General features: G+C 55.3%; 55 protein-coding genes (1 of these 55 cut by a window edge). 29 read left to right on the forward strand and 26 right to left on the reverse strand.

Annotation, left to right across the window (positions count from 1 at the left end; genetic code table 11):
* Together MJ923_RS10890 and MJ923_RS10895 are read left to right on the forward strand one after the other, a co-directional pair.
* Positions 1–542, forward strand: partial view of an HlyD family secretion protein gene (locus MJ923_RS10890; RefSeq protein WP_240591101.1) — the end only. It extends 604 nt beyond the left edge of the window; 542 of the gene's 1,146 nt are visible here — the last part of the coding sequence; its start codon lies off the left edge, out of view; its stop codon occupies positions 540–542.
* Between the two features lie 131 nt (positions 543–673).
* Positions 674–2,146, forward strand: a complete 1,473-nt coding sequence (locus MJ923_RS10895; RefSeq protein WP_240591102.1) for an AAA family ATPase — start codon at positions 674–676, stop codon at positions 2,144–2,146.
* Positions 2,147–2,207: 61 nt separating this feature from the next.
* Here the strand turns inward: MJ923_RS10895 and MJ923_RS10900 are convergent, their stop codons facing one another.
* Positions 2,208–2,726 carry a DUF4136 domain-containing protein gene (locus tag MJ923_RS10900; RefSeq protein ID WP_240591103.1) on the reverse strand — a complete coding sequence of 173 codons (519 nt, stop codon included), beginning with the start codon at positions 2,724–2,726 and terminating at the stop codon, positions 2,208–2,210.
* A gap of 132 nt (positions 2,727–2,858) precedes the next feature.
* Here MJ923_RS10900 and MJ923_RS10905 point away from each other — a divergent pair, with 132 nt between their 5' ends.
* Positions 2,859–3,170 (forward strand): DUF1289 domain-containing protein, encoded by a 312-nt coding sequence (locus MJ923_RS10905; protein WP_240591104.1) that lies wholly within the window; start codon positions 2,859–2,861, stop codon positions 3,168–3,170.
* 82 nt (positions 3,171–3,252) lie between these two features.
* Here the strand turns inward: MJ923_RS10905 and MJ923_RS10910 are convergent, their stop codons facing one another.
* The 5 genes from MJ923_RS10910 to MJ923_RS10930 form a co-directional block, all read right to left on the reverse strand.
* Positions 3,253–4,515: a sensor histidine kinase gene (locus MJ923_RS10910; RefSeq protein ID WP_240591105.1), complete on the reverse strand. Its 1,263-nt coding sequence runs from the start codon at positions 4,513–4,515 to the stop codon at positions 3,253–3,255.
* Between the two features lie 3 nt (positions 4,516–4,518).
* On the reverse strand, positions 4,519–5,229 hold the full coding sequence (locus tag MJ923_RS10915) for a winged helix-turn-helix domain-containing protein (RefSeq protein ID WP_420854432.1): 711 nt from the start codon (positions 5,227–5,229) through the stop codon (positions 4,519–4,521).
* Positions 5,229–5,630 (reverse strand): DUF3019 domain-containing protein, encoded by a 402-nt coding sequence (locus MJ923_RS10920; RefSeq protein WP_240591106.1) that lies wholly within the window; start codon positions 5,628–5,630, stop codon positions 5,229–5,231. The genes MJ923_RS10915 and MJ923_RS10920 overlap by 1 nt, the downstream gene beginning before the upstream one ends.
* 5 nt (positions 5,631–5,635) lie before the next feature.
* On the reverse strand, positions 5,636–6,508 hold the full coding sequence (locus MJ923_RS10925; protein WP_240591107.1) for a MipA/OmpV family protein: 873 nt from the start codon (positions 6,506–6,508) through the stop codon (positions 5,636–5,638).
* Positions 6,509–6,637: 129 nt separating this feature from the next.
* Positions 6,638–7,474, reverse strand: coding sequence for a LysR family transcriptional regulator (locus tag MJ923_RS10930; protein ID WP_126167983.1), 837 nt, complete (start codon positions 7,472–7,474; stop codon positions 6,638–6,640).
* Between the two features lie 171 nt (positions 7,475–7,645).
* Between MJ923_RS10930 and MJ923_RS10935 the strand changes: the two genes are divergently transcribed.
* The 3 genes from MJ923_RS10935 to MJ923_RS10945 all read left to right on the forward strand — a co-directional run bounded on the left by MJ923_RS10935 (position 7,646) and on the right by MJ923_RS10945 (position 12,209).
* Positions 7,646–8,821 (forward strand): acyl-CoA dehydrogenase, encoded by a 1,176-nt coding sequence (locus MJ923_RS10935; RefSeq protein WP_240591108.1) that lies wholly within the window; start codon positions 7,646–7,648, stop codon positions 8,819–8,821.
* Between the two features lie 77 nt (positions 8,822–8,898).
* Complete coding sequence (locus MJ923_RS10940; protein WP_240591109.1) at positions 8,899–11,154, forward strand: thiamine pyrophosphate-dependent enzyme; 2,256 nt, start codon at positions 8,899–8,901, stop codon at positions 11,152–11,154.
* The gene (locus MJ923_RS10945; protein WP_240591110.1) at positions 11,151–12,209 is read left to right on the forward strand and encodes an ACP S-malonyltransferase; all 1,059 of its coding nucleotides are present in this window, start codon (positions 11,151–11,153) and stop codon (positions 12,207–12,209) included. Before MJ923_RS10940 ends, MJ923_RS10945 begins: the two co-directional genes overlap by 4 nt.
* Before the next feature lie 119 nt (positions 12,210–12,328).
* On the opposite strand, the gene MJ923_RS10950 is transcribed toward MJ923_RS10945, so the two are convergent.
* The gene (locus tag MJ923_RS10950) at positions 12,329–12,595 is read right to left on the reverse strand and encodes a hypothetical protein (protein ID WP_240591111.1); all 267 of its coding nucleotides are present in this window, start codon (positions 12,593–12,595) and stop codon (positions 12,329–12,331) included.
* A gap of 227 nt (positions 12,596–12,822) precedes the next feature.
* On the opposite strand from MJ923_RS10950, the gene MJ923_RS10955 reads away from it, so the two are divergent.
* Entirely contained in the window at positions 12,823–13,359 is a 537-nt protein-coding gene (locus tag MJ923_RS10955) for a GNAT family N-acetyltransferase (protein WP_240591112.1), read from the forward strand.
* Here the strand turns inward: MJ923_RS10955 and MJ923_RS10960 are convergent.
* The gene (locus tag MJ923_RS10960; protein ID WP_240591113.1) at positions 13,330–13,842 is read right to left on the reverse strand and encodes a YcxB family protein; all 513 of its coding nucleotides are present in this window, start codon (positions 13,840–13,842) and stop codon (positions 13,330–13,332) included. The two genes, MJ923_RS10955 and MJ923_RS10960, sit on opposite strands and share 30 nt — an antisense overlap.
* Before the next feature lie 88 nt (positions 13,843–13,930).
* On the opposite strand from MJ923_RS10960, the gene MJ923_RS10965 reads away from it, so the two are divergent.
* A complete protein-coding gene (locus MJ923_RS10965) occupies positions 13,931–14,347 on the forward strand; it encodes a TehB-like domain-containing protein (RefSeq protein WP_240591114.1) in 417 nt (138 codons plus the stop codon).
* Here the strand turns inward: MJ923_RS10965 and MJ923_RS10970 are convergent.
* Genes MJ923_RS10970 through MJ923_RS10980 form a run of 3 tightly spaced genes read right to left on the reverse strand, consistent with a single transcriptional unit; the run spans position 14,307 to position 15,786 of the window.
* Positions 14,307–14,729 (reverse strand): VOC family protein, encoded by a 423-nt coding sequence (locus MJ923_RS10970; RefSeq protein WP_240591115.1) that lies wholly within the window; start codon positions 14,727–14,729, stop codon positions 14,307–14,309. The two genes, MJ923_RS10965 and MJ923_RS10970, sit on opposite strands and share 41 nt — an antisense overlap.
* A gap of 41 nt (positions 14,730–14,770) precedes the next feature.
* Positions 14,771–15,154: a VOC family protein gene (locus tag MJ923_RS10975; RefSeq protein ID WP_240591116.1), complete on the reverse strand. Its 384-nt coding sequence runs from the start codon at positions 15,152–15,154 to the stop codon at positions 14,771–14,773.
* Between the two features lie 47 nt (positions 15,155–15,201).
* The gene (locus MJ923_RS10980; RefSeq protein ID WP_240591117.1) at positions 15,202–15,786 is read right to left on the reverse strand and encodes an NADPH-dependent FMN reductase; all 585 of its coding nucleotides are present in this window, start codon (positions 15,784–15,786) and stop codon (positions 15,202–15,204) included.
* Between the two features lie 162 nt (positions 15,787–15,948).
* Here MJ923_RS10980 and MJ923_RS10985 point away from each other — a divergent pair, with 162 nt between their 5' ends.
* Both MJ923_RS10985 and MJ923_RS10990 read left to right on the forward strand, forming a co-directional pair.
* On the forward strand, positions 15,949–16,575 hold the full coding sequence (locus tag MJ923_RS10985; RefSeq protein ID WP_240591118.1) for a helix-turn-helix transcriptional regulator: 627 nt from the start codon (positions 15,949–15,951) through the stop codon (positions 16,573–16,575).
* A gap of 11 nt (positions 16,576–16,586) precedes the next feature.
* Positions 16,587–17,345: a 16S rRNA pseudouridine(516) synthase gene (locus MJ923_RS10990; RefSeq protein WP_240591119.1), complete on the forward strand. Its 759-nt coding sequence runs from the start codon at positions 16,587–16,589 to the stop codon at positions 17,343–17,345.
* A gap of 30 nt (positions 17,346–17,375) precedes the next feature.
* Here the strand turns inward: MJ923_RS10990 and MJ923_RS10995 are convergent, their stop codons facing one another.
* Entirely contained in the window at positions 17,376–17,852 is a 477-nt protein-coding gene (locus MJ923_RS10995; protein ID WP_240591120.1) for a hotdog fold domain-containing protein, read from the reverse strand.
* Between the two features lie 323 nt (positions 17,853–18,175).
* Between MJ923_RS10995 and MJ923_RS11000 the strand changes: the two genes are divergently transcribed.
* Complete coding sequence (locus MJ923_RS11000; RefSeq protein ID WP_240591121.1) at positions 18,176–19,099, forward strand: polyprenyl-phosphate transporter; 924 nt, start codon at positions 18,176–18,178, stop codon at positions 19,097–19,099.
* Between the two features lie 136 nt (positions 19,100–19,235).
* Here MJ923_RS11000 and MJ923_RS11005 read toward each other — a convergent pair whose 3' ends face one another.
* Entirely contained in the window at positions 19,236–20,288 is a 1,053-nt protein-coding gene (locus MJ923_RS11005) for a winged helix-turn-helix domain-containing protein (protein WP_338092229.1), read from the reverse strand.
* A 515-nt stretch (positions 20,289–20,803) separates the two neighbouring features.
* Here MJ923_RS11005 and MJ923_RS11010 point away from each other — a divergent pair.
* From MJ923_RS11010 to MJ923_RS11020, 3 genes are all read left to right on the forward strand, one after another.
* Positions 20,804–21,970: a hypothetical protein gene (locus MJ923_RS11010; RefSeq protein WP_240591123.1), complete on the forward strand. Its 1,167-nt coding sequence runs from the start codon at positions 20,804–20,806 to the stop codon at positions 21,968–21,970.
* Positions 21,971–22,477: 507 nt separating this feature from the next.
* Entirely contained in the window at positions 22,478–23,353 is an 876-nt protein-coding gene (locus MJ923_RS11015; RefSeq protein ID WP_240591124.1) for a CPBP family intramembrane glutamic endopeptidase, read from the forward strand.
* Between the two features lie 346 nt (positions 23,354–23,699).
* Positions 23,700–24,305 carry a hypothetical protein gene (locus MJ923_RS11020; protein ID WP_240591125.1) on the forward strand — a complete coding sequence of 202 codons (606 nt, stop codon included), beginning with the start codon at positions 23,700–23,702 and terminating at the stop codon, positions 24,303–24,305.
* A gap of 72 nt (positions 24,306–24,377) precedes the next feature.
* Here the strand turns inward: MJ923_RS11020 and MJ923_RS11025 are convergent, their stop codons facing one another.
* The 6 genes from MJ923_RS11025 to yjjX all read right to left on the reverse strand — a co-directional run bounded on the left by MJ923_RS11025 (position 24,378) and on the right by yjjX (position 30,189).
* Positions 24,378–25,547 carry a membrane dipeptidase gene (locus MJ923_RS11025; RefSeq protein WP_240591126.1) on the reverse strand — a complete coding sequence of 390 codons (1,170 nt, stop codon included), beginning with the start codon at positions 25,545–25,547 and terminating at the stop codon, positions 24,378–24,380.
* A 16-nt stretch (positions 25,548–25,563) separates the two neighbouring features.
* A complete protein-coding gene (locus MJ923_RS11030) occupies positions 25,564–26,049 on the reverse strand; it encodes a SufE family protein (protein WP_240591127.1) in 486 nt (161 codons plus the stop codon).
* A 43-nt stretch (positions 26,050–26,092) separates the two neighbouring features.
* On the reverse strand, positions 26,093–27,349 hold the full coding sequence (locus MJ923_RS11035; RefSeq protein ID WP_240591128.1) for an aminotransferase class V-fold PLP-dependent enzyme: 1,257 nt from the start codon (positions 27,347–27,349) through the stop codon (positions 26,093–26,095).
* 119 nt (positions 27,350–27,468) lie between these two features.
* Complete coding sequence (locus tag MJ923_RS11040; RefSeq protein ID WP_240591129.1) at positions 27,469–28,509, reverse strand: NADP(H)-dependent aldo-keto reductase; 1,041 nt, start codon at positions 28,507–28,509, stop codon at positions 27,469–27,471.
* A 126-nt stretch (positions 28,510–28,635) separates the two neighbouring features.
* A complete protein-coding gene (locus MJ923_RS11045; RefSeq protein WP_240591130.1) occupies positions 28,636–29,571 on the reverse strand; it encodes a bifunctional helix-turn-helix transcriptional regulator/GNAT family N-acetyltransferase in 936 nt (311 codons plus the stop codon).
* Between the two features lie 69 nt (positions 29,572–29,640).
* Positions 29,641–30,189 carry an inosine/xanthosine triphosphatase gene (gene yjjX, locus MJ923_RS11050; RefSeq protein ID WP_240591131.1) on the reverse strand — a complete coding sequence of 183 codons (549 nt, stop codon included), beginning with the start codon at positions 30,187–30,189 and terminating at the stop codon, positions 29,641–29,643.
* A gap of 221 nt (positions 30,190–30,410) precedes the next feature.
* Here yjjX and MJ923_RS11055 point away from each other — a divergent pair, with 221 nt between their 5' ends.
* The 3 genes from MJ923_RS11055 (at position 30,411) to MJ923_RS11065 (ending at position 36,174) form a co-directional block, all read left to right on the forward strand.
* Complete coding sequence (locus MJ923_RS11055; RefSeq protein ID WP_240591132.1) at positions 30,411–33,011, forward strand: acylase; 2,601 nt, start codon at positions 30,411–30,413, stop codon at positions 33,009–33,011.
* 521 nt (positions 33,012–33,532) lie between these two features.
* Positions 33,533–34,759, forward strand: coding sequence for a serine/threonine transporter (locus MJ923_RS11060; RefSeq protein WP_240591278.1), 1,227 nt, complete (start codon positions 33,533–33,535; stop codon positions 34,757–34,759).
* A 50-nt stretch (positions 34,760–34,809) separates the two neighbouring features.
* Entirely contained in the window at positions 34,810–36,174 is a 1,365-nt protein-coding gene (locus MJ923_RS11065) for an L-serine ammonia-lyase (RefSeq protein ID WP_240591133.1), read from the forward strand.
* A 52-nt stretch (positions 36,175–36,226) separates the two neighbouring features.
* Here MJ923_RS11065 and MJ923_RS11070 read toward each other — a convergent pair whose 3' ends face one another.
* Entirely contained in the window at positions 36,227–36,679 is a 453-nt protein-coding gene (locus MJ923_RS11070) for a GNAT family N-acetyltransferase (RefSeq protein WP_240591134.1), read from the reverse strand.
* 208 nt (positions 36,680–36,887) lie between these two features.
* Between MJ923_RS11070 and MJ923_RS11075 the strand changes: the two genes are divergently transcribed.
* Positions 36,888–37,196, forward strand: a complete 309-nt coding sequence (locus MJ923_RS11075) for a hypothetical protein (protein WP_240591135.1) — start codon at positions 36,888–36,890, stop codon at positions 37,194–37,196.
* Between the two features lie 142 nt (positions 37,197–37,338).
* Positions 37,339–38,649, forward strand: coding sequence for a dicarboxylate/amino acid:cation symporter (locus MJ923_RS11080; protein WP_240591136.1), 1,311 nt, complete (start codon positions 37,339–37,341; stop codon positions 38,647–38,649).
* A gap of 73 nt (positions 38,650–38,722) precedes the next feature.
* Here MJ923_RS11080 and MJ923_RS11085 read toward each other — a convergent pair whose 3' ends face one another.
* Positions 38,723–39,136 carry an META domain-containing protein gene (locus MJ923_RS11085; protein ID WP_126167955.1) on the reverse strand — a complete coding sequence of 138 codons (414 nt, stop codon included), beginning with the start codon at positions 39,134–39,136 and terminating at the stop codon, positions 38,723–38,725.
* On the opposite strand from MJ923_RS11085, the gene MJ923_RS11090 reads away from it, so the two are divergent.
* Positions 39,135–39,431 (forward strand): hypothetical protein, encoded by a 297-nt coding sequence (locus tag MJ923_RS11090; RefSeq protein ID WP_338092230.1) that lies wholly within the window; start codon positions 39,135–39,137, stop codon positions 39,429–39,431. The two genes, MJ923_RS11085 and MJ923_RS11090, sit on opposite strands and share 2 nt — an antisense overlap.
* Positions 39,432–39,523: 92 nt before the next feature.
* Here the strand turns inward: MJ923_RS11090 and MJ923_RS11095 are convergent, their stop codons facing one another.
* Positions 39,524–40,987 (reverse strand): GGDEF domain-containing protein, encoded by a 1,464-nt coding sequence (locus MJ923_RS11095; protein ID WP_240591137.1) that lies wholly within the window; start codon positions 40,985–40,987, stop codon positions 39,524–39,526.
* An 85-nt stretch (positions 40,988–41,072) separates the two neighbouring features.
* Positions 41,073–42,062, reverse strand: coding sequence for a nucleotidyl cyclase domain-containing protein (locus MJ923_RS11100; protein WP_240591138.1), 990 nt, complete (start codon positions 42,060–42,062; stop codon positions 41,073–41,075).
* 144 nt (positions 42,063–42,206) lie between these two features.
* On the opposite strand from MJ923_RS11100, the gene MJ923_RS11105 reads away from it, so the two are divergent.
* The 3 genes from MJ923_RS11105 to MJ923_RS11115 all read left to right on the forward strand — a co-directional run bounded on the left by MJ923_RS11105 (position 42,207) and on the right by MJ923_RS11115 (position 45,196).
* The gene (locus tag MJ923_RS11105) at positions 42,207–42,737 is read left to right on the forward strand and encodes a GNAT family N-acetyltransferase (RefSeq protein ID WP_240591139.1); all 531 of its coding nucleotides are present in this window, start codon (positions 42,207–42,209) and stop codon (positions 42,735–42,737) included.
* Positions 42,738–42,827: 90 nt separating this feature from the next.
* The gene (locus MJ923_RS11110) at positions 42,828–44,873 is read left to right on the forward strand and encodes an EAL domain-containing protein (protein WP_240591140.1); all 2,046 of its coding nucleotides are present in this window, start codon (positions 42,828–42,830) and stop codon (positions 44,871–44,873) included.
* Positions 44,864–45,196, forward strand: coding sequence for a hypothetical protein (locus MJ923_RS11115; RefSeq protein ID WP_240591141.1), 333 nt, complete (start codon positions 44,864–44,866; stop codon positions 45,194–45,196). Before MJ923_RS11110 ends, MJ923_RS11115 begins: the two co-directional genes overlap by 10 nt.
* A gap of 93 nt (positions 45,197–45,289) precedes the next feature.
* On the opposite strand, the gene metK is transcribed toward MJ923_RS11115, so the two are convergent.
* Entirely contained in the window at positions 45,290–46,441 is a 1,152-nt protein-coding gene (gene metK / locus MJ923_RS11120; protein ID WP_126167948.1) for a methionine adenosyltransferase, read from the reverse strand.
* 368 nt (positions 46,442–46,809) lie between these two features.
* Here metK and tkt point away from each other — a divergent pair, with 368 nt between their 5' ends.
* The 4 genes from tkt to fba all read left to right on the forward strand — a co-directional run bounded on the left by tkt (position 46,810) and on the right by fba (position 52,401).
* The gene (tkt, locus tag MJ923_RS11125) at positions 46,810–48,801 is read left to right on the forward strand and encodes a transketolase (RefSeq protein WP_240591142.1); all 1,992 of its coding nucleotides are present in this window, start codon (positions 46,810–46,812) and stop codon (positions 48,799–48,801) included.
* Between the two features lie 120 nt (positions 48,802–48,921).
* Positions 48,922–49,938: an erythrose-4-phosphate dehydrogenase gene (gene epd, locus MJ923_RS11130; protein WP_240591143.1), complete on the forward strand. Its 1,017-nt coding sequence runs from the start codon at positions 48,922–48,924 to the stop codon at positions 49,936–49,938.
* Between the two features lie 81 nt (positions 49,939–50,019).
* Positions 50,020–51,201 (forward strand): phosphoglycerate kinase, encoded by a 1,182-nt coding sequence (locus MJ923_RS11135; protein ID WP_240591144.1) that lies wholly within the window; start codon positions 50,020–50,022, stop codon positions 51,199–51,201.
* Between the two features lie 132 nt (positions 51,202–51,333).
* A complete protein-coding gene (fba, locus tag MJ923_RS11140) occupies positions 51,334–52,401 on the forward strand; it encodes a class II fructose-bisphosphate aldolase (protein ID WP_240591145.1) in 1,068 nt (355 codons plus the stop codon).
* An 85-nt stretch (positions 52,402–52,486) separates the two neighbouring features.
* Here the strand turns inward: fba and MJ923_RS11145 are convergent, their stop codons facing one another.
* Positions 52,487–52,885: a hypothetical protein gene (locus MJ923_RS11145; RefSeq protein ID WP_240591146.1), complete on the reverse strand. Its 399-nt coding sequence runs from the start codon at positions 52,883–52,885 to the stop codon at positions 52,487–52,489.
* Positions 52,886–52,897: 12 nt separating this feature from the next.
* Positions 52,898–53,365 carry a hypothetical protein gene (locus MJ923_RS11150; protein WP_240591147.1) on the reverse strand — a complete coding sequence of 156 codons (468 nt, stop codon included), beginning with the start codon at positions 53,363–53,365 and terminating at the stop codon, positions 52,898–52,900.
* A gap of 175 nt (positions 53,366–53,540) precedes the next feature.
* Between MJ923_RS11150 and MJ923_RS11155 the strand changes: the two genes are divergently transcribed.
* Both MJ923_RS11155 and MJ923_RS11160 read left to right on the forward strand, forming a co-directional pair.
* Positions 53,541–55,043: a protein adenylyltransferase SelO gene (locus tag MJ923_RS11155; RefSeq protein WP_240591148.1), complete on the forward strand. Its 1,503-nt coding sequence runs from the start codon at positions 53,541–53,543 to the stop codon at positions 55,041–55,043.
* Positions 55,044–55,198: 155 nt separating this feature from the next.
* On the forward strand, positions 55,199–55,939 hold the full coding sequence (locus tag MJ923_RS11160) for a DUF481 domain-containing protein (RefSeq protein WP_240591280.1): 741 nt from the start codon (positions 55,199–55,201) through the stop codon (positions 55,937–55,939).
* Positions 55,940–56,042: the final 103 nt, after the last annotated feature.

Here is a 56,042-nt window from a genome sequence, read left to right on the forward strand (position 1 = left end):
ACACCAAGGTAGCGGCGGCCCGCGCCGATCTGGCCAAGGCCGAGTTTGACCTCGAACAATCTGTGGTGCGTGCACCAACCGATGGCATGGTCACCCATATGGCGCTGCGTCCGGGAATGGTGGTGGTGCCTATGCCGCTTCGGCCGGTGATGAGCTTTATCCCTGACGAGCAGCGTTATTTTGTGGGCGCCTTCTGGCAAAACTCCTTGCTGCGCCTCAAGGCCGGTGATGAAGCCGAGGTGATCCTCGATGCCGCCCCTGGCCAGGTGTTTCATGGCAGGGTGGCTCAGGTGCTGCCGGCCATGGCCGAAGGTGAAGTGCAGTCCACCGGGCAATTGCAGTCATCGGCGCGGCTGTTCCAGCGCGGCAGGGTACTGGTGATGATTGAGTTTGATAAGCCGGAAGAAATCGGCCAGTTCCCGGCTGGGGTGGCGGGGCAGGCGGCTATCTACACCGACCATTTCTCCCATGTGGCTGTGATGCGTAAAGTGCTGCTGCGGATGCAGGGCTGGCTTAACTATTTATTTGCCGAAGGGCATTAACAGCCCGGCCAAGGCTATTTGCCGAAGGGCGTTAACAGGCTACTCAGGCCCCGGCGTTGTTTTGCCGGGGGATTTAGACGCATAATCGTGGGGCTCGCTGAGCCCCCTTTTTATTGAACGGATAAAAGCAGATGCAGGATGTACAGGATTTAACAGCAGTTTTACGGTCGAACACGCCCATAGTGGTGATTGAAACCTATGAAGAGTATCGGGTGATTGAGCTGCTCAAACGGGTTGCTGCCACCCTGTATCAGCCGCTGTTTACCTGGTCGATTACCAGTGGCCTGTCGCGGGTCGATAAAGACATGGGCACGCAGAAGTTCAATGCCGATCCCGGCGATCTGCTCGGGCAAATTAAAGCCACCCAACAGCAGGGCATTTATGTGCTGTGCGACTTCCATCCTTTTGTGCAGGATGCGCCGCGCAATGTGCGTTTGCTGAAAGAAATCGCGCTTGAGTACGACGCCCTGAAGCATACCTTGGTGCTGGTAAGTCATGCTTTTGATATTCCGCCGGAAATCCGCCGTTACTGTGCCCATTTCCGGCTGTCATTGCCGAGCAAGAACCAGCTCGAAAACCTGATTGTGGAAGAGATAGACAAGGTGCGCCGTCAGGGCATTCCCCTCAGCGTGGATGAAGCGGCTGTGTCCCGCCTTGCCGATAACCTGCGCGGCGTGACTTTTGATGATGCCCGCAGGCTAATCCATAAAGCCATAGTGGACGATGGCGCCATCACCAGCGACGATGTGGAGCGGGTGAATCAGGCCAAGTTCCGCCTGATGGACATGGATGGTGTGCTCAGATACGAATACGACACCAGCAGCTTTGCCGATATCGCCGGACTGCATAACCTCAAAGAATGGCTTAAGGCCCGCGCTCCGGCGGGCAGAGATGCCAGCGCGCCGCCGCCCAAGGGCATCATGCTGCTTGGGGTGCAGGGCAGTGGTAAGAGTCTCGCCGCCAAGGCGGTGGCGGGTGTGTGGCAGCGGCCACTGCTCAGGCTAGATATGGGCGCGCTCTATAACAAATACATAGGCGAAACCGAAAAGAACCTGCGTCAGGCGCTGGAGCTGGCGGATTTGATGGCGCCCTGTGTATTGTGGATTGATGAAATCGAGAAAGGGATCAGCGGCGGCAGCAGTGATGAAGGCACCTCGCAGCGTATCCTCGGGGCGCTGCTGACCTGGATGGCGGAGCGCAAGAGCGATGTGTTTCTGGTGGCCACCGCCAACGACATTCAGGCGCTGCCGCCTGAGTTGATGCGTAAGGGCCGTCTGGATGAAATCTTCTTTGTGGATCTGCCCGATGAAGAAATCCGTAAGGCGATATTCCTTATTCACTGCAAGAAGCGTGGGGTGGATGTGACCAACATGGATCTGGGGCTCTTGTCGCGCTCAAGCCATGGCTTCAGTGGCGCTGAGATTGAACAAGGCGTGATTTCTGCTATTTATGCAGCGGCCAGTCGTCAGCAACCTGTGGATCAAGCCATTATCCTCGAAGAGTTATCCCGTACCCGGCCTTTGTCGGTGGTGATGCGGGAGAAAATTCTCGCCCTTAAAGCCTGGGCCAGTGGGCGCACTGTTAACGCCCATCAGGACGAATAACGCCAAACAAAAAAGCCACCCAAGAGGCGGCTTTTTGATGGCTTGGTTAGCCGAGGCGTTGCTATTTGGGCGGAAACAGCGCCAGGATTTTATCGACGGTTGCCTGGGTGGCGTCGGCCTTATCATCGCCGCCTTCACTGAACTCAAAGCCGTCACTGCCGCGCCACAAGAGTTTATCGGCGCCGCTGCTCAATACATCAATCTGGATAAGCTGATACAGCTTATCGCCGCCAAGTGGAATACCGACGCTGGTGCCTAGGCTTACGCCGCCGGAGCGGCCCCATGAGCCGCTGCCAAGGCCAATGGACAGCCCTGAGCCTGATGGCTTGCTGCCGGTTTCAAATGCCCAGGTTACCTTGAAGTCGGGGGTGGCACTTTCGCTGAAGCCCTTGGCCAGCAGGCTTTGTTCCACCGAAGTACGAATGCGCTCGGAACTGAGGGGGTCTGTGGTTTGGGGCGGCGACAGCAGGGCGAAGGTTTTCATCGCGCCAAAATTCACCTTGGGGTCGTAGTCTGTGGTGGGGCTGCTCTGGCAGGCGGTAAGCAGCAAAGACAATAAAATCAGTAAGCTTTTTTTCATGGGCCGTCTCCCTGGTTTTTTCCTACTCTGCGCCTTGGGGCGGACGCTGGCAAGTCTTGGGTTGTAGATTATTTCGCCTTTTTAAGGGATTGATGTTATACCTAGCGGATACGCTAATCTTCGCCTTTGTCCATGGAACAATTAGTTTTTTTCGAAATTCCAAGCCCTTGTATTAACGTGTGTCAGAGTGACAACCGTGGCTATTGCCTGGGCTGCTTTCGAAGCAGGGACGAGCGTTTTAACTGGCAACAAATGTCGGATGCGCAAAAGACCGAAGTGATCCGCCTGTGCAAAGACCGCAAACGGCGCCGCGCCTACGCGCTTTACAAGGCAAAGCAGGAAGCCTTACAGGCCGAACGCAGCGCCGCCAACGCCACCCTGGCACTGGATGATGACGCTAAGGATGAGCCCGAGCTCGATTTGGGCGATTTCAGTCTCGATTGAGCTGCCGTTGTTGTACCTTAATGCCCCAGGCTTCGGTTCCAGCCCAATCTCAGCTTCAGTCTCAGTCTCAGCCTGGCCGCCCTTAAGGCTTGGTGGGTAAGATAAGGGTAAAGCGGGTTTTGCCGGGCTTGCTTTCAAGCTCCACGCTTCCTTTATGGCGCTGCATGATACGCTTGATAATCGCCAGCCCCAGACCATGGCCCTTGTTGCCATTCTGGGCACTGCTGACCCGGTAGAAGGGTTCAAAAATCCTGCCCTGATCCTGCGCCGGGATCCCCTCTCCATCGTCTTCCACCCACAGATGCCAGCGGCCATTATGACGCTCAAGCCCAACCAGAATTCGACTCTGGGCGAAGCGCTGGGCGTTGGTGATAAGGTTTTGCAGCGCCCGCTCAATCAGCGATGGGTCGGCAGGTGCTGTGGCATCCTCTGTGGGCAATTGCAGCTCAATGGGGGTGGCAGCAAGGGTTTTAAGCCGTTCCACCGTCTGGCGGGTCAGCGCCGATAGATTGGTGCGCTCAAACTCCAGCTCTTCCCTGGGGGCTTCCAGGCTGGCAAAGGTGAGCAGTTCGGATAGCAGCTGCTCCATCTCTTTGATATCCATCTGCATATCGGCAAGAAAGGCATTGCGTTTGTCTTCGTCGCTGCCTTCGCCGCAGTAGGTGGGCATCAGCGCCAGGGCAAACTTCAGCCTCGCCAGCGGGGTGCGGATTTCGTGGGATACCGCATTGGTCAGGTGCTTTTGATTGTCGATAAGGGCACTGATATGGCGCGCCATTTCGTTGAAGGTATCGGCGAGGCTTGCCACTTGCGAGCGGCTGGAAAGCGCGATGCGGGTGTCCCACTTGGCGCGGCCGAATGCCTCTGTGGCTTCCCGCAGAATGCGGATGTCCCGCGACAGTGGCCACACCCAAATCAGTGCCACCCCGGCCAGCATCAAATAGAAAAACAGGGTAAAGAGGCCGCGAAGATCTTCCCGCGGGTCTATCTCCAGCGGGCCTGCCATCAGCACCTGCTCACCAATGCGTACCAGGCGCATTTCCTTGTTGTCATCCAGCGCTATGGTAAAGACTTTGTCGCTGCCAAGGGGGGTGTTGCTGGACAGCGCCACCTGGCTGGCATCCACCAATGTCAGTGGCAGGGATTGGTTTTCGTCGAGCAATTTAAGGTGTTGGGCGCGCTCATCTGCTGGCATATCAGCCAGAATTTGCGCCAGAGCCAAAAAAGGTGCGTCCTCAGCCGTGGTGTCGTCCACGTTGTGGTGCCAGAGGCTGTCCAGTGTCCAGCCTATCCCGAGGATAGACAGACACAGGAGCAGATACAGGCTGAGGAAGAGGCGTTTCACGACTCAGTTGGTCCAGGCCTCGGGGGCAAACAGATAGCCCTGACCCCACACGGTCTTGATGCGGAACGGGGTTTCCAGGTTGTCGTCGAGCTTTTTACGCAGACGCGAGATGCGCACATCTATCTTGCGGTCCTTACCATCGAAGTCGATATTGAGCAGGTAATGGTAGATGTACTGACGGCTCAGCACCTGACCGGCCTGAGAGGCCAGCAGCCACAGCAGCTCGAATTCATGGCTGGTCAGATCCACTTCCTTTTCGCCCAGACGAATGGTCTGAGTGTGCGGGTCAATGCTCAGCTTGCCGAAAGTGAGGCAATGGCTTTCCTGCTTGGGCGGCGCGCTGTGGCGGCGCAGCAGGTTGTTGATACGGGCAACCAGCAGTGCCGGGTCAACCGGTTTGACAACATAGTCGTCGGCGCCCAGTTCCAGGCCCTTGATCTGATCTTCGTTGGAGCCGAGGGCGCTCATCAGCAGAATGGGGCCAGCGAAGTAGTCGGGCAGCTTTTCAATCAGGGTCAAACCGTCCATGCCGGGCAGCATGATGTCCAGCAGAATGATATCCGGATTGTAGTTCAGCAGGCGGGTCAGCACGGTATCACCACGGCGCTCCAGCTCCACATGCATGCCGTTGGCCTTGAGGTAATCCACGATAAGATTGGCAAGGCGCACATCATCTTCAACCAGCAAAACTCGGTGTGGTGCTTGTGTCGTCATCAGAAGATACTCCATGGGTTACGAAAGCGCCGCCGGGTTTGGGGTTCGCTCAGGGGTTTGACTCTGAGTACCGCGTCGGCGAGCGGCTGATTACTCTGTTGATCGCGCATCACAAAATGCACGTCTTTGTCGGTGCTGATATCCAATGTCAGCGAGTCTTGTTGCTCGTCCTTAATGCACCAGCGTTGCAGCTGAGGCAAATCCACTTCGATGCACACCGGCTGCTGTGACAACCAGGTGAGGGTGACCCGAATGTCACAGCGCTCGGACTGGGGATTAAACAGGCACAGGCTGGGGGTCAGTTCCAGGCTGCTGGACTTTTTATCGGCGTCTTTGGTCGCTGCCAGGCCGGATGGGCTTAACAGTGGCAGTAAACACAGGAGGCGGCCATAGACTTTCAAAGGTGCTAGAACCTGTATGCGGCCCCAATCAGGTAGGCGTAGCTATCGTCTTCATCGAGCAGCGGGCTGGCCGCAATGGTGTCGGCAAATTGGGTGTAGCGGGCTGTCATCAGCAGTTCCCATTCAGGCGTCAGATGGTACCGGGCCGTGAGTTCCGCACCGCGGTTCCAGCCGTCTTCTGCCCGGTATTTGTCGCTCCAGTATGCACTTTCCGATGGCCGTACGCCATAGTAGTAGTTCACAACTTCTTGGCTTTTCCAGTCAAAGAATACTGCAAAATCAAGGCTTAAGTTTTTGTGAGCCAGATGGTAGTTCCACTTTACCTGACCTTCCATGCCGTCGTGCACATCGAATAGATCATGCAAAAGCGCGAGTCGCCAGGTGCCGAAACGGTTGTAAACGTACGCCTCAACTCCGCCAAGGTAAGTAAAGTGGCGTGATTCAAGTTCACCAATTTGTTGGGACTCAGCCGTCATTTGTATCGGCAAGCTTCTGAACGGGCTCTGTTCAAAGCTGCGTGAGCTGCCGGCAAGGAAGATATTGGACGGATCCCAGCGGTAGAAGAAGGCGCGGTCGCTGGAAAAGCCGGTAACCAGATTCACTGTGAAGCGTTCCTGCTCGGTAAGGGTGTAACCCACAGCGCCATTGTCGAAAAACCAGTTATCACCGTAGTAGGCGATGGTGGGCAACACATAGATGGGGATGTCTTTGAAGTCTTTGAGCGGATTGGTTTTCTGACCATAGCCGAAGGCGATGCCCAAATCCCAACTACCCTTGGTGATACAGTCGGTGGTGTCATCGCACACCAATTCGGCCCGCGCTGCCAGTGGCGAGAGGCTGATTGCCGACAATATTAAACCGCAAAACAATGACTTCATCTTAGTGTCTGACACTGGGTTCTCGTTAACATTTATGGCAACAGAGTATCATTTAATTTCAGTCAAACCAGTGGTTAAACTTTGGCAGTTGCAAATTGATACCTGTGTCTTAATCCGGTAACTGTCAGGTTAATTGCACAGCTTGCAAAGCACGGAAAGCTGGCGTTGTTGCACGCTTTGTGCTCGGCCCAGGGGCAACGCCAGCCCAACCGTGCGCTTAAGTTCGATGTCCGCCAGCGGCCGGAACACAATATCCTGTTGATCCAGCAGCGCCGGTATGGCAGGCACCAGGGCAATGCCGAGTCCGGCGGCCACCAAACCCACCGCATATTCGATGGTCTGAATTCGGGCCCGCACCTGCATCTTTATCCCTTCCATATCCAGCAATTGTTGCAGACTTGTCAGGGCCTCGCAGGGGGCTCTGTGAATAAAGGGTTGCCCCTGCAGATCTTCGAGTCGGATGCTGTTTTTCAGCGCCAGGCTGAGGGAAGGGGGAATGGCCAGCAAATAGGTGTCGTGCCACATGGCCTGAAAGCTTTCGTTGGGGGTCAGGTCGGCGGTGGTGATGATGCGCCCATCGCACTCTTCACTGGGCTCCACCAGGGTTAAATCCATGTCTGGGCAGGCGGCTGTGAAGTCTTTAAGCAGCATACTCATTCGATTGACGCCCAGGGAGCGGATAAGCCCCAGTCGAAACGGCACCTGGGTTTCGGGTTTGGAAAACAGCGACTGAATGGCTTTGGACTCGTTCAACAGCCGCTTGGCGAGCGGATACAGACGCATGCCTGCGTCGGTGGCCGAGACGCCCTTGCCGTGGCGGGCAAACAGCTGCACGCCGAGCTCGGATTCCAGCGCAGCAATGGCCGCCGAAATCGACGGCTGGGCGATGTAGCAGTGCTTGGCGGCAGCGCTGATACTGCCTTTTTCGAGCACGGCAACGAAGTAATTCAAGGCCTTAAGATTCATCTTTCCCTGCGCGTAAGGTATAGAAAAATTCTATGGGAGTAAGAGAAAAAGAATATTTTTCCTAATGATTGATTATGCCTATGCTAGTGCAAATCACAAGTGGCGCTGAGGCCTCTGCTATTGGCCATCCAAGCTGCCAGCAAACAACAAGACACAACAAAGGACGACCCTATGGCCCGCGTGCAATTTGACTGGCAAGACCCACTGAACTTCAACTCCCTGCTGACCGAAGAAGAGCGGATGATCCGCGATATGGTGCACGAGTATGCCCAGGACAAATTGATGGCGCGGGTGCTGATGGCGAATCGAGAAGAACATTTCGACCGCGAAATCATGAACGAGCTGGGTGAACTGGGTCTGCTTGGTGCGACGCTGCCTGAAGAATACGGCTGCGCCAACGCCAATTATGTCAGTTACGGGCTGGTGGCCCGTGAAATCGAGCGGGTCGACAGTGGTTATCGCTCGGCCATGAGCGTGCAGTCGTCTCTGGTGATGCACCCCATCTACACCTATGGCACCGAAGCGCAGCGCCGCAAGTACCTGCCCAAGCTGGCAACAGGCGAGTGGGTGGGCTGCTTTGGTCTTACCGAGCCGGATGTGGGCTCGGATCCCGCCGGCATGAAGACCCGCGCCGAGCGCATTGATGGCGGCTATCGTATTACCGGTGCCAAGATGTGGATCACCAACTCACCCATTGCCGATGTGTTTGTGGTGTGGGCCAAGCTTGATGGCGCCATCCGTGGTTTTGTGCTCGAAAAGGGCATGAAGGGCCTGTCGGCGCCGAAGATTGAGGGTAAGTTCTCCCTGCGCGCCTCCATCACCGGCGAAATTGTGATGGACAATGTGGAAGTGGGCGAAGATGCGCTGCTGCCAAACGTTGAAGGCCTTAAGGGGCCATTCGGCTGCCTGAACAAGGCGCGCTACGGTATCGCCTGGGGCGCCCTCGGCGCCGCCGAATTCTGCTGGCATGCGGCCCGTCAGTATGGCCTGGACCGTATTCAGTTCAATCGACCGCTGGCCGCCAATCAGCTGTATCAGAAGAAACTGGCCGATATGCAAACCGAGATCACCACCGGCCTCTTTGCCTGCCTGCAGGCTGGCCGCCTGATGGATGCCGACGCCCTGCCGGTAGAGGCTATCTCTCTGATTAAACGCAACTCCTGTGGTAAGGCGCTGGACATTGCCCGCATCGCCCGCGATATGCACGGCGGCAACGGCATCAGCGATGAATTCCATGTAATCCGCCATGTGATGAACCTCGAGGCTGTGAATACCTACGAGGGCACCCACGACATCCATGCCCTGATCCTGGGCCGTGCCCAAACCGATCTGCAGGCATTTTGCTGATGGGAAAACGGGGGCCGCGCGCCCCCGCTTTTGTATCGTTCACCCAGTGAGGGATGTTCATTCAGTGAGGGATAAGCATGGAAGACAGGGCTATTGCCGTCGAGCGGCAGTTTATTGAGGCATTGGAGAGCGGCCGCATCGAGGCCTTTCTCGAACACACCCAGGGCTGGGATCATCGCCGCCTTGGGCTCAGTGATGCCGACTTTGTGGGGATTTTTGAATCCCAATTAAAAAGCCGCCTGCTGGATTTGGAATCGCGGCGGATGCGTGCCCGCAACGAAGGCTTTTATACCATTGGCTCTTCGGGGCATGAGGGCAACGCCGCCATCGCCGCTGTGCTCAATACCAGCGACATGGCATTGCTGCACTACCGCAGCGGCGCCTTTATGGTGGAACGTAGCCGCCATGAGGCAGCGGAAACCGTACTGTGGGACATGATGCTGTCATTCGCGGCCTCATGCGAAGACCCCATCTCCGGCGGCCGCCACAAGGTGCTGGGCAGCAAGTCACTCAATATTCCACCGCAAACCTCGACCATTGCTTCCCACCTGCCCAAGGCGGTGGGTGTGGCCTTGAGTATTCCACTCACCGAGCGCCTTGGTGTTGAAGGGGCCTTGCCTCCTGATGCCATCGCCATGTGTAACTTTGGTGATGCCTCGGCCAACCATGCCAGTGCCCAGACAGCTATTAATGCGGCCTGCTGGGCGGCGTTTCAGAATATTCCCATGCCGCTGATGTTTGTCTGTGAAGACAACGGCATAGGTATTTCTACCCCCACGCCCAAGGGCTGGATTGGCGCCAATTTCAGCCAAAGGCCGGGGCTTAAGTATTTTTGTTGCGATGGACTGGATTTGCTGGATACCTACAAGGTGGCCAAAGAAGCGGCCCACTGGTGTCGCAGCCACCGTCAGCCGGTGTTTTTACATGTGCGCACAGTGCGCCTGATGGGCCATGCCGGCAGTGATGCCGAGATAGCCTATCTGCCCAAGGGGAAAATCCTTGAAAACGAGGCGTTGGACCCCTTGCTTCGCAGCGCCGCCATGCTGATAGAGGCGGATGTATTGAGCGCAGAGCAAATCCTCGCGATGTATCAGGAGCTTAAAGGCCGGATTGCTGCCATCGCCAGAGTGGCTGCCACCCGTCCCAAGCTTAAAAGCGCTGAAGGTGCCATGGCGAGTGTGGTGCCGCCGAGGCTTGCCAATCCCCGCGCTGTGAAGACGTTGGGGGATGAAGCTTTTGCGAATCTTTTTGCGGCCGACAAGCAGTCGCTGGGTAAGCCTGTGCACATGGGTAAGCTGATTAACCTGACCCTCACAGAGCTGATGGCAAGTAACGACAACATAGTTATCTGCGGCGAGGATGTGGGCAAAAAGGGCGGGGTTTATCATGTTACCTCGCGGCTGGTTGAGCGCTTTGGTCCAAGCCGGGTTATCAATACCCTGCTGGATGAAACCTCCATTTTGGGGCTCGCCACCGGCATGGCCCATAATGGCCTTCTGCCCATTCCCGAAATCCAGTTTTTGGCCTATGTGCATAACGCCGAAGACCAAATTCGCGGCGAGGCGGCCACTTTACCTTTCTTCTCCAATGGTCAGTACACCAATCCCATGGTGATCCGCATTGCGGGTCTGGCTTATCAGAAGGGGTTCGGCGGTCACTTCCATAACGACAACTCCTTTACCGTGTTTCGCGATATTCCCGGGCTTATCCTCGCCTGTCCATCCAATGGCGCCGATGCCCAGGGCATGCTGCGGGAATGTGTGCGTCTTGCCCGTGAAGAGCAGCGGCTGGTGATATTCCTTGAGCCAATAGCGCTCTATATGACCCGCGACCTGCATGAGACCGGCGACAGCCTGTGGGCGGCACAATATGTGCCCGAACGTGAAGCCAGGCCTTTGCCCTTTGGCGAGCCCGGCCGCTTCGGTGAAGGTAAGGATTTGTGCATCATCAGCTACGGCAATGGCTACTACTTAAGCTGTCAGGCCGAAAAGACGCTGGCCGAGGCGGGTATTAATTGCACCCTGGTGGACTTGCGCTACCTTGCGCCCCTCAACGAAGCCGCCATTTGTGATATCGCCGCCAATTGTCGCCATGTGCTGGTGGTGGATGAGTGTCGCCGCTCGGGCTCTGTCTCTGAAGCCATAGTCACGGCGCTGCACGAACGGCTCGGTGATGACTGCCCGCCGGTGGCGCGACTTAACGCCGAAGATTGCTTTATTCCGCTTGCTGATGCTGCCACTTTGCCGCTGCCAAATAAGGACAGCATAGTGGCGGCCGCAAAAGCGCTGGTGGGTGAAGTCGGCAACGTCGTGGATTTGGAGGCTTCAGCATGACCGCACAACCCAAACAACGGCTGCTGGTTATTGCGCCCGGCCGTGGCTGCTACAACAAAGAAGAGCTGGGATACCTGAAACGCCTGCACGGTGATAAGCAGGATTTTATTGCCGGTATTGATGCGTTTCGTCGCCACGAGGGACAAAAGTCCATTGCCGAACTGGATGCTATGGACAAGTACTCCTTCAAGCTGCATACCCCGGGCGAAAATGCCTCGGCGCTTATTTACGCCTGCGCCATGGCCGATTTTATGGATATCGACCGGGATCGCTTCGAGATAGTGGCGGTGACCGGCAACTCCATGGGCTGGTATATCGCCCTTGCCTGCGCCGGGGCGCTCGATGAAGAGGGCGCTATCGGCGTTATCAATACCATGGGCTCCATGATGCAGGATGGCTTAATCGGCGGGCAGCTGATTTATCCTGAGATGGATGATAACTGGCACACGAACCCCGCTGCGACCCAAATGCTGGATGCCTTGCTTGATGAGGCCGAGGCCACCGAAGGCTGCGCCCTGTATACCTCGATTCATCTCGGTGGTTTCAGGGTGCTGGCGGGCAACGAAGCGGGGCTTAAACTTGCCGAAGCGCGGCTGCCGAAAATCGATGAGCGTTACCCGATGCGGCTTTATAACCACGGTGCTTTTCACTCACCGCTGTTAACCGAGGTCTCTGACAAAGGCAAAAAATTGCTGCCAAAGAGTCTCTTTAAAGCGCCCCGAATTCCCATGGTGGATGGCCGCGGCGCCATCTGGACCCAATACAGCACAGACACTGAAAAACTCTGGGATTACACCCTCGGGCATCAGGTTACCGAGCCCTATGATTTCACCGCAGCGGTACAGGTGGCGGTGAAAGAGTTTGCCCCGGACCGGATGATGATTTTGGGCCCGGGCACCACCCTTGGCGGCGCTGTGGCGCAAAGCCTCATCGGCTGCAACTGGTTTGGTTGGCACAATAAGGCTGAGTTCAGCGCAGGCCAAAAGCAGAGCTGCCCCATGATTGCGCTGGGAATGGAGACGCAGCGCGAACTGGGAATTAAACCCAAATCCTAATCCTGTCACGTCAATGCCAAGACGCTCCTGCAATTGCTTGGCATGCACGGCAAGGAGCCTGTGACGCAACCATGAAAAACGGCCCCTCGGGGCCGTTTGTTATTCAGTGCGCAGGCGATTTACTTTAAATCTGCAGCCTCTACCGCCAGGTAACCCATCTCAAACAGCTGATCGTTAACACAGGTCAGCAGAAACTCGTTTCGCTCTTCCCGTGGCACTTCCTGTTCGAGGATGAGATCCAGACAGACCTCTTTGATTTGTTTTACATCTTCGCTGGGCGCTGCTGGCAGGTCCAGGGTGGGTTCTTCTTCGGCGGATACGGCAAAGCTGACCGCAAGCGCCATAGCCAGGGCTGCTTGGGTGAGGATTGCTGAGGGGGTGCGCATGTTGGGTTCCTTTGGGATAACAGCCGTGCGGGTCCAAGGTGCCGCTCGGCAGCCTTACAATTCCCCGTAGGCGGCGCTATTGTGACAGCAAGTAACGATATTGGGAATCGCAAGATTTTCGTGCTATCGGTCAGTTTTTTTTGCCTTGGATTGGGGATAAGTCCGCTTGCGAACCCCAGGGAAGAACTGGCATAGTAATTTATTTATTTTAAAGGGAATTATTTGATATGAGCGAACACGGCTCGCCAATTTATCAATCCAGCGATGGCCGTATCAGTGTGCGTCACAGCGGCAGTCACGATATTGAAGCCATTTGTGCCATCTACAGTCAGCCAAGTTGCTTTGCCAACACCCTGCAACATCCGTTTCCGTCGCTCGAGCGCTGGCAGAAACGGCTGGGTGAGTTGCCCGAAAATTGCTACAGCCTGGTGGCTGAAATCGACGGAGAGGTCGTAGGGCAGGCGGGCATGGAAGTGTTCACCCGTCCACGGCGTAAACATGTGGCCAATATGGGCATGGCGGTGAGCGAGGAGTTTCAGGGCATTGGCGTGGGCTCAGCGCTGCTTGCCGCCATGTTGGAGCTGGCCCACAACTGGCTGGCGGTACGCCGTATCGAGCTTGAGGTCTATACCGATAATCACGCTGCCATCAAACTGTACAAACGACATGGCTTTGTGATTGAAGGCGAGGCCATTGGCTACGCCTTCCGTGGTGGTGAATACGTGGATGCCTTCTTAATGGCCAGTTGCCGCGACTTCAACTGAGTCGCTGCCAAGGCCGAAGCGTTGCTCAAGGAAGGCGGCGGCTTCATCGGAAAGGGCGCTGCGGGATAAATACTGCCGCCCCTTACCCTGACGTAACAGATAGCCGCGTTCGGTACGGCTGATACCATCCAGTGCATCCCAGTTGAGCTCGCGGCGCTGGCCGAGGGATTCGGTGATAAGACTGGTGTCTGTAATCGTGAGTTTGATATCGCTGTTGGCAGCGCGGCTCATTAATTGGCGCCACAACCACCAGGCGCGCCGATAGCGCACACTTAAAAACTCCACCACAGTCAGGCCCATAAAAAACCAGCCGAGGTAGGCCGGAACAGGGCTTGCCAGCAGGGCAAAGGTCATCAGGGCAAAGCCGATGGTTTTCACATAGGGCTGCCAGCCTTGTGCCGTGGAAACAGATTCATCAAAGCACTCTTCAAAATGGGCGCGATTCAGGATAAAACTGTGTTGGTGGTGTAAACTTGAAGGCATTAGGATTACTTGAGTTCGGATGCTGACGGGAATGATCCCATTGTAGGCTTAATGAAAGGTTAATTCAGCTGTACCGGAGACGGGACTCATGGCATTGGTACCAAAAAACTATATTCCGCTCGGTTCGACCCGGGTGTTCGGCGGTAACGACGTACCCGAGTTGCTGCTGTGCCAACACAAAACCCGTAAGGGTTTTTTCAGTCAAATTGAGGTGTTGGAAGGCGAGCTGCTGTGGTTTGGCTATCGTGAGCAAGACGGCGAACCCACCATTGAAGTTCGCCTTAACGCCAAAGACAGAGCCATGACCCACCCCGGCAAGCTCTATCGCATCGAACCGCTCACCGAAGATACCCGCTTTCGCCTCAACGTATTTGCCCACGAGAGTTTGCATGAAGCCAATGCCAATGCCGACACCACCGTAGGCCTGTTCCTCGAAGGCGAGCACTGCGACACAGACCCGGTGTTTATTGAGGGTACTGGTTACGGATTGCAGGCTCATCGCTGAGGTATTCGACAAATTCCACTTCCATGCCATCCGGGTCGATAAAGTAAACATTACGTCGGCCCGTATCCGGCGCGCCGTCTTTGGCAATGGCAAAGCCAGCCTCCTCCAGACGGGCAATCAGGGCATCCAGTGAGGCCACCACAAAGGCAAAGTGCGCCAGTCCCGGCTGGTGGCCGGTCAGATCCCGCGCTTCACCCTCGCCGTCGTTATTCAACGCAATATATTGATAGTCATCGCCAAAGTGCAGCCATTGGCGCGGCTTGCCGTACCAGCTGCCTTTGCCGCCGCCCCGAACCTGCCAATGTGGGAAAGCGGCTTTGTAGAAGCTGAGGCTCTTTTCCAGGTCATGCACGACCAGATTGATGTGTTCCAGATGTACCATGGTGCGCTCCTTGTATCGGTTTTATTGCTTATAGTTCTTGGTCAGTGTTTGCGCCTGGTCACCCGCCAGGGGGGATCAAGCCGCATGTCACCGGCGTGGTATAACTTGATGTGGTTGCCGCTGGGGTCTTTGAGGTTGGCTTCACGCCACAGCCAGCGCTGATCTTCCGGCTCGCTGTCAAAGGTGATACCGCGGGTTTTAAGCTCGGCAACCCAGTCATCCAGCCGGTCACTTTCGAAATACAGGCTGTGGCCGCTGCCGGGTTTTTCGGTGCACAGGTGCAATGAAAAACTGCTGTCCCCTTCCGGCAACGTAAAGCGGGCATAGTGGGGCGTATCGACGATTTGAATGGCGCCCAGCTCCAGATAGAAGTCCACCGCAGCCGCCATGTCGGTCACACTCAGTGTTATTTGATTCAGTCTCATGGAAGTCTCCTGCTCGCTGATGCTGTTGATTATTTGCCAGCTTGCCGTTACATACCGTAGCCGTAAGGGTCTTGGTAGTTGCGCATGGGTAACAGCAGCTCGGCGTAGCGGCCAAGTAAAGACACTGATTCAGTGATGCGTTCGCGGATGGCGCTGTCGCGGCTGCTCAGGGCGCTACCTTCAACCGGATGCAGCATCTCTTCGACATTTCGGATGATTACGTTGGCTGGGATAAATACCATCTTGTTGTTTTTATTGCCGCTTACCATGAGTTCTGCCAGCGGGAACACCCCATTGACGCTGGATGAAACTGATACCAGCAGTGCCGGTTTGTGGCCTGTCACAGGGACACTGGCGTTCATCAGCAGCTGTTTCAACATGGGAGTGGCCATACCGCTCCACTCAGGGGTAATGAGAACATAGGCATCGCTGGCACTGAGTTTGGCCTCGATGATAGCCCAGTCTTCGCCCTTGCTATCTCGGCTGTCGCCATCCCAGAACGGCAGCGAATAATCAGCCAGTTCAATTAGCTCTACGTCGCTGAAACTGTGGCTTTGTGTCTTGATAAACTCGGCCACTCTGCCGCTTTGTGAACCTTTGCGCTGACTGCCGTTGATGATGCTGAGTTTCATGGGGTCCTTCCTTATTAGTAAAGTTTTTTGTTTCTAAATTAATTTGTAAGGTAAACACTTTACTTAATTATGTAAAGCTAAAAATAAACAAAAAAGTTTACTTAATACTTTGGTTAACGATAATAGACCCAGAGCAAGCTGCGCTTTGTATTGGGTGAGACGATGAAAACCTGCCAAAAAATCCTCGATTTGCTGAAGCTGCAAGGGCCTATGACTGCCGCTGGTCTGGCCGAATCGCTGGGGCTGACCTCCATGGGGGTGCGCCAGCATCTGCAGGCCATGGAAGCCGAAGGCAATCTCGCCTATGACGATATCAGTGAGGGCCGTGGTCGCCCGGCGCGCTATTGGAAGTTGACCGATGCGGCGCAAAACCAGTTTGGCGACCGTCACAGCGAGCTGACCTTAAGGCTGATTGATTCGGTAAAGGTGATTTTTGGCGATGCCGGAATGGATGCCCTGATAAGCCACCGCGAAGCCGCCTCCGAGCAGGCCTACCTTGAGCGGATGGCGGGTGTCAGCACCCTTGCCGGACGCCTCGAGCAACTGGCGGCCATTCGCACTGAAGAAGGCTATATGGCGACGGTGGCAAATGAAGGGGATGTTTGGTGGCTGTACGAAAACCACTGTCCTATCTGCGCGGCCGCCAGCAGCTGCCAGAACTTTTGCCGCTCTGAGCTTGAGCTGTTTCGCTGCCTGCTTGGCGAGGGGGTGACAGTGGAGCGCAGCGAGCATATCGTCGAAGGGGCGCGCCGCTGCGCCTATCGCATCACAGCGGCGATTGCTGACTAAGGCGCTTGGCTATGATTTCCCCCCGCGGCCGGCTCGACAGCTTTCTGGCCAAAACCCTTAATATCCCCAAAAAAGCGGTACGCGAGTTACTGAAAGCCGAAAGGGTGACAGTGGATGGTGAGCCAGCGCTTGAGATGGCGCTGCAAATCGGCCCCTTCAGTCAGATTTATTTGGATGACACAGCCCTTCGCGCCGAGACGCCGCGTTACCTGATGCTCCATAAACCCGTGGGCGTGGTATCGGCTACCAAAGACAAAGAGCACAAAACCGTGCTCGACCTTATCCCTGAGGCGATTAGAGCCGGGCTGCACATAGTCGGCAGGCTGGATTTGAATACGTCCGGACTGGTGCTCTTATCCAATGACAGCCGCTGGTCAGAGTCGATGATGCAGCCCGGTGCCCATGTGACCAAAGAGTATTGGGTGACCCTGGCAAACCCACTGACCGAGGACTATATCGCTGCTTTTGAGCGCGGCTTTTACTTTGAAACAGAGGCGATTACCACCTTGCCGGCCAAGCTTGCCATTGTGGGGGAGCGTGAGGCGAGGGTAGAGCTTTGTGAAGGCAAGTACCATCAAATCAAGCGCATGTTTGGCCGCTTTCAAAACCCGGTGCTTGCCTTGCACCGAAGCCGCATCGGTGCCCTGATGCTGGACCCGGATTTGGCCCCCGGGCAATGGCGGCCACTCAGCGATGATGAAAAGCGCGCCTGCCAGAAAAGCGAAGGCCAGGCGGGGGGCTTAGCTAAGATAGATATGAAAAAAGACTGAGAAATCAGTCTTTTTTCGTTGCAAAGAGGCTTAGGCCTTAGGCGGCTTTTGCGAAATCCACAGCTTGATGTGGCCTTTTACCACCACCACATCGTTGATGTCGTAAGCCGTTACGGGCACCAGCAAGTCACCTTCCTGCCAGTCTTGCGGCTGAACCTCGGCCACACAGCGAATATCGCTGCCTGCCTTGGCAGTGTAATCCAGGCTCATACCCTTGGGGATCCAGCGCAGATGTGGCGGAATTGAGGCTTCGGCCATCACGCCCATGGCCATTTCCAGGCCGTTGCAGATGGCAATCACGTGCACTGTTTTAATATGGTTGTGTACCGCATTGCGTTTCTTGATAAAGCATTCACAGTGGTTGGGTCTAAGCTCGGTGATCAGCGGTTTGATGGTGCCAAAGTAGGGCGCCATGCGGGCCACCATTTTTGAAAAGATAATTCTGCCAAAGGGATAGGGGATAAGCTTTTGATAAAGCGCCATCACCTTATTGGGGTTGCCAGCCATGGTTTTGCTTCCTGTCGTTGTGTGCTGCATGCTGTTATCTGGCCTGTTCAGTTGCTGGAAAAACCGTGGGATAGCAACTGGTCTGGCCTGTTTGTTTTGTCGCAGTGTAACATGCCATTAACCATCTGCAAGCGCCTCTGTACCCGAGACCGATACATGGCATTGAGCTGGCGGCAAACGGCAGTGAGCAGCGCTTTGTTGGCTTGCTAACGCAAAGTTCATTTTCAGGTGCCGCCGAGCCGACATATAATCGGCGGCACTTTTATACTCGCGGCACTATAAGCACAGCTTCGGCCAAGTGCCGGTATTTTTTGGGGAATTGGGTGAACAACTTACTGACCTACTTTAAAGGGCTCGCCATGGGCGCAGCCGACGTGGTGCCCGGTGTATCCGGCGGTACCATCGCCTTTATTACAGGGATCCTGGATAAGCTGCTGGACAGCGTAAGGGCGATTAACCCCTCGCTTATCAAGGTAATACGTGAAGAAGGCGGCAAGGCAGCCTGGGAGCGCATCAACGGTACTTTCCTGGTGTGTCTGTTTGGTGGCATCCTCACCAGTATCTTCAGCCTCGCCAAACTGATTTCATACCTGCTGGTGCATCACCCCATTCCTGTGTGGTCTTTCTTCTTCGGTCTGATTTTGGTGTCTGTGTGGCATATGCTGCGGCAGGTAAAAGGCTTCAGTGCCGGGCGGATTGCGCTGTTTGCCCTCGGCGCTGTGGTGGCCTGGGGTATTACCGTGCTGACCCCCACCGAAATTCCGGCTACCTACCTGAATGTGTTCCTCGGCGGTGCCATCGCTATTTGCGCGATGATTTTGCCGGGTATTTCCGGCAGCTTTATCTTGCTGCTGCTCGGCCTCTACCCGGCAGTGCTCGCCGCGGCCAAGGGCTTACAGCTCGATATCCTCGCCTGCTTTGCCGTTGGCGCTATCTGCGGCATTTTGAGTTTCAGTCATCTGCTGTCGATGCTGCTGCGTAAATTCCATGATGCCACCCTCTTCTTCCTCACAGGACTGATGCTGGGCACCCTGGGCAAGATCTGGCCCTGGAAGGAAACCTTAAGCTGGCGCACCAACTCACATGGCGAGCAGGTGCCACTGGCACAGCAAAACCTGTCGCCCTGGGGATTTGAGCAGCTTAGCGGCGAGTCATCTCAGCTGGGGCTCGCCATCGTCTGTGCCCTTGCGGGTATTGCTCTGGTGCTGATTATCGAGAAGCTCGGCGAGGGCAAACCCAGCCACTGATTTGGCGTGCGAGAAACACCTGCATTGAATAATAAGGCCCGCGAATGCGGGCTTTATTATTCCGGGTTTCCGGCTCTAGCCTGAGCCATGGAGCGTCAGTTGCATCCTGCTTAAGCATAAAATCTACCAGCGCACATTATTCAGTGGTGTAAGTCTGCCTGGCATTAATCCATTCCTCCACCTGCTTATCTATCTCAGTTGGAAAAGGCACCCCATCTTCTACACCAATATAAAGCACGGCCATCTCAGGATGGTGCCTGAATACCTGATCGTATTTATTCAGCCAGATCTGCAGGTGGCTGTGAAGTTGCAGGAACAAATCTATCTCCTCATAGAGCTCAGGATGCTTGTCCAGCAGGGCAAGCAACTCGCGGTTGCCCTTGAGTAGCGGCCCGCTGGTAAAGGCGCGGATCTGCTCGAAAATAAACTTTTCATCGGCGGTGGATTGGGGCTGATATTGGCGAAGTCTTTGCTCCCAGCCAAGGCTCATCAATTCAGGCTGTTTGGCCGCAATGGCCTCTGCCAACTCATCTCGCCTTCTCACCTGAGCCTCAAAGGCGGTTTTAGTGAGTTTCAGGCTACGTTGCAGCGCCAACATGGTATCCAGCCTGTGCTGGACACTGTCATGGAGAGATTGGGAAGGGGCTGCCGGTTCAGTTGGCGATGTGAGATAGCGGACACCGACGAATGCGGTGATAAAAAGCAGTAGCGAGAATATCCAAATAAACCTGTTACTCCGCCTTCCAGCAAGCGTATCCGTAGGCGTTAAGGCCATGCTGTCGACATTGCGGTTGCCGAATTGCGAGCTGACATCAATGATTTCATGGGCATCGGGCACGAAGCAAAAACCTCTGCCCCTAACCGTTTTTATCAGGGGTTGGTTATTGCCTGTTTGATCCAGCAGCTTCCGGGTATCGGAGACCAGCCGTGCAAGCGACCAGTCAGACACTATCGTGTCAGGCCAGAGCGCAGACATAAGAGTATCTTTGCTGACAAGCTCCGGCCTGGCTTCAATCAGCAGGGTCATCAGCTGCAGCATTTTGGGCTCCAGTGGGAGTCGCTGCTGCCGGTAATAGAGCGCTGGTGGCGAGGTTACAAATTCGAATTCATCGAATTGAATTCTGCGGTTCGAGCGGGGTGTCCCGGGAGTTTGTTCTGCAGAGCTACGCTGGTGAATTTCCATATTCATACAGCCCGACTTGAGAATGTAAATCCGATTGTAACTCAGGTGACAGAGATTTGTACTCTGGGCTCGGTCGGCCGTTTTGCAATCAATCCGTGTGAAAGCAACAGCTGTAACCCTCTGATTATCCGTCCATTCAAAAAAATCACATTAAATTCAAAGCCAAATCAAGCAAGTAAAATGGCAGCTTGTACAGTCTGGAATTCGGAAAGCGACAAGGCCAGGCGTATGTATGGCTTTTGTTGTGACCTTCATCAATTCACCAAGACTAGCGCGATGTGAATCTACCGCGGCTACTCATTGCAATGGATTGCTGCCGGGACTGCCGTCATGGAATGCGGCCTGGCGTGGGAAGGTATTTCCGAACCTCCCGGCAAGTCCTGGCTGTATTCAGGCAGGCTGAGCGCGGGTTAAGCACACAAAACAGCTAAATAGGTTTGGCGCCCAAAGGGATACAAGCATCTAACGGGGCACGCTTTTTTGCCCGGTTCAGTGCTGTGTTATCAAAAGGAGATAAGAGAATGGACATCATTACATGCAACGACAGAGACCTGCCTGACGATTTACAGGCAATTGCTAACGAAGCAAGCCGCATCGCGATTGAGGGCATAGAAACTGCCGCCGCCCATTTGCACGAACCGGCAAAATTCTCACTGCCCGCCAAGGCCGCACTGGAAAATGCTGCGCTTCAGGTACTTAAACTGAGGCAGGTCGTTAAGCCTCGGCAAGTGCGTGCTCTACAAATACGCTCTGCCCGTAAACTAAGCGGCGCAACAAGCCACTCGTTAGTTCGCAGAGACTCATTGGCTACCCGTTTGCGCCTTCAGCCATCACTTGCCCGCAATGGCATTTTCAGCGAATTAAGCACGATGGATACGAGCGCTAAGGCGATAAAGTTGAGCTCAGAAACCACGGCTGCGATTAAAGAAGCCGTGGCGAAGAAAGACGCAGCTCTCCTTTATCGCAGGTTTGGTATGTCGTATTCCATGTTGTCAGACAGCAAAAACTCTACTGCTTCCGCCAGTCCGGCAGCAGTGGCTGTGAGCGGGTTTACCAAGTTGCGCCTTAACATTATCAAGGTGAAATGCCTCGATGATGTTGGCCTGGAGCTCACTGATTTTGGCGAGGATGATATCCGGCTGGGTGGCTTGGGGGCCGATAGCACCGATCAGCGCCGAGAGGTAGCAGGTTTTCGGGTCGGTAATTTCCGCAAAGGCCGGGCAAAAAGCTTTAGCCCGCCTCGCAAGTTTGTCGAGTTTGACTTAACTCGTGGCGGACCATGGCCACGCACTTTCAGTACCACTTTTCTGATGGCGGAATCGGATGGCTCCGGCGCGTTTCTGGAGGCGCTGCGTGCCCTGTGGGATGCTGTGCATGAAGTGGTGGAAGCACTGGTTGTGGCAGCGGCAATGGCGGCCGGAGGGGCAGCGGGAATTTCGATGGGTTCTGCTGGTGGCCCTGTCGGCGTGCTTGTTGGTGCCGTGGTTGGTGTTGCATTGGGTCTGGTTGCTTACTATTTATTTGAGTCTCTCGAGGACGATATTTTCGAACCGACAACGGTCAATTTACTGCTGCCTGATGTCAATACCAAGTTTTCTCAAGGCAATACGAGTGATATCCGCTCGGAAAACCTTACTCACCCCTCTGCGAGTTACATCCTTAAATACCAGTGGGAACTGGTGAGCTGATAGCGGTAAAAACCACCCACATTTTTTATAGCCAGTACCCGCTGGTTAGCAATCATAAGCCCGCATTTGCGGGCTTTTTATGTGTCAGTACGGATTTTTACTGTTTTTAAAGGAGAGCCATAGACAAGATGTTGATTCCGCCCACTGATGGCAAAGCGGTGGGCGTGGCGAGTCTGAGCAGCAAGCCTTTAAAGACAAGCCTTGCTAATCCCTCTAACCAGCTGGAAGCTGTATTCAACCCAGTAGGATATTAGTATTTTCTAAATTTCAGTAGTCAACTCAAGCGACTCTAAGTTACTGTGGCTACTCGATTAATTGAGTAGTGTTAACGGTGCGGCGTGCGTTATCTGTTTGTCGGCGGTAAACGGCCTGGCATTTGGGCTGCTGAGACCGGCACGTGCGGCGCGAGCATAACGCAGGGCGAGCTAACCAGAGATTTATCGGCAAGATCGGCTGCTGAATTTTAAGGCAAGTGCTTTGAAGGCAAGGGATTTGAGGACAAGGGATGTGAAGGGACATTTATACAAGTTGAGAGGCGTGCTGCAGAAGCTCCTCATCGCAGCGGTGTTGGTTGGTGGCGCCATTGCGCTGTTTCGTTTTGGGCTGTTGCCGATTTTGGCCAAGTTGTTGTCGCTTGGGGAGAGCGAACTTGCGGCGCTGCGCCGTGGCGGCATTTTAGTGTGCTTGCTGCTGGGTTACTGGGGCTATGTGCATGTTGCTGAAAAGCGCCGCCCCACAGAGCTTGCCCTCAGGCCCGCCAGCATTGCCCTTGGCACAGTGCTGGCGGTTGCCATGATTGCGCTGGCATCAATGCTGCTGTTTGCAACCGGGGTGTATCAGCTCAATGAGTATCGCGGTTTCAGCAGCGCGCTGTTTGGCGTTGCGGGCGTGATTTTGGTCGCCGCCACCATTGAAGAAGTGGTGTTTCGCGGCGTGATGTTTCAGGCACTGGAAAGCGCCTGGGGCACGGTGCCGGCGCTGTGGCTGCAATCACTGATTTTCTCGGTGCTGCACATCGCTAATCTCGACAGTAATCTGGGCACGCCTGAGCTGGTGGTTACCGTGATTTCCGGCACCCTGATAGGTGCCTTCTGGACAGTGCTGTTTGTGCAAAGCCGCAATATTTGGGTGGTGGCTGCCAACCATGCAGCCTGGAACTTTGCGGTGCTGCTCACCGGACTGCCGCTGTCAGGGCTGGACGACTGGCGCGCGCTTGCCCCCCTTGAGAGCAGCTATACCGGCCCCAACTGGCTCAGTGGTGGCACAGTCGGGCCCGAGGATAGCATAGTCACTGTGGTGCTGGTGGCGCTGGTGCTGATTGCCATGTTGCTGTGGCTTGGTAAACGCGGACGCTTTTTAGCACCGGTACAGGCCAAGCCCTGAATCCGATTGCATCGTCAGCAGGTGTCGGTTGAAGCGGCTTTGACATCTAGCTCGGCATGAAGAGCTGCATGAAGCGCGGCATGAGAAGATCGGCAAGATGAGCGGAATGAAGAACTGCCAGTGCGCAAATACGCGCATGGGCACTTTCAGTCACAGATGATATTTGCTAAGTTGGAAATCAAATTGAAAAACAGTGTGTTGTGATGTTTTCTCCGGTGGCTTGAGGGTGGAGACGCTCAGTGCACCAGGTGGAAGATAACACGCAAGCGCACTATGCAGCTGTTATACGAATGGCGATAGGTCTTCAACTCAATCAAATCAGTGGACCCTCATATTGGGATTTTGAATGCTAAAAAGTGTAGATACATCAATCCAAGATTGGGCTTCAAGGTTTATGGCGACCTGCAATGATGAAGACCAAATACCATTACCCGCCTCTATAAGTCCTGTAGAGCTTGCTAAGTACGTGTCTGCCATAGCTAATGACCATGGCGGCAATATATTACTAGGGGCATATTCGGAGAAAGGCTACGGGTCTGGCTTTCAAAATGTCGCTAGCGAATTGGTTGAAAAATGCGAGCAGCTTCTTGAAGGGGTAGAGATGAAATGTAGTAGTCATCAAGCCAGACTTCAGAACATTTATTTGCTTGAAATTCAAAAGAGCGACACTCTGGCATTTGCCGATGGTAGTCCATACGTGATGAAAAGCGGAAAGCCGAAAATTATTACTGAACGGCAGCTTATCGAGAAGTTGGGATTAGGAGTCGACTCTTCGTTAATTAATATGCTCTCAGCGCAAATTACTAAGCAGTCCGAAAAAGTAGACTATCTGAGCGAAGAGCTGAAAGAAAAAAGTAAGCTAAAGAACCAAGTGCCCAGCTTGGTGGGCGGTGGCATTATAGGTTGGCTGCTTTCTACGTTATTAAATAGCCTGCTAAATGTTGGTGGGTAGGGTAATGAATTCGTATTGCGTCCAAATCCGCACACTCTCTGCTAACTCGTGCCAACCACTTCGCCATGGCGTTTACACCAGCACCTGCTCCAATACCCGCTGCCAGTTGCCTCCGACAATCTTATCGGTGTCGCTGGCACTGAAGCCTGCACCCTTGAGAGCATCGTAAATGCGTGACATGCGCTCGATATGGTTAAGTTCGGGAATGACCACGTGCACCGGCTCATGGTCAAAACCGAGCACCTTTTTGGCTCGCAGGCTGTGCCACCAGTCCAGATATTCCTTCACCCCTTCGGCGTTGTCATTATTGAGTTTGAGCAGGTTTTCCTGGCCGCGCAGCGGATAGTCGTTGGCAATGGCCACGGCGTCGATGCCGCCTACCTTGGCCACATGCTTAAGCTGAGCCAGGTAATGCGCCGTAGTGGGCACTGGGTCATTGGTGAGCCAGAAGCTCATCATAAACACGCCAAACACGCCGCCGCTGTCGGCGATGGCGCGGATAACTGAGTCTGGTGAGCAGCGGGCGTGGTTAACGATGGCTCGCACCGCGCCATGGCTTTGCACCACAGGCATACGTGAGGCTTTAAGGGTATCCAGCGCTGTTTGCTCGGACGAGTGGCTTAAATCAATCAAAATGCCGCTGTCGTTCAGTTTATCCACCAGAGCGAAGCCTTTGGGTGACAGTGGCAGGTTGAGGCCGCCGCGCTCGTCGTTATCCAGTGCGCCACCGGCAAAGCTGTTGCCGTAGTGGTGGGTGAGCTGCAATACCCTCAGGCCCTGGCGGTAAAATTCATCCACCTGCGACAGCCGCTCTTCGACGCAGTCGGCGCCCTGAATTTGAAAAAACAGTGCGGTGCGGCCTGTGTCGCGGGCAAGGGTGATATCGCTGCCACTAAGGCCTTGAAGCAGGACATCGGGATTGGCGGCAACCCGGGCGGCGGCTTCCCTGATGGACTTCATGCACGCCTTGTAGGTGCGCTTGTAGTTGACTGTGCCGTCTTCCTGCACCACCTCTTCTATGGCGGAAATATCGCAAAGGTAGGCATTCAGCTTAGAGGCGCGAAAATCGGCAAGGTCATCCGGTAAAAACGACAGACCGTCGATAAACAGTGGCTTGGCTGCTGTTTTGGGGAGCTTGTCTGAGCCTGCCAGCTGTTGGGCCAGGCCTGCTATTGGCAGTCCGGCCAACAGGGCGCCTGCGCCCATGGCCTTGAGCAGCGAACGCTTGTGTATGTCAGTCATGCCGGTTCCTTATAAGTCAATTTTCGCCTTGGCTGGCAAAGGTCTTGATGGCCTGAGCCAGGGCGTAAAGGCCGTTGGTGCGCGAAGGACTTAGCTGCCCATCGAGGCCTATGGCTTTGAAATAAGCTTCAATATCGAATGCGGTAATGTATTGCGCCGTCTGGCCGGAAAGCTGACCCAGCAGCAGGGCAATCAGGCCATTGACGATGCGGGCATCCGAGGCGGCAATAAAGTAATGCCGCAGTTCACCTGCCTGTGCGCTTGCATGGTGATACAGCCAGGCAGCACTTTCACAGCCGCGTACCCGGGCATCTTCCTGCTGCCACTGGGCTGGCAGTGGCGTGAGCACCTTGCCGCCGAGCATCAGGACGCGGTATTTCTCCTGCCAATTTGGGGCTGACGCGACCTGCTCGCCCAGGGCAAGCAATGCCTTCTGGCTGGCGGTGTGGCGGGCATCGAAGTCGGCGGCCTGTGGGCGCTCGGCTGTGCTTTTATCAGACATGCTGTCCTCTGAAAATGATGTACTTAATCTGGTCGGCGTCGACTCAGTCATCCAGCCCCAGCAGCTCGGCGCAGTCTTTGAGCGCCGCAATAAAACGGTCGATATCGTCTTTGCTGGTATAGAGACCGATGGAGGCGCGACAGCACCCCTTCACCCCCATGATTGCCATCAGCGGCATGGCGCAGTGGTGGCCGCAGCGCACCGCAATGCCATATTTATCCAGCAAAATGCCGACATCCTGATGATGCTCATCACCCAGATTAAAGGCCACGGCGCCGCTGTTTGAGGCTTCTGGCGCCTGTGCCTCTGAAGCAAAGGTCTCGGTGCCAGTGCCATAAAGCTTAACCGCTGGGATGCTGGCAAGCCCCTGGGTGAGCAGGCTCATGAGCTGCTGTTCGTGGCGCTCGAGGGCCGTGCGATCCAGTGAGCTTAAAAAGTCGATGGCGGCACCAAGGCCTATCACAGAGGCAATGGGCGGGGTGCCGGCCTCAAGGCGGTTTGGCAACTCGCCAAAATGGGTGCCATCGAAGCTGACGGTCTTAATCATTTCGCCGCCGGTGAGCAGGGGCGTCAGGCTATCGAGCGCCTCAAAGCGGCCGAAGAGCACACCCACGCCATCGGGGCCATACATTTTATGGCCTGAGAACACGTAAAAGTCACAGCCGATATCCATCACATCCACTGCGCGGTGAGCCACCGCCTGGGCGCCATCCACCAGGGTAAGGGCACCTTTGGCGCGGGCTTTGGCGCACAGGGCTTTGACATCATTCACAGTGCCGAGCACGTTGGATATGTGACTTAAGGCCACCAGCTTTACATTTTCGGTTAACAGCCCATCGAAAGCGGCTTCATCGAGGCGAAGATCGGCGCTTAACGGGATGGGCATCACCTCAGCGCCACTGCGTTTGGCCAGTTCCTGCCATGGCACCAGATTGGCGTGGTGGGCGGCGCTGTCCACCAGAATGATATCGCCTCGGCCAAATTGCGCTGTCAGGCCGTGGGCCACCAGGTTTATCGCCTCTGTGGTGCCATGGGTGAAAATAATCTCTTCCCTTTGACTGGCATTAATAAAGGTTTGCAGCTTATCGCGCACCGCTTCGTAACGGGCAGTGGCGCGAGCCGACAGCGTGTGGGCGGCGCGGTGCACGTTGGCGTTGTCGGTTGCCAGAAATTGCGCCATGGCGTCCAGTACCTGCCGGGGTTTTTGGCTGGTGGCGGCGGTGTCGAGGTACACCAGTGGGTACTCGGCGAGCTGTTGGTCGAGGGCGGGAAACTGGGCGCGAAGGCTGGAAATGTCCATTAACTGTCAAAGCGAGTGGCTAAAAAGCGAATGGAGTGATCTTTAAGGATTTGCGCGGCCATTGCAAGGCCGCGCCATGATTGAGCTGATAATTGTTACTTGGGGCTTTGGCGCCGTCCTTAAGGGCAGGGCAGGCGGTAGATTTCCCCAAGGGCATTGATGCGCTCGAAAAGCTCATCCGGCAGGCTGACATCCAGGCTGTCGATGTTCTCTTTAAGCTGCGCGAGGTTAGTCGCGCCTATGATGTTACTGCCGACGAAGCTTTGGCTGTTCACAAAGGCCAGCGCCATCTGCGCGGGGCTTAAGCCAAACTCTTTGGCAAGCTTTACATAGGCTTCGGTGGCGGCCTTGGCGGTATCACTGCCTGTGTAACGGGCGAAGCGCTTGAACAGGGTCAGGCGCGCCTTTTCAGGCCAGTTGCCATCGAGGTACTTGCCGGTAAGAGTGCCGAAGGCCAGTGGCGAGTAGGCCAGCAGCGGCAGTTCTTCCCTGTGGCTGATTTCGCTCATGCCTACTTCAAAGCTGCGATTGAGCAGGTTGTAGGGGTTTTGAATCGAGACGATGCGCGGCAGTCCGTGTTTATCGGCCAGATGCAGATACTTCATGATCCCCCATGGGGTCTCGTTGGAAATGCCGATATAACGAATTTTACCGGCACGGATGAGTTCGGCCAGCGCTTCGAGGGTTTCGATAATGGGCGTCTGGTGCTCGGCATCATCACGCTTGTACATCAGCTCGCCGAAAAAGTTGGTGTTTCGGTCGGGCCAGTGCAGCTGGTACAGGTCAATGGTATCTATGCCAAGGCGAGTAAGGGAGGCATCCACAGCTTCGTGGATATTGTTCCAGTCCAGCGCCATCTTGGGACGGATGTAATCGCCCTTGCCGCCATGGGCGCAGATTTTTGTGGCGATAATCAAATCGTCACGGTTGCCCCGGGCTTTAAGATAGTTGCCGAGGATCTGTTCGGTGGCGCCCTGGGTCTCTGGGCGTGGTGGTACCGGATACATTTCGGCGGCGTCGATAAAGTTGATGCCGCGGCCGATAGCGTAATCGAGCTGCTCGAATGCTTCGGCTTCGGTGTTCTGTTCACCCCAGGTCATGGTGCCAAGGCACAGGGTACTGACCTCAAGGCTGGAGTGGGGCAGGCGACGATATTCCATGAAAAAATCCTTTAGTGGCCCAATAGTTTGAAGCTATCAAGTTTGCCCCTGAATGCAAGCCGCCCCCGACACGGGGGCGTGCAACAGCATAAAAAAACGACAGGTTTGGCTAAGGCGCCTGGCTATTTATGTCAAACGTTTGAGCATGGGGATTTCACAGGCATCGTGGCCCGTGGCACCCATGGGGGCGGTAAGGTGTTCAAATCCTAGGGATTCATACAATTTCACCGCTTCAATCAGCACCGCGGTGGTTTCCAGGTAACATTCGCGATAGCCGGTTTCACGGGCAAAGGCCAGTGCATGATTGGCCAGCCGCCGGGCCAGCCCCTTGCCGCGGATGGCGGGCATAAAGTACATCTTTTGCAGCTCGCACACCCCGGGCTCACTGGCGAGTGGCGCAATACCGCCGCCGCCAAGCACCTCGCCCTTATCCAGAATCACCCAATAGATGGCGCCGGGCACGCTGTAGACCTTGCTTAAGCAGTCGAGGGTGGGGTCGGCAACGCCATAGCCCTTGTCCGGGGTCAGGCCATATTCGGCAGACACAGCGCGGATAACGGCGGCGATGGCGGCGTCATCTTCAGGGGTTAGGGGGCGGATTTCTATGCCATCCTGGGCCTTGGACTGAATAATGGCCCGTTGGAACCGTCCCAGCGCCTGAGCGATGTCGCGGCTGTCTTCATCGCTTAGCTGCGACAACACCTGATGGAAATAGGCGTCCTGCTGCTCGTCCAGTTTCACCAACATGGCCCGGCCCTTGGCGGTCAGGCTTGCCTGTACACTGCGGCTGTCACGGTTGTTGACCTTGGTCTCGGCGAGCTTTTTTTCCACCAGATGGGTGACGGCACGGCTGGCGTTGGATTTGTCGATATTCAGCACTTGCGCCAACTGCTTGATGGACAGACTTTGCTGCCCCAGCTCCAGCAGCGCATGGGCCTGTACCGGGCTTAAAGGCAGCTGGCCACAGGCGCCCGAGAGCATGCCGAGCTGACGCACCAGTTGGCGCGACAGCTGACGGATTTCCCGGGCCAAAGGCGCGGGTGACTTATCGGATTTGTCCATGATGCAGTGATAGTTGGTTGCGAATTACAACTAAACTAACACTTTTTTAACGTCTGGCAAGTCCCGGGATCACAGATTGCGGTAAAGCTCGGGATGCAGCAGCGGTGCCATGGCCAATATCAGTGCCTGACGGTAACTGCTCTCGCGGGTTTCGGCATTGTGGGTCAACAGGGCAATAGCGCCGCCAGCCTGCTTGATATTGGTGGTGTTAAACAGCCGGTCCATCACATGGCCAAGTTCTTCACCGGCCTCAAGGGCGGCAAATACCTGCTCAGGCAAAGGCAACTGGCTGCTGCGACCCACTGACATCTCACCACCTTCACGGATGATAACCACGTATGCGAAGGTGGCCGGGCCATCTTCGAGCCGGTCGACGCCGCCTTCCATAGCCACGTAAAACAGGGCACCGCCCGCGGCCTCGCATGCTTTGGCACGGTTTACAGCACCGAGGCGGGTGTCGGCGGCGGTCATGGGTTGGTCGGGAACGCCTGAGGGTACCGACATGCCTTTGCAGTCAATAACGGCGTGGGGGAACAGGGCCTCGAAGGCATTTTTTGCGGCGGCAACCTTAATCGGATTGGTGGAGCCCACCAGCACGGGAATATATTGTTGGGTCATGGTGTAAAATATTTTTTTCGTTATGGACGTTTATTTGAATGACTGTTTAAATGGTCCGAGGTGTTTTTGCTCAGATTTTGGTGTCATTGTCGCTTCGATGGCGCCCGGGAGCAACAATTGCCTGGATACGACAACAGGTTCGCTTGTCCGGTGTTGGCTGTACGGAAATGATGTCGGGCGAAGGTTGTTGAAGGAAAGGGATCCATAAGAGAATCATAATAATGACATTCAACAAACTCGTTCTTGCATTGGGGCTTGGCGGCAGTATTTTGCTGGCAGGTTGTAACGACAGCGACTCCACTGATACCACTCCACCACCCACCGACAGCGGTTTGCAGGCCTTTGCACCGGACGGCAAACTCTCGGTCAATATCCGACGCACCTCTTACGGTGTGCCCCATATCAAGGCCGACAACCTCGAGAGTCTGGGCTTTGGTAATGGTTATGTGCAGGCCCAGGATAACCTCTGTATTCTCGCCGATGGCTTTATTAAGGCCAACTCAGAGCGCTCGCTGTACTTTGGCCCCCATGCCAGCCTGGATTTTACCACCGGCATGCCGACCTCAGAAGATAATGGTAACTTAATCAGTGACTTTGCTTACAAGGCGCTGAAGATCCGTGCGCAGGCCGAAGCTAAATGGCCAAGTTTCAGCGACAACTCCCGTGCCCTTATCACCGGCTTTGCCGCCGGCTATAACCAGTTTCTGGCCGATATGGGCGAAGGTAAGGTGCAGGGCGAGCCCTTCTGTGCCGGGCAGCCGTGGGTGAAACCCATAGCGCCGGAGGATGTGGTGACTTACCTGTTTTCCATCGCCCTCTTGCCGGGTGCGGCCAACTTCCTCGACCTGATTTTTTACGCCAACCCCGGCGATGGCACCGAGTATCTGCCACGGATTATTGGTCCGGCAGGGGCATCCTACGCCGCGACTAAACACAATCCTGCTGCCAGCAAGGCCTTTGTGGCGGATGTGAACCAGCGGCTGATAGCCCGCGCGGCGCGCATCCAAACGCCGGAAACCAACCCGCGGGATCTGGGCTCCAACGGCTGGGGGCTGGGGAAAGACAAAACTGAAAATGGTCGCGGCATGGTGCTGGGTAACCCGCACTTCCCCCATACAGGTAACCTACGGTTCTGGCAGTCTCACGCCACTATTCCCGGCCATCTGGACGTGATGGGCGGCTCGCTGGTGGGTATGCCCGGCCCTATCAATATTGGCTTTAACGAAAACCTCGCCTGGACCCATACCTTCTCCACCGCCGAACACTTTATTGTGTATCAGCTCGAGCTTAAGTCTGGCGACCGGATGCAATACCTGATGGATGGCGCCCCCATGGACATCCACAAGGAAACCGTGCAGGTGCTGGTGAATGCCGGGCCTGCGGGCATTCTGGTGGCCGAGAAGGATGTTTACAGCACAGATAAAGGGGTGATGATTGAAGCCCCAGCTAATCTGGCTCCTTTTGGCTGGGATGATGGCGGCGCCTTTATGCTGCAGGATGCGAACATGGCCAATATGGATCCTATCGATCACTGGCTGTCGATGAACCTTGCTAAAAACAAGGACGAGTTCCAGCAGGCCTTTAAAGATTATGATGGAGTGATTTTCAATAACACCATGTACGCCGATAAGGAAGGTAACGCCTTCTATATCGACGACTCCACTGTGCCGGGTTTGTCCGATGCCGCTGTGATGCTGCTGCGCACCGAGAAGGCGATTATCGATGCCCGCGCCCAGGCCGGTTTTACCATTTTGCCCGGTAACACCTCGCTGTTTGCCTTCGATGGCCCCATGCCATACAACCGCGCGCCCATGCTTGAGCGCACCGACTTTGTGCAAAACTCCAATAACTCCTTCTGGTCGACCAACCTAGAGCAGCCACTGGAGTTCTTCTCGCCCATGTATGGTCCTGAGCGGGGCAAGCAGTCTTTGCGTACCCGCATGGCGCTGAAGATGATGAGCGATGCCGGTGGCAGTGATGGCAAATTTAACCTCGACGAGCTGGAAGCTGCTGCACTGGGTAATCGCAGCTATCTGGCTGAAATGGTGCTTGATGATTTGCTGGCTCAGTGTGACGCCCAGGGTGCAACCCCTGTGGTGGTGGCAGACGGTGTCTCCAAGGACATCAGCGCCGCCTGCGATGCGCTGGCGCGCTGGAACGGCAAGCAGGACAACGACAGCATTGGTGGGGCGCTGCTGCGTGAATTTGCCCATAACTTCAGTGACGAAACCATGCTGACCGTGCCCTTTGATTACACGGCGGCGGCCACCACGCCCAGCGGTCTTGCCAGCGATGGCAGCGCCCTCAGGGCATTGGCGCTGGCGGCGTTGAATCTGGAAAAGGCAGGCTTTGCCGTGGATGCGCCCCTTGGCAGCGTGCAGTTTGTCGAGCGTTCACTACCCAATGGTTTGCCCAGTGGCCAGCGTTTGCCCTGGCCCGGCAGTCACAATGCCGAGGGTGGCTTTAACGTGTTCTCAACCAGTTTAGGCGGCGATGACACCCTTATTCCGCAGCACAGCTATCCAAGTGCCACCGATGCTGTCAGTGGCAATGCGCTGAAGTCCGGATTGACTGCAAAGGGCTATCAAATCCGTTATGGCTCCAGCTGGATGATGGCGGTGAGCTTTACCGACACCGGCGTGGATGCCCGCGGCATTCTGACTTACTCGGAAACGAGCAATATCTTACGGCCCGAATTTGCCGACCAGACCTTGCTCTATTCCACTGAGAAGCGCTTCCGTCCGTTCCATTTCACTGAGGATGATATTGCCGCCGACGTGAAAGAAACTCTGGATTTGACCGGCACCAGCCTGGCGCTGTAACGCAAATCCCTGTGTTGAAAAACCGGCCCAGGTGGCCGGTTTTTTGTTTTTGGCCGGTTTTGCGGGCCTCGATATCGCGGATTCTTTAACCGCTTGTGACTTCGGTCTTCATTTTTTAACCAATAGTCTTGGGTCAGTTTAGCTTATGGTTGGAAATCAGGGCGGGGCAGGGCAAGTTTTATCGTGTCTGGGTTGATGGACTGTGCCACTTGTGTCCCATCGGTTTCCCGCGGTTAATTATGGGTTAATGGCTGGCAACTCAACTGAAAATAAATTACGCCTTATGCGGGATCAGGATCGCAATATCAGCATTTCATGAAATTTAATTACGTAATTTGACCGTGGATCAAAGGTTGGTACTTGCCTTTTGGCTATGCTTGCGGCGAATTTTGAGTCGCGACTCATACCCCAACGTTTACCGCACTCTCGGTGCCAAGGTTGAGCCTATGTCCAACGAAGCCATGACTGCCGCTACCCGGCAAGCAACCACCTCCCCAACTTCTTCACAGCCCCATACTGCTATGCCCTGGACGGCGCAGGATACAACATGGATGCTCAGTCTGTTCGGCACTGCCGTAGGCGCAGGTATTTTGTTTTTGCCCATTAACGCCGGTATGGGTGGCTTTTGGCCGCTGGTGGTAATGGCACTGTTGATTGGCCCCATGACCTATCTGGCCCACCGCGGGCTGTCGCGTTTTGTGTGCTCCTCATCCATTGCCGGCAGTGATATCACCCAGGTGGTGGAAGAGCACTTCGGCAAGGGCGCCGGTAAAGCCATTACCCTGCTGTATTTCTTCGCGATTTACCCGATAGTGCTTATTTATGGCGTGGGTATTACCAACGTGGTCGACAGCTTTATGGTCAACCAGCTGGGTATGGAGTCGCTGCCGCGCTGGCTGCTCTCGGGTGTGCTTATTCTCGGCATGATGTCGGTGATGGTGGCCGGTGAAAAAATGATGCTTAAGGTGACCCAGTTCCTGGTGTATCCGCTGGTGGCCATCCTTGCCTTTATGTCGCTTTATATGATGCCCAACTGGAACCTGGCCGCGGTGAAAGAAGTGCCTGCCGCCGGAGACTTCCTCGGCACTATCTGGCTGACGATTCCAGTGCTGATTTTTGCCTTCAACCACTCGCCAGCTATCAGTCAGTTTGCGGTTTCCCTCAAGCGTGAGCACGGCGCCAATGCGTCGCGTAAGGCCGACATTATTCTGCGCAACACCGCCATGATGCTGGTGGGTTTTGTAATGCTGTTCGTGTTCTCTTGCGTGCTGTCGTTAAGCCCAGCGCAGCTGGCCGAAGCCAAGAGCCAGAACCTGCCTATTCTGTCGTACCTGGCCAACGTGTTCGACAGTGGCTTTATCAGCTACTTTGGTCCTTTTATCGCCTTTGTGGCCATTGTGTCATCCTTCTTTGGTCACTACATGGGTGCCAGTGAAGGTATGCGCGGCATTATCGTTAAGCAATTCGAAGGCAAGGGCAAGGCGGTTAACGAAGCCAAACTGAACCGCTTTATCCTCGGCTTTATGTTCCTGACAATCTGGGCTGTTGCGGTTATCAACCCCAGCATCCTTGGCATGATTGAAGCCCTCGGTGGCCCTATTATTGCCGCCATCCTTTACCTGATGCCTATGTACGCCGTGTATCGCGTACCAGCGCTCAAGGCCTATCGCGGCCGCATCAGCAATATCTTCGTAATAATTGCCGGTTTGCTGTCGATGACTGCCATCCTCTACGGTCTGGCGGCCTAAGTTGATTGACAGGCGGCGCACTGCGCCGCCTCTGCGTTTTGGAGTCTTCCATGTTCAGTACCTTTGATATTTACAAAATTGGTATCGGGCCTTCGAGTTCCCATACAGTCGGGCCGATGAAGGCAGCCAAAGCCTTTGTGGATATTCTTGATAACTTAAATCTTTCCGGTCGGGTCGATAGCCTGAAAGCCGATGTATATGGTTCGCTGTCGCTCACCGGTAAGGGCCACCATACCGACATCGCCATTTTGCTTGGTCTGATGGGCAATAGCCCTGAAAGCGTGGATATCGATGCGATCCCCGCAACCATTGCCGCCGTCAATGAGTCAGAAACCCTCTGGCTTGAAAGCGGCAGACCGGTGCGTTTTGCCCGCGAAGCCATGGTGTTTCACCCCCATGCCTTGCCACTGCATGAAAACGCCATGACCTTAAGCGCCTTTGCCGGGGATGAGCTGCTGCTCTCGAAAACCTACTACTCCATCGGTGGTGGTTTTGTGGTGGAGGAGGCCGATTTTGGCAAGGTGCAGGGCGGCGAGACCCTGTTCCCCTATCCATTCGAAGATGCCGAGCGGCTGGTAGAGCTTTGCCGCGCTGAAGGGGTGAGCATTTCTACCCTGATGCTGGCCAATGAAAAGGCTTGTCACAGTGAAGAGTATATTTATCGTGGATTTCGCGATATCTGGCTGACCATGAAGCAGGCTATTGAGCGTGGCTGCCACACCGAAGGTGTGCTTGCCGGGCCTCTGCGGGTGCCGCGCCGGGCACCGGCGCTGCTGAAACAGCTTGAAAGCAATGGCCGCATCAGCAGCGATCCGATGGAAATTGTGGATTGGGTTAACCTGTTTGCATTGGCGGTTAGCGAAGAAAATGCCGCCGGTGGCCGGGTGGTGACTGCGCCTACCAATGGTGCGGCCGGGATCATTCCGGCGGTGATGGCCTACTTTGATCGCTTTATTCAGCCGCTTGGGCAAAAGGAATACAGCCGCTTCCTGTTGGCCTCCGCGGCCATTGGCAGTTTGTACAAGCGCAATGCCTCTATTTCGGGTGCCGAAGTGGGTTGTCAGGGCGAAGTGGGTGTAGCCTGCTCTATGGCAGCGGCAGGGCTTGCGGAGCTAATGGGTGCCAGCCCGGCGCAGGTGTGTATGGCGGCTGAAATCGCCATGGAGCACAACTTGGGGCTGACCTGCGATCCTGTGGCAGGCCAAGTGCAGGTGCCCTGTATCGAGCGTAATGCCATTGCTGCGGTGAAAGCGGTGAATGCCGCGCGGATGGCGCTGCGGCGCACTTCAGACCCCAGAGTCAGCCTCGATAAGGTGATTGCGACCATGTACGAGACCGGCAAAGACATGCATGCCAAGTACCGTGAAACCAGCCTGGGTGGCCTTGCCATCAAGGTCACCAGTATTTGTGACTAAACTGAAAAGGCCATCGATGATGGCCTTTTTTATTTCTGAAATTAACCTGTTATCAGTTTTTTGGCTTTTCTTCGTACATCAGGTAGTAGCTCTTTTCCATGCCAAGGGCTTCGTAGGTGCGCTGGGCATTGGTGTTTTCCTGCTCCACATAGAGGCGGAAACTGGCGGCACCACCGGACTCGGTAGCCAGGTCTTTGACGGCCTGATACAGACGGGAGTAAATGCCTTTGCGTCTGTGCTCAGGGCGAATGTACACGCTCTGGATCCAGTAATAGTCTTTGGCGCGCCAGTCACTCCACTCGAAGGTAACCATCAGCGAGCCGGCAATCTCGCCGTCAATCTCGGCGACCAGATAAAAGCCTTTGGCGGGGTTTTCCAGCAGGGTAGAGACGCCCTTGGTGAGGGTGGCGGTGTCGAGCTGCAGCCCTTCGGTTTCCATCGCCATGGCCTGGTTAAAGTTGACGATATCGGTTAAGTCGGCCGCCACAGCCTTGCGTATGTTCATCAAGCATTCCTGTTATTGTTTTAGAGCCGATAATCTAGCACAGCCAGCCACCTGGATGCAGCCTGCGTCTGGCTTGGCCCGAACGACTTGAGGTCATGAGTCTTTGGTCTGATGTCGCTAAAATACCGCCTACGAGGTATTCGACTAAAGTCGAATCCGACTACACTTAAAAGCAGGTTGGAGCTGGTGCTAAATTTGGGGGGATCAGATGGCCAAGCGTATACATGTTGTGCGTCCCAAAGCTTTTTTACCATTACATCAATCAGATAAGCCTGGTGTGCTCGTTGGAGAGGCGCAGATTAATCATCCACTGCACTTTTGTTTGACGCTGCTCACCTTAGGGCTGTGGGCGACGGTTTGGTGGTATCTCATCCTGAAACAACAGGGTAAAAGCGACAATATGCTGGCGGGTTTTGATGATGATTACTGGAGTTATTTGATTGAGCGCGAACAGCCTCCGGCGGCGCTCTATCCGCAGCGCTTCAGCGCTGAAAACCGCGGTTTTTTTGAGGCCTGAGTCCGAAGGCCGCACAAGTTGTGAAGCCGATCCCCACCCGGTTTCACAGCAAATGTTAATATTCGCGTTCGGCCGTCTGATGCCGAGCGCGCCGGGAAGGATGCTGAGCGTGCCCCTTTAGCAAGTCTGAAAAGGTTCTGGTATGTCTGCTACTCCTCCCGCTAGTCTGTGGCGCCGTTGGTGCGCCGTGCCCCTGTGGCTGCAAATTCTCACCGGTATGCTGCTTGGTATAGGCGTCGGCCTTGCTCTCGGCCCCGATGCCAGCGCCCTCAAACCCATAGGCACCCTGTTTGTAAACACCATCAAGATGTTGATTGTGCCGCTGGTGTTTTGCTCGCTGATTGTGGGGGTGACCTCGATGCAGGATACCGCCCGTATGGGGCGTATCGGCTTCAAATCCTTCGCGTTTTATTTGGGGACTACCGCTATTGCCATTTCGGTGGGGCTGCTGGTGGGCTGGCTGTTGGAGCCAGGCGCGGGCCTTAGTCTGGAAGGGCACGACCTCAGCGCCGAGGTGAAAGCGGCCCCCTCGGTAATGGATACCCTGGTGAACATAGTGCCCACCAATCCGGTCGCCGCGCTGGCCAGTGGCCAGATTTTACAGGTGATTGTATTTGCTGTGGCCCTGGGTGTGGCGCTGGTGCTGATTGGCGACCACGGTAAGCCAGCCATTAAGGTATTCGAAAGCCTTGCCGAAGCCATGTACAAGCTTACTGACATGGTAATGAAGCTCGCCCCTTACGGGGTGTTTGGCCTGATGGCCTGGGTGGCGGGTGAATACGGCATCGACATGCTGCTGCCGCTTATCAAGGTGATTTTTGCTGTTTACCTGGGCTGCGCGCTGCATATTCTGGGCTTTTATTCGTTGGTGCTGAAACTGGTGGCCGGACTCAGCCCCATCCAGTTCTTTAAAGGCATTAGCAATGCCATGGCGGTGGCTTTCACCACCTCCAGCAGTGCAGGTACCCTGCCTGCCAGCATGAAGTGCGCCAGCGAGTATCTGGGCGTAAACAAAAAGATTTCCAGCTTTGTGCTACCCCTTGGCACCACTATTAATATGGATGGCACCGCCCTTTACCAAGGGGTCACGGCGCTGTTTGTGGCCCAGGCTTTTGGGGTGGATTTAACCTGGGTGGATTATCTCACCATAGTGCTGACTGCAACGCTCGCTTCCATCGGCACCGCCGGGGTTCCGGGGGCCGGTCTGGTGATGCTGACTCTGGTACTCACCACAGTGGGCCTTCCTCTGGAAGGGGTAGCCATTATTGCCGGCATCGACCGGGTGCTGGATATGGCCCGCACCGTGGTCAACGTGTCCGGCGACCTGGTTGCCACCACAGTGATTGCCCGCTCTGAGGGTGAGATTGATATCGCCCACTATAATGCCAATATGGAAACCAGCGCCGAAATCGCCAGCAGCCGTGAGACCGAGCAGAAAACCGCTACCCAGTAGCTCGTTTAAACCTGTGCGTTAAAACGTAAAAAGCCCCGACAATGCGGGGCTTTTTTTGTGGCGACGTTAGTGCTTACAGGCGACTTAAGATCACCAGAGTTTGACCCGCCTCATCGAGCAGCAGCAGCTTGCCCTGGGACTCTTTGGCCGCGTGTACCTTGGGCAGGGCGTCGGTGACTCTGGCTTCCTGATCCATCAGGGCATCTACGCAGGCTTTGCGGGTCATGCCGGCTGGCATCAGGGTCAGCTTGTCGCCATCCTGCGCGTAGGAGCCGAAGAAGTTGTTGCAACTGTTGTTGCCAGTCAGCTTGCCGCTGGGCTCAAATACCAGCTTGGCAGGGCTGTAGTCGATAACTGGACGGTCGTATACCTGTTCTATATGCCAGCTTCCCAGAAGATCCATATTGCTCACTTCAGATGTCGGGGTGGTTTGACAGCCCGCCAGGCTCAGGGTGGCGGCGGCTATCAGGGCGATTTTCTTGATCATGCAGGTTTCCATACTGTACTTTGACGGCAAATATCGCCGTCCTGAAGGCGATTATGTGGTGGAATCGATGAAAAGTGTAATGAAATTTCTGAAAATCCTGCACTGGATTGGCCTGATCATGGTGGTTGCCGGCTCCTGGCTGTATTTGGGCACAGAGCTGACCAGTCAATTGGCCGGGATGATTTGGGCGGCGGTGCTTATTGGTCTGGGGCTGGTGTTTATGTCGCCTTACCCTGTGGTACTCGCAATTGAATGGGCCAAGGGCCAGTCGGCACCTGAGCCCGGTGATGACTGACGTCTTCGCTGAATAACAGCCATTAAATAAAACGGCCTGCTTGGATGCAGGCCGAATGAAAGATGGATTACCGCGCCGCTGCGCCTGGCATGTCAGTCGCTGGTTTTCTTGCGCCGTCCGCTACTTCTGGGCGCGCTTTTGCTGGCAGTGCTTTTACTCGCCGGGCCATTGTCTGCGCTGCTGTCTGCCGTGGCTTTGGCCGCTGAGCGCCTTCTGCCGGAGCTTCTGCTGCCGGTTGTATTGCCAGTTGCGGAGGATTTCGCCGCACTTCTGCCGCGCCGCTTTGGTTTTTCTGCAGGCGTCTCTTGAGCCACTTCGCCAGAGCCTTCAGCGACTTGTTGAGCGCCCTCAGCGACGTATTGTGAGCCATCGGCGGCTGCTTCTGAACTTTCATTGACTTCTGGCTGCTGAACGAGAACTTCAGCGGCCGGTGTGATGCCTGGCTGTTCCTCAGCTTCGGCCTTAGTCACGTCCTTAGTCACGTCCTGAGTTATATTCTTTGTTACTGCCTCAACGGGCTCAGTTACATTCTCAACCGGTTCAGCCATATCCTCCACAGGCTTGGCCATGTCCTCAACGGGGCTTTCGCCGACAACGGCTTCAGTGGCCATAAACTGTTCGCTGATATTCGGTGTTTCGCCATCCAACGATTCAGCGGGTTTGCTTATAACCGCTTTGGGATACAGGCGTGCTCGGGTAGTTTGCAGCTCATCGTTTGCCTGCGCCATCATGGGGCCGAGTTCCAGATGCGAGTCTGGGGTGAAGAAGCTGTGGCCAGTGAGTACCCGCTGCGGCTCAAGCTTGCGGGCGAACTGCTTGCGCAGCCGGGTGACCAGGGAGTCGAGGTTAGCTTCGCTGTCGACAAAGGCGAGCAGCACAATCTGGTTGCCAATCCGGGCTGCCAAATCCGCTTCGCGCAGGTTATCAAACACCACCTGCGCCAGCGAGCGCAGCTTTTCTTCGGCTTCATGACCATGGTATTCGGTTCCGTTTTCCATCAATACCAAGCCTGCGTGGGAGCCCAGTCGACGGCTCAGATTCAGTTGCCTGGGGGCCATCAGATTGAAGCCGTGGCTGTTAAGCATCTGGGTGGCTTCGTCCTGCAGAGACAGTTGCTCCATTTGTCTGGCTTGACGGTATACCTTCAGCTCAGATTGCAGGTAATCGATGATGGGGGCGGCCAGCGTTTGGCAGCTGTCGAGGTTGGGGGGCAGTTTGTCGCATACCAGCAGTACGGCACCAAAAATGCCACCACCGGGCCAATGCAGGGGCAGTTCAATCAGGCCATGGCGCCAGATGCCTTCATCCGGCAATGAGGTGTTGGACAAACGCTGCTTAAGATGATCGATAGGCTCAATGGCACCCTGAGTGAGGCCGACATTTTTGTTCTGTTTGACCGAAATCAGTCTGGCATCGCCAAAGTGGTACTGCACCAGGGCGCTGGCGCTGGCCTTGAAAAGCTGACAAAGAAGCTGAGTGAGCTGATGCCAACGGGGTTCATCGATGGCCGGGTGGGGATGTTCCAGCAACCATTCGGAAACAGGGTGTAAAGACATGAATGTTCACATAATGTAATTTTTGTTATTACATCATAACTTAGCCAGCAAATTGAGAAAAATCCAGCCTGACGAACGCTGTGTTCTATTCGGGGGCTGTCTCCTTGGCATTTTCTTCATTGGCAGCGGCCTTGGCACGCTGCTCCCTTTGCCAGCTTTGCAGGTTTTCTTTTGCCAGTGTCAGCATGGGGCCAAGCTTGGTGCTGGTATCAGGCGTAAAGAAGCGGTAGCTGTGATCCAGTTTCAGGTTAGGGTCCTGCTGTGCCAGCTGTTTTTCGACCCGGTGCACTATGTGGGACAGGTCGCGCTCGTTGTCCAAAAATGCCAGTACCACAAACAGGGTGTCGCTGTAGTGTGCGGCTATATCGGCGGTGCGTATGGTGTGCTGCACTATGTTGCCCAGCAGCCGGTGGTGCTTCTCGGTCAGGTCTTTTGGCTTGGCCGGGTCGTCCAGCAGTTCAAAGAAAATGATCCCGGCATGTGCACCAAAACGGCGGCCAAGGTTCAGTTGCCTTGGCGCCATCATGATAAAGCCATAGTGATTGAGCATGCCGGTTTCCCGGTCCCGCATCGACAGCGACTCAACTCTGTGGCTTTGGCACAGCAGTGCCAAGTCCTGTTGCAGCAATATTTGAAACGGCTCCAGCATCAGGCTGTTGAGGCTTTGATTTTCAACCTTGCTGTGTGACAGCACACACAGGCAACCGAAAATGGACCCGTCGGGCCAGAGAATAGGGCGGGCCAGCAAGCCGATGCAGTTGTCGAACTCGGCGGGTAGCTCTCCGGCAGCGTAGCGGCTCAAATCAATGGAAAGCCCGTCGGGCATGGCGTTGACCAGGTCCAAAAACAGGGGGGTATCCCTGTCAAAGGTCTGCCCGGACGTGAAATGGGGCACGTCGGCGATGGCACTGACCAGAACTTCAAATCCCTGCGCAATTTTTTGTACCACAAATACATAGTCGGCTTCGTAGTAGCGCTTGATTAGCTCGCATTGATGCATCCAACGCACCAGATTGACCTGAGGCGTGTCAGACTCGAGCAAGCTTGTGTGGGGGTTGACTGATTCTGGCAGCATAGGGGGCGGACGCCTTATTCCTTGGGACTCAGTACAGTGTGGTTCTCAAGTCGCAAAACCGCAAATTTTCAGCAGATTTGCTCAATTCGCCGTCTGAGGGAGTAACTCGGGTATAATGGCATTTTTCGCCAATCGGAGCCTTGAGTGATTAGACTCGCAACCCCCGATGATATAGCGGCGCTGGTCGCTCTGGAGCGGCGCCATGGCCGCGATGAGTTAAGCTCGGACGACCCGGGGCTTGAGGCGCAGCTCATTGATAAAAAAGCCTTTACTGAACTTATTGCCCGGGAGCTGTTGCTGCTGTCGCTGCACGGCGGCGCCATTGTTGGCTATGGGGTGGTGACATCTGAAGGTTTTTATCAGGGCTCGGCATTTTACCGACGACTTTTTTCCCGCGCCCAATCGGCGGCAAAAGAGCTGGACATCCGCCTGCAAAGGCCTGGCTGCTATGGGCCTGTGTGGGTGGCGCCTGCGTTTCGCGGCAAGGGCGTGTTCACACCGCTGGTGAATGAAATTTTGACGCAGGCCAAGAAACGCTTCGATGGCCTTGTCACCTTTATTGCCGAGGAAAACGAACACTCACTCAATGTGCATGTGCAGCGGGCACAGATGCAAGTGGCTGACTTTTTTGATGACAATGGACGGGGTTTCTACTTATTGCTTAAACCGCTCTGAGCAAATTACCTGTCACGCCATGGTTTTATAGGTTAAGGTTATTTTAATGTTACTGAGTGAGTTGCAAGTGGTATGCCCGGCAGTTTTCAGTTGATCGACAGAAGCTTTCTGCTCGCAGTGCGTGAGTCCTTCATCGCGCTGCTGCCTTTTCTGCTGATCAATGCACTGCTTGCCCTCATTCCCGTACTTGGCGATACCTTTACACCAGAGCTTGCCAAAACCGATGCATTTTTATGGTTTGGCGGTATCAGTGCCACACTTGGACATCTGTTCCCGCTGCTGGCTATGTTGTCGCTGTCGTATCACTTTGCCAAGTACCTCGAAATCTCTCCCATTGCCACCGCTACCCTGTCGTTGGGGATTGTGTTTTCGCTGCACGTACATGCCCAGCAAGGGCAGGTATTCAGTGACTACATGATTGAGGTGCTTAATGACCCGCGCATTGTTTTTACTCCCATTTTTGCCACCTATGTGCTGAGGCAGTTTTTGCTGCTCGACTCACTGAAGTTGGTGAGAAGCACTGAGCTCAGTAACTATTTGCAGCAGCACATTAATCTGATTGTGCCCATGGTGCTGACCTTTGTGCTGGTGTTGCTGGTGCTGCACGGGGTAACTCTGGGGATGCAGTTTGCCGGCACGCCGCTGCTTGATGCCATTGGCGAGTTCGGAGCGCTTGGGCAGGTGCTGTTTCGGGTGTTGGTGACCCATTTGCTGTGGTGTTTTGGGGTGCATGGCGATAATGCGTATCTGCTGCTGATGGGATCTGACAATGGCCAGCAGCTGATAGCTCCCGGTCTGACGCTGAGCCAGTTTATGGACCTTTTTGTGCTGCTTGGCGGCAGCGGTGCCACCATTCCATTACTTATTGCCATTTTCCTTGAAAGTCGTGATGCCCAAAGCCGAAACCTAGCCAAAATCGCGGCCCCTTTTTCGCTGGTTAATATCAACGAGCTGCTGATCTATGGTCTGCCGATTGTGTTTAACCTGCGCATGGCGGTGCCGTTCGTTGTCCTGCCTTGCCTGAACGTGCTGCTGGCCTGGTCGGTATTGCAAACCGGGCTGATGCAATTCGATGGCAGGCCATTCCCCTGGGTGACGCCGATTTTCCTCAACAGCTGGATTGCCTCCGGTGGCTTTGGGGTTATTTTGCTGCAAATTCTGCTGGTCATCATCGGGGTGTTTGTCTATCGCCCCTTTATCCGCCGCTACAGTGTGTTTACCGATACCAACAGCTTCGATAGAGAGCTGATTAAACGCGCCGAGCTGCAATATGACATTGAGCGTCTGTCTGAACGTCAGTACAGCCGTAATCAGTCGGAGACCCTGGCAGCCAGCCGCAACCTTGAAAAAACTGTCCGTGAAGTGCTGTCCGGTGAACTGCTTATCTACTATCAGCCCAAACTCAAGTTGCCGGAGAAAAAGGTTGTCGGTTTCGAGGCCTTGCTGCGGCTTAAAGATGCCCATGGTCAGATAAAAGGCCCCTGGTTTATCGATGCCTTCCAGAAGGCGGGCTTTTCCCACGTGATTGATCGCTTTGTGATAACCACAGTGGCAGAAGATTTAACTCGTTGGGAGAAAATGGGTTTTCAGCCCAAGGTGAGCATCAACCTTGACCCCAATAATCTCAACGATGTGCAGATGCTCGATCGCCTCAGAACCGCCCTTGGGCGCTATGCGGCGCAAATTGAGGTGGAGATCCTCGAAAGCGCCTTTATGAAGGATCTGGATGGCATCAACAGGTCGATAGAGCAATTGCAAACCCTTGGGTTTCGTTTCCTGCTGGATGACTTTGGCACCGGTTTTTCGAGCCTTAGCTTGCTGACTCAAATCGGTGTGGACGGCATTAAATTAGACCGCAGCATGCTGGCCAAAGCGCAGGAAGATAAGGGGCGGGTGCTCTATTGTCAGGTGTGTGATTTGTGTCAGAACCTGGGGTTTGCGCTGGTGGCCGAAGGAGTGGAAACCGAAGCCGAAGCCACCTTTGTGGCTAACGCCGGCGTAGGTTATGTGCAGGGGTGGCTGTATGCCAAGGCGATGCCGGCCGAGATTGCCCGCGCCTACGCCATGCTGCACAATGATGCCTCCAGCGACAGCAGTGAATACAGCGCCGACCAACAGGGAGAGCCATGGCTGTAAGTCCCACCCATATCGAATCCTTACTGGCACCCTATGCCCATCATCCGTTAAGCGCCTGGGATAAACTCAGGTTTGCCTTCAGCCTGTGTCAGCATAAAGGTCTTAAGGTCAGCGCATTTCGCGGTGGTATGCCACGTGAAGGCTATTGGCTGCTTGCAGACGGGCAGGGGGTATTTTGTGGCGCTGTGAATCACTGGCAGGGCTGCTGGGAATATCAGGTTCTGCCAGCTGCTTCTGAGCTGACCGAGCTTGAAATGGTGGCCGTGCCTGAATCTCAGCTTGGTTTTATGTTGGTGGAAACCGCCCATTTCGATCACTGCTGATAGCGCCATCAAGGCCGTGCAGCCGCATCTTGATACCCAATTCAGGACAATAAAAAACCGCCTTTCGGCGGTTTTTTATGGGCAAGTGCCTGATTACAGACCTGAGTCTGCGCGCAGGGCCTCGGCCTTGTCGGTTTGCTCCCAGGGGAACTCGCTGCGGCCGAAGTGGCCGTATGCGGCAGTTGCCTGGTAGATAGGACGGGCCAGGTTCAGCATTTCGGTCAGGCCGTATGGGCGCAGGTCGAAGTGCTGACGCACCAGCTGGATGAGTTTCTCTTCAGGCAGCTTACCGGTACCGAAGGTCTCGATGCTGATGGACGTTGGCTCGGCCACGCCGATGGCGTAGGAAACCTGGATTTCACAGCGGTCAGCCAGACCGGCAGCTACTATGTTTTTGGCAACATAACGGGCAGCGTATGCAGCTGAGCGGTCAACCTTGGATGGGTCTTTACCGGAGAAAGCGCCGCCACCGTGACGGGCCATGCCGCCGTAGGTGTCAACGATGATCTTACGACCAGTCAGACCGCAGTCACCCATAGGGCCACCGATAACGAAACGGCCGGTTGGGTTGATAAAGAACTTGGTGTCCTTGTTCAACCACTGGGCAGGTAACACAGGCTTGATGATGGTTTCCATCACGCCTTCTACCAGATCAGACTGAGAAACAGAGTCGCAGTGCTGGGTAGAAAGTACGATGGCATCGATGCCGATAATCTTGCCTTCATCGTAGGCGAAGGTTACCTGAGACTTGGCGTCGGGGCGCAGCCAGGGCAAGGTGCCGTCTTTACGCACTTCAGACTGACGCTTCACCAGCGCGTGGGCGTAGGTGATTGGGGCTGGCATCAGTACGTCGGTTTCGTTGCTGGCGTAGCCAAACATCAAACCCTGGTCACCGGCGCCCTGTTCACGTGGGTCGCTGCGGTCAACACCCTGGTTGATGTCGGGAGACTGCTTACCGATGGCGCTCAGAACCGCACAGGAGTTGGCGTCGAAGCCCATGTCAGAATGAACGTAGCCAATTTCACGGACAGTGTTACGGGTCAGTTCTTCGATATCAACCCAGGCAGAGGTAGTGATTTCACCGCCTACCATTACCATACCGGTTTTTACGTAAGTTTCGCACGCAACGCGGGCCTTGGGATCCTGGGCCAGGATAGCGTCGAGTACGGCATCGGAGATCTGGTCTGCAATTTTATCGGGATGACCTTCTGAGACCGACTCAGAGGTAAACAAGTGTTTTGCCATGTTTGGAAAATCTCGTCTTTAAGCGTTAAACGTGTAGAAGCATCTACATCTAGACGGCCATTTTAGTTGAATTTCTCTCCACGATCATCCCCCGTTTGGGAAAATTTAGTGCCATTTGTGACCCAGATGCCTGACTGTCAGTGGGCTGTTTTGGCAAAGGAAATTATTAAATCCAACAAATTCAGCGTGATAAAGGGCTAAATTGGCACGCCCTCTTGACTATAGTTTGCTGTAGCGGCCGCTGCATAAAAGCAACTGTGATTTTTCTACGACTGTGGTGGAAATTTAAATTTGCGTCCACAAGCCCTGTTAAGGGAAAATATGTGCCCACAATTGCCCGAAAAGCCTCAATACAAGCAGGAGAGAGCATGTCTCGTAAAGAACTCGCCAACGCTATCCGTGTCCTCAGCATGGACGCCGTTCAAAAGGCCAACTCCGGTCACCCCGGTGCCCCAATGGGGATGGCTGATATTGCCGAAGTCCTTTGGCGCGGTCATCTGAAGCACAACCCCACCAACCCACAGTGGGCCGATCGCGACCGTTTCATCCTCTCCAATGGCCACGGCTCCATGCTGCACTACTCGCTGCTGCACCTGGCCGGCTATGACCTGTCTATTGAAGATCTCAAGCAATTCCGTCAGTTGCACTCTCGCACCCCAGGCCACCCTGAGTACGGTTATGCCCCAGGCATCGAAACCACCACGGGTCCTCTGGGTCAGGGCATCACCAACGGCGTGGGTATGGCCATTGCTGAGAAAGTGCTGGCGGCTCAGTTCAACCGTGACGACCACGACATCGTTGACCACTACACCTACGTGTTCATGGGTGACGGCTGCTTGATGGAAGGTATTTCCCACGAGGCTTGCTCTCTGGCAGGCACCCTGGGTCTGGGCAAACTGATTGCCTTCTGGGATGACAACGGCATCTCTATCGACGGTCACGTTGAAGGCTGGTTTACCGACGACACGCCAAAGCGTTTCGAATCTTACGGCTGGCATGTAATTGCCGGTGTTGACGGTCACGATGCCGACGCCATCGACGCTGCCATCAAGGCGGCCAAGGCTGACCCACGTCCAACCCTCATCTGCTGTAAGACTGTGATTGGTTACGGCTCTCCCAACAAGTCCGGTTCACACGACTGCCACGGCGCGCCACTGGGCGATGCTGAAATCGCAGCCGCCCGTGAATTCCTTGGCTGGAAGCACGACCCATTCGTTATTCCTGCTGACATATATGCCGAGTGGGATGCAAAAGAAGCCGGTATCGCCTCTGAAAAAGCCTGGGATGCCAAGTTTGCCGCTTACGCCGCTGCTTACCCAGAGCTGGCCGCTGAATACCAGCGCCGCGTGAACGGCGAACTGCCTGCCAACTTTGGCACAGAAGCCCAGGCCTATATCGAGAAGCTGCAGAACAACCCTGCCAACATCGCTTCCCGTAAAGCCTCACAAAACGCCCTGGAAGCCTTCGGCGCCATGCTGCCTGAATTCCTCGGCGGCAGTGCTGACCTGGCCCCATCCAACCTGACCATGTACTCGGCTTCCAAGTCGATCACAGGTGACGACGCCAGCGGTAACTACCTGCACTACGGTGTGCGTGAGTTCGGTATGACCGCCATCATCAACGGTATCGCTCTGCACGGCGGCTTCGTGCCTTACGGCGCTACCTTCCTGATGTTTATGGAATATGCCCGTAACGCCATGCGTATGGCTGCGCTGATGAAGGTTCAGAACATCCAGGTTTACACCCACGACTCTATCGGTCTGGGTGAAGACGGCCCGACTCACCAGCCAGTGGAGCAAATCGCTTCGCTGCGTGTGACCCCGAACATGAGCACCTGGCGCCCATGTGACCAGGTTGAGTCTGCCGTGGCCTGGAAATACGCCATCGAGCGTAAAGACGGCCCAACCTCGCTGATCTTCTCCCGTCAAAACCTGGCGCAAATGCCACGCAGCGCCGAGCAGCTGGCCAATGTTGCCAAGGGCGGTTACGTGCTGGTAGACAGCGCCGCTGCGCCTGAGCTCATCATCATTGCCACCGGTTCTGAAGTTGAGCTGGCCGTGAAGGCTCAGGCTGAACTGACCGCCAAGGGCAAGCAGGTACGTGTGGTGTCCATGCCTTCTACCGATGCCTTCGACAAGCAGGATGCGGCCTATAAAGAAGCCGTTCTGCCTGCCAGCGTCACAAAACGCGTGGCCGTGGAAGCGGGTATTGCCGATTACTGGTATAAGTATGTGGGTCTGAACGGCCGCATCATCGGCATGACCAGCTTCGGCGAGTCAGCGCCAGCCAATCAGCTGTTCGAAATGTTCGGCTTCACCGTCGACAAGGTGGTTGCCGCCGCCGAAGAGCTGCTGGGTTAATACTGACGCGAGCAAGGTGGCAGCCTGGCTGCCACCGGTCTGACCGGCGTTGCCGGTCAGCCTCTGTCGGCAGGGGAGCCGACAGGGTTTTCACCCTCCCCAGAGGATTTGCTCACCACTATGATCCGTGTTGCTATCAATGGTTATGGCCGCATCGGCCGCTCCGTACTGAGGGCGCTTTATGAGTCCGGTAAACGGGGCCAGATGCAGCTGGTCGCCATTAATGAACTGGCCAAGCCCGAGGCCATAGTTCACCTGACCAATTACGACACCACCCACGGCCGTTTCCATACCCGTGCCAGCTTCAATGAAGGCATGATGCACCTTGGAGATGACGCCATCCGCTTGCTGGCCGTTGAAGATGCCGCCGCGCTGCCCTGGCAGGAGCTGGATGTGGATCTGGTGTTCGAATGCACAGGCGCCCTCAATGACAGGCAAAGCGCCGAAGCCCATATTCATGCCGGTGCCCGCAAGGTACTGATAAGCCATCCGTCTTCTGCCGATGTCGATGCCACCATCGTTTATGGTGTCAACGATGCCAGCCTTAAAGCCACAGATACCGTAGTCTCCAACGCCTCCTGCACCACCAACTGTCTGGTGCCGGTCATCGACGTGCTCGACCGCCATTTTGGCGTGAAGAGCGGTGCCATCACCACCATCCACTCGGCCATGAACGATCAGCAGGTAATTGATGCCTACCACGACGACCTGCGCCGTACCCGCGCCGCCAGTCAGTCGATTATCCCGGTGGACACCAAGCTCGCCCGCGGGATTGAGCGCATTTTGCCGCAGATGAAAGACAAGTTTGAGGCCATCTCGGTACGGGTACCTACAATAAATGTCACCGCCATCGACCTCTCGGTCACCCTGGATACCCGGGTAGATATCGCCACCATCAACGCCGCACTCAAGGCTGCTGCCGATGGCAGCGCCAGCGGCATACTGGGCTATACCGACGAGCCTCTGGTATCATGTGACTTTAACCATGACCCGCGCTCCAGCGTGGTGGATGGTACCCAGACCCGTGTCAGCGCCGGGCATCTGGTGAAAATGCTTTTGTGGTGCGACAACGAGTGGGGTTTTGCCAACCGCATGCTCGATACCGCCCTGGCCATGGCCGCCACACAGGCTGAATGACCCTACAGGATAATGAAGAAGAGCAGGGACAGGCTTTTCTCACAAGAATTTGTTTTTGATTAAAAATAAGGAAGCAATACCATGACAATTATCAAAATGTCAGACCTGGATCTTAACGGCAAGCGCGTGCTTATCCGTGAAGATCTGAACGTGCCTGTGGCCGATGGCGTTGTCACCAGCGACGCCCGTCTGCGCGCCTCTTTGCCCACCATTAAGCTGGCGCTGGAAAAAGGCGCTGCGGTAATGGTGATGTCTCACCTGGGCCGCCCGACCGAAGGTGAATACAACGAAGAGTTCTCCATGAAGCCTGTGGTGAACTACCTGACTGCCGCGCTGGATTGCCCTGTGCGTCTGGTCAGCGACTACCTCGATGGCGTTGATGTTGCTGTTGGTGAAGTGGTTGTGTTCGAAAACGTGCGCTTTAACAAAGGCGAGAAGAAGAACGACGAGGCACTGTCGAAGAAGATGGCAGCCCTGTGTGACGTTTACGTGATGGATGCCTTCGGTACCGCACACCGCGCCGAAGCCTCTACCAACGGTGTGGGCCTGTATGCCCCCATCGCCTGCGCAGGTCCGCTGCTTGCTGCTGAGCTTGATGCTCTTGGTAAGGCGCTGGACAACCCAGCCCGTCCGCTGGTGGCCATTGTGGGTGGCTCCAAGGTATCAACCAAGCTGACCGTGCTCGAGTCACTTTCCGGCATCGTTGACCAGTTGGTGGTTGGCGGCGGTATCGCCAACACCTTTATTGCTGCAGCCGGTAATCAGGTGGGCAAGTCGCTGTATGAAGCCGACCTGATTGATGAAGCCAAGCGTCTGGTGGCCAATGCCCAAAGTCGCGGCGGCGATATCCCTGTGCCTACCGATGTGGTTGTCGGTAAAGAGTTCAGCCCAACCGCCGCTGCCACTCTGAAAGATGTGAGCGAAGTCGCCGACGACGATATGATTTTCGATATCGGCCCCGACAGCGCCGAGGCCTTGGCCGCCATCCTCAAGAATGCCGGCACTATAGTCTGGAACGGCCCTGTAGGCGTGTTCGAGTTTGACCAGTTCGGTGAAGGCACCAAGCGCATCGCCCAGGCCATTGCCGAGTCTTCAGCGTTTTCTATCGCTGGTGGTGGCGATACTTTGGCGGCCGTGGATAAATACGGTATCGCCGACAAGGTGTCTTACATCTCTACCGGTGGTGGCGCCTTCCTTGAGTTCCTCGAAGGCAAGGAGCTGCCTGCCGTGGCCATGCTCACCGCCCGTGGCGCCAAGGCTTAACACAGCAACAAATTACTATTATTAGAAGAAACCGCCTCCCGGGAGACCGGGAGGCATAAAAATCAGTCCAAACGATAGCGACCTCGGTGACCCACATTCAGCATGGATGTCACCCTATTAATGGAGTAAAAAATGGCCCTTATTTCCCTACGTCAACTGCTGGACCACGCTGCAGAGCATGGTTACGGTGTGCCTGCATTCAACGTGAACAACCTTGAGCAAATGCGCGCCATCATGCAGGCGGCCGAAGCCACCGACAGCCCTGTGATTGTTCAGGCCTCTGCCGGTGCCCGCAAGTACGCCCGTCCTCAGTTCCTCAAGTATCTGATGAACGCCGCCCTCGAGCAGTATCCTGATATCCCTGTGTGTATTCACCAGGACCACGGCACCCACCCCGACGTGTGCCAGCGTTCTATCCAGCTGGGTATGAGCTCAGTGATGATGGACGGCTCTTTGATGTCAGACGGTAAAACCCCGGCGTCCTACGATTACAACGTCGACGTGACCCGCAAGACTGTGGCATTCGCCCACGCCTGTGGTGTGTCTGTTGAAGGTGAAATCGGCTGTCTGGGTAGCCTGGAAACCGGTACTGCCGGTGAAGAAGATGGTATCGGCGCCGTTGGCGTGCTGAGCCACGACCAGCTGCTGACCACCGCCGAAGAAGCCGCGCGCTTTGTAGCCGATACCCACGTGGATGCCCTGGCCATCGCTATCGGTACCAGCCACGGCGCCTACAAGTTCAGCCGCAAGCCTACCGGTGACGTGCTGCGTATTGACCGCATCAAAGAAATCCATGCCCGTATCCCCAACACCCACCTGGTAATGCACGGCTCCTCTTCTGTGCCCCAGTACTGGCTGGAAATCATCAACCAATACGGTGGTGAAATCCCTGAGACCTACGGCGTGCCGCTGGAAGAAATCGTTGAAGGCATCAAGCACGGCGTGCGTAAGGTGAACATCGACACCGACCTGCGTCTGGCCTCCACTGGCGCGGTACGTAAGTTCCTGGCCGAGAACCCAAGTGAGTTCGACCCACGTAAGTTCCTCAAGGCCTCCATGGAAGCCATGGCCGATATCTGTACCGAGCGCTACGAAGCCTTTGGCTGTGCCGGTATGGCATCGAAAATCAAGCCGCTGTCACTGCAGGCTATGTACAAGCGTTATCAGACCGGCGAGCTGGATCCCAAGATCAACCGCTAATCTCGCTGAACTGAAAAAGCCCGCAATTGCGGGCTTTTTTCTTTTAAGCTGAGTGGATTAGCCGGAGGGAAAGTCCCTCTCAGTCTCACATTGCAAGCTTTTTACGCATGGCATCGTCGCGCACATTGAGGGTGATTTCATAGGCGATGGCGCGTCTGAGTTTCACCATCCAGCCATCCACGTTTTCCTGCTTGAATTTACAGTCGCAGCTGGCATCCACCAGCTTCAGCTTGGCCTCATCACCAACCACAGCAAGCTCGGCTTTAATCCGGTAGCCCTTGTGGTTGATGGTGGCAAGGTACAGCTGATCCGAGACCTTCTCATAGGTCCAGCCGTTCCGGCTGATGCCTTTTTGCACCAGTTGATCCTTGTTGGTTAACTGGTCGCCAAAGGGCAGGGGGTCGGTATAGGTCAAGGTCTGGGCAAACAGTGGGCTGGTGGCAAGGCTCAGCAGCGCAGCGGTAAATAATGTTGTGATTTTCATAGTGCGCTTCCCTTAAACCTTGTTGAGTTCGTTCACAATGCTGAGGCGTAAGTTTTTGATATACTTGTAGTAACTTTTGTCCGCCTTGTAGCAAATGCCATCCACCGGCTTGGTGCACACCAGATCGTTGCTGGATTTTTCGTGCTTGATTTGCACGTACTTGTCGTCGTATTCAATCCGCAGCAGTACCACGTCACCACGGTAGTCAAAGCGGGCCATGATGTAGCCATCGCCTTCGCCGTCATACACCCAGGAAAAACCTTTGGTGTTAATCATGCCCTGCAGGATCCCAAGACGCAGTTCTGGCGCTGAGCGGCCTTCGGCGGGGATTTCCTGATGCACAACACGAATGTATTTATCGGAGGTTTTACCGTTTATCGACTGGTCGATATTCAGCATACCGGGGGCAGCCTGAGTGGCGGCGCTTCCCAGCAAAAACAGGGCGGCAAGCCCGGACTTGAGGTTCAGGGGCAGATTCACGGATTATTCCTTGTGGTGGTGTCCTTAAGGGCACAACTGTAACGGGATTGATGGCATTTGTTAAGCCGAAGAATGCCTTTGTCGTGCGCCTGACTGTGACAAGGCGCCGCTCTGGGTTACCATCGTGGAAATGTCTCAGATTTCACGCTGCCTTGCGGTGCAGCCGGAGCCGTCCATGACGCAAGCTTTCGCCCCTTTTTCCTTTGATAACAGCTTCGTTCGCGATATGCAGGGTTTTTACGAGCCCTGGCAGGGCGCACGGGTGCCCAATCCCGCCATGGTGTGTTTTAACCTGCAGTTGGCCGATGCCCTCGGTATGGACATGAGCCTTGCCGCCGATGAGCGGCTCGCCGCCTTTTTTGCCGGCATGCTGACAGCAAAGGGCAGTGAGCCGGTGGCGCTGATCTACGCCGGTCACCAGTTTGGCGGCTTCTCTCCACGCCTGGGTGATGGCCGTGCCCTGCTGCTTGGCGAAGTGGTCGACAGCAACGGCAAGCGCTGGGATATTCACCTTAAAGGCTCGGGAAGAACCAATTTTTCCCGCGGCGGCGATGGCAAGGCGGTGCTTGGGCCTGTGCTGCGCGAATACCTGATGGGTGAAGCCATGTTCGCCCTGGGAATTCCCACCACCCGCGCCCTGGCGGCCGTCAGCACAGGTGAGGATGTGTACCGCGATGGCATTAAGCCTGGTGCTGTATTGGCACGGGTGGCCGCAAGCCATATCCGGGTGGGCACCTTTGAATATTTTGCTGCCCGCGGCGAACATGATGCGTTGGCGCAGTTGGTGGATTACAGCCTTCAGCGTCACTATCCGAAAGTTGCTGGGATTGCTGGCGATGAGTCACCGGCGCTGACGCTGCTCAAGGCGGTGTCCCGCGCTCAGGCACAGCTGGTGGCCAAGTGGATGGGCGTTGGCTTTATCCACGGGGTGATGAATACCGACAATGTGACCATTTCCGGCGAAACCATCGACTATGGCCCCTGCGCCTTTATGGACAGATACGATGCCCGCACCGTATTCAGCTCCATCGATCACGAAGGTCGCTACGCCTATGGCAATCAACCGGGTATCGCCCGCTGGAATATGGCGCGCTTTGCCGAGGCCTTGCTGCCGTTGCTGGCGGAGGATGAATCCGAGGGGCTGGCCCAGGCACAGGCAGTGCTGGATGGCTACGCCGAAGTCTATACTGATGCCTGGCTTGCGGTGTTTGCTGCCAAGTTTGGCTTAAGGGAGGTTAAAGAGGGCGACCTTGACCTCTTTATGGACTTCCTGAAACTGCTGGGCGAGCTGAATCTGGACTTCACCCAAGCCTTCAGAGCCCTTGGCTACAGCATTGAGCCAGGTGACGAAGCGTCGGCAAACGGGATTACTACCCTGGCGAGTGCAACCGGTATTGATATCAGTGCCCTTGGCGGTTGGCTTGGCCGCTGGCGGGCCCGTCAGGATCAGTCCGGCGCTGACACCGCCACCATGATGGCGCAGCAAAATCCGCTGTACATTCCCCGCAACCACTTGCTGCAGGCGGCACTGGACAGTGCAGAAAGTGGCGATATGCAGCCATTTGAGCAACTGCTGCAACGGGTAACCCGACCTTACACCGAGGTGGAAGGTAAGGCGCAGTATGCCCAGCCTGCGCCAGCCGATTTTGGTCCATTCAGGACATTCTGCGGTACCTGATACTGCCAACGTTGCCAATTCAGGGCCATTCAACAGGAATGGCCTTTTTTATGTCTGACATTGGCATTTTGTGGTGGATTTCGCATTTTCATACTCAAGTGTTACCATGTGCGGCGATTTTGGGAGCGAAAACACCTGATAAGGATAAGAGAATGATGAACAAACTGCTGATTGCTGCGGCCTTGTCTGCGGCGATGCCTTTTGCGGCTGTAGCCGGTGCCGACTTTGTTGAAGGCGATAAGACCTTCGCAGGTGAAGCTGAGCTGGGTGCCACCCTGACCACAGGTAACACCGACACCACGTCGCTGAAAGGCCGTCTGGGCCTGAAGCACGAGCTGGGCAACTGGGAAAACCAGTACACTCTCGAAGCTCTTTACAAAGAAGATACTGACGAAGTGACAGCCGAGCGTTACTTTGCCGGTGCGCAGGGCAACTACAAGTTCGACGATAACGACTACCTGTTTGCCAACGCCAACTACGAGCAGGACCCGTTCACCGGTTACGACTACAAGTTCACTGCTGCCGTGGGTTATGGTCACCGCTTTATCGACACCGACAAGACCACCCTGGCAATGGAAGTGGGTCCCGGTTATCAGTATCAGCGCCTCGACGATGAGCAGGCAGCTTTGCTGGGTTACACCTCAGAAGACGCCATTGTTGCCCACGGCGTGCTGAACTTTGAAACCGCCATCAGCGATTCATCCAAGTTCAAGCAGCTGGTTGTTGCCGACTACGGCGACAAGCTGGAAGCCCGCTCTGAAACCTCGCTGACCGCCAACATTATCGGTGCCCTGGCAATGAAGTTTGCCGTGATTGTGCGCTACAACAGCGAGCCGCTGGATGGCAAAAAGAGCACAGACACCGAAACCAACATGACCCTGCTGTACGCCTTCTAAGTACAGGTCATCATGCGGAAAAAAGCGCCTTAGGGCGCTTTTTTTGTTTTTTTATTACCACCTTGTAGGTAAATGTAAAAAAATACTGAAATTTTTTGTGATT

It is taken from the genome of Shewanella zhuhaiensis, assembly GCF_022484835.1.
Taxonomy (GTDB): Bacteria; Pseudomonadota; Gammaproteobacteria; order Enterobacterales; family Shewanellaceae; genus Shewanella; species Shewanella khirikhana.

What these genes read in the sequence shown, in the direction of transcription:
- MJ923_RS11100 (WP_240591138.1), bottom strand. Translation starts at nt 42,062, where the DNA reads ATGCTGCCAGAATCAGTCAACCCCCACACAAGCTTGCTCGAGTCTGAC.
- MJ923_RS11005 (WP_338092229.1), bottom strand. Translation starts at nt 20,288, where the DNA reads ATGAATATGGAAATTCACCAGCGTAGCTCTGCAGAACAAACTCCCGGG.
- MJ923_RS11060 (WP_240591278.1), top strand. Translation starts at nt 33,533, where the DNA reads ATGCCCTGGACGGCGCAGGATACAACATGGATGCTCAGTCTGTTCGGC.
- MJ923_RS10895 (WP_240591102.1), top strand. Translation starts at nt 674, where the DNA reads ATGCAGGATGTACAGGATTTAACAGCAGTTTTACGGTCGAACACGCCC.
- MJ923_RS11040 (WP_240591129.1), bottom strand. Translation starts at nt 28,509, where the DNA reads ATGGAATATCGTCGCCTGCCCCACTCCAGCCTTGAGGTCAGTACCCTG.
- MJ923_RS10990 (WP_240591119.1), top strand. Translation starts at nt 16,587, where the DNA reads ATGATTTCCCCCCGCGGCCGGCTCGACAGCTTTCTGGCCAAAACCCTT.
- MJ923_RS10985 (WP_240591118.1), top strand. Translation starts at nt 15,949, where the DNA reads ATGAAAACCTGCCAAAAAATCCTCGATTTGCTGAAGCTGCAAGGGCCT.
- MJ923_RS11085 (WP_126167955.1), bottom strand. Translation starts at nt 39,136, where the DNA reads ATGATCAAGAAAATCGCCCTGATAGCCGCCGCCACCCTGAGCCTGGCG.
- MJ923_RS11090 (WP_338092230.1), top strand. Translation starts at nt 39,135, where the DNA reads ATGCAGGTTTCCATACTGTACTTTGACGGCAAATATCGCCGTCCTGAA.
- MJ923_RS10905 (WP_240591104.1), top strand. Translation starts at nt 2,859, where the DNA reads ATGGAACAATTAGTTTTTTTCGAAATTCCAAGCCCTTGTATTAACGTG.
- MJ923_RS10950 (WP_240591111.1), bottom strand. Translation starts at nt 12,595, where the DNA reads ATGCGCACCCCCTCAGCAATCCTCACCCAAGCAGCCCTGGCTATGGCG.
- MJ923_RS11080 (WP_240591136.1), top strand. Translation starts at nt 37,339, where the DNA reads ATGTCTGCTACTCCTCCCGCTAGTCTGTGGCGCCGTTGGTGCGCCGTG.
- MJ923_RS11030 (WP_240591127.1), bottom strand. Translation starts at nt 26,049, where the DNA reads ATGTCTGATAAAAGCACAGCCGAGCGCCCACAGGCCGCCGACTTCGAT.
- MJ923_RS10995 (WP_240591120.1), bottom strand. Translation starts at nt 17,852, where the DNA reads ATGGCTGGCAACCCCAATAAGGTGATGGCGCTTTATCAAAAGCTTATC.
- MJ923_RS11070 (WP_240591134.1), bottom strand. Translation starts at nt 36,679, where the DNA reads ATGAACATACGCAAGGCTGTGGCGGCCGACTTAACCGATATCGTCAAC.
- MJ923_RS11055 (WP_240591132.1), top strand. Translation starts at nt 30,411, where the DNA reads ATGACATTCAACAAACTCGTTCTTGCATTGGGGCTTGGCGGCAGTATT.
- MJ923_RS10915 (WP_420854432.1), bottom strand. Translation starts at nt 5,229, where the DNA reads ATGACGACACAAGCACCACACCGAGTTTTGCTGGTTGAAGATGATGTG.
- yjjX (WP_240591131.1), bottom strand. Translation starts at nt 30,189, where the DNA reads ATGACCCAACAATATATTCCCGTGCTGGTGGGCTCCACCAATCCGATT.
- MJ923_RS11065 (WP_240591133.1), top strand. Translation starts at nt 34,810, where the DNA reads ATGTTCAGTACCTTTGATATTTACAAAATTGGTATCGGGCCTTCGAGT.
- MJ923_RS10935 (WP_240591108.1), top strand. Translation starts at nt 7,646, where the DNA reads ATGGCCCGCGTGCAATTTGACTGGCAAGACCCACTGAACTTCAACTCC.
- MJ923_RS10930 (WP_126167983.1), bottom strand. Translation starts at nt 7,474, where the DNA reads ATGAATCTTAAGGCCTTGAATTACTTCGTTGCCGTGCTCGAAAAAGGC.
- MJ923_RS10980 (WP_240591117.1), bottom strand. Translation starts at nt 15,786, where the DNA reads ATGAAACTCAGCATCATCAACGGCAGTCAGCGCAAAGGTTCACAAAGC.
- MJ923_RS10970 (WP_240591115.1), bottom strand. Translation starts at nt 14,729, where the DNA reads ATGGTACATCTGGAACACATCAATCTGGTCGTGCATGACCTGGAAAAG.
- MJ923_RS10960 (WP_240591113.1), bottom strand. Translation starts at nt 13,842, where the DNA reads ATGCCTTCAAGTTTACACCACCAACACAGTTTTATCCTGAATCGCGCC.
- epd (WP_240591143.1), top strand. Translation starts at nt 48,922, where the DNA reads ATGATCCGTGTTGCTATCAATGGTTATGGCCGCATCGGCCGCTCCGTA.
- MJ923_RS10945 (WP_240591110.1), top strand. Translation starts at nt 11,151, where the DNA reads ATGACCGCACAACCCAAACAACGGCTGCTGGTTATTGCGCCCGGCCGT.
- MJ923_RS11010 (WP_240591123.1), top strand. Translation starts at nt 20,804, where the DNA reads ATGGACATCATTACATGCAACGACAGAGACCTGCCTGACGATTTACAG.
- MJ923_RS11045 (WP_240591130.1), bottom strand. Translation starts at nt 29,571, where the DNA reads ATGGACAAATCCGATAAGTCACCCGCGCCTTTGGCCCGGGAAATCCGT.
- MJ923_RS11115 (WP_240591141.1), top strand. Translation starts at nt 44,864, where the DNA reads ATGGCTGTAAGTCCCACCCATATCGAATCCTTACTGGCACCCTATGCC.
- MJ923_RS11035 (WP_240591128.1), bottom strand. Translation starts at nt 27,349, where the DNA reads ATGGACATTTCCAGCCTTCGCGCCCAGTTTCCCGCCCTCGACCAACAG.
- MJ923_RS10900 (WP_240591103.1), bottom strand. Translation starts at nt 2,726, where the DNA reads ATGAAAAAAAGCTTACTGATTTTATTGTCTTTGCTGCTTACCGCCTGC.
- MJ923_RS10955 (WP_240591112.1), top strand. Translation starts at nt 12,823, where the DNA reads ATGAGCGAACACGGCTCGCCAATTTATCAATCCAGCGATGGCCGTATC.
- MJ923_RS10975 (WP_240591116.1), bottom strand. Translation starts at nt 15,154, where the DNA reads ATGAGACTGAATCAAATAACACTGAGTGTGACCGACATGGCGGCTGCG.
- MJ923_RS11020 (WP_240591125.1), top strand. Translation starts at nt 23,700, where the DNA reads ATGCTAAAAAGTGTAGATACATCAATCCAAGATTGGGCTTCAAGGTTT.
- fba (WP_240591145.1), top strand. Translation starts at nt 51,334, where the DNA reads ATGGCCCTTATTTCCCTACGTCAACTGCTGGACCACGCTGCAGAGCAT.
- MJ923_RS11135 (WP_240591144.1), top strand. Translation starts at nt 50,020, where the DNA reads ATGACAATTATCAAAATGTCAGACCTGGATCTTAACGGCAAGCGCGTG.
- MJ923_RS11025 (WP_240591126.1), bottom strand. Translation starts at nt 25,547, where the DNA reads ATGACTGACATACACAAGCGTTCGCTGCTCAAGGCCATGGGCGCAGGC.
- MJ923_RS11155 (WP_240591148.1), top strand. Translation starts at nt 53,541, where the DNA reads ATGACGCAAGCTTTCGCCCCTTTTTCCTTTGATAACAGCTTCGTTCGC.
- tkt (WP_240591142.1), top strand. Translation starts at nt 46,810, where the DNA reads ATGTCTCGTAAAGAACTCGCCAACGCTATCCGTGTCCTCAGCATGGAC.
- MJ923_RS11160 (WP_240591280.1), top strand. Translation starts at nt 55,199, where the DNA reads ATGAACAAACTGCTGATTGCTGCGGCCTTGTCTGCGGCGATGCCTTTT.
- MJ923_RS10965 (WP_240591114.1), top strand. Translation starts at nt 13,931, where the DNA reads ATGGCATTGGTACCAAAAAACTATATTCCGCTCGGTTCGACCCGGGTG.
- MJ923_RS11145 (WP_240591146.1), bottom strand. Translation starts at nt 52,885, where the DNA reads ATGAAAATCACAACATTATTTACCGCTGCGCTGCTGAGCCTTGCCACC.
- MJ923_RS11075 (WP_240591135.1), top strand. Translation starts at nt 36,888, where the DNA reads ATGGCCAAGCGTATACATGTTGTGCGTCCCAAAGCTTTTTTACCATTA.
- MJ923_RS11095 (WP_240591137.1), bottom strand. Translation starts at nt 40,987, where the DNA reads ATGTCTTTACACCCTGTTTCCGAATGGTTGCTGGAACATCCCCACCCG.
- metK (WP_126167948.1), bottom strand. Translation starts at nt 46,441, where the DNA reads ATGGCAAAACACTTGTTTACCTCTGAGTCGGTCTCAGAAGGTCATCCC.
- MJ923_RS10925 (WP_240591107.1), bottom strand. Translation starts at nt 6,508, where the DNA reads ATGAAGTCATTGTTTTGCGGTTTAATATTGTCGGCAATCAGCCTCTCG.
- MJ923_RS10940 (WP_240591109.1), top strand. Translation starts at nt 8,899, where the DNA reads ATGGAAGACAGGGCTATTGCCGTCGAGCGGCAGTTTATTGAGGCATTG.